Genomic DNA, 42900 nt, shown 5'->3' with positions numbered 1-42900 from the left:
TTAGGGGACGGCGAGCGCACCGAGGTCGAGCGGTGCGATGTCGGCCCGGCGGCGTAGGGCGGCGAGCGAGATTCCGGGGTCCCAGGTCAGCGATGACCGCAGGTCATCGTGTTCCACTGGAGCCAGCAGGCCCGTCAGATACGCCCGCGTCTGACGGCGCGGCTTCGCCCGCCCGAAGCGGCCGGCCATCCGCGCGAACAGCCCCCGCACCCACACCCGCAGATCATCTGCAGTCACCACAAGACGGCACGCCACACCCGAACAATCACGAAATCAGGCCGTAGTACTAGCGCTGCCGGTGCCGGTCTGCTATCAGAAAGTATGTGTAGGTGATCTTATAGGTACAGCATTATCATCGGACGGTAGACATTGCTCCGCCTATCGGTGAGGCGCTCGTGGGTGCAGGGAAAGGCAAGTTGACGTCCCCTTTCGTTGAGGAGCTGGGGCGCTTGGTCGCCCAACGCCGCTTGTCATGGCGGCAACTCGCGGATCTGACCGGCTACCATCCCAGCTGGCTGAGCAAGGTGCGGCACGGTGCTCCGCCTTCCGCCGACCTCGTCAGGCGTTGTGACGAGGTCCTGAAGGCGCAAGGCAAGCTCATCTCCCTCGCGGAGGTGAAATCGTTGTCGCGGCCCGCACAGCTGCCCGCATCATCTGCGGGTTTCGTCGGGCGGGAAGACTTTTTATCATGGATTAAGAAAATTCTCATGCGCGGGAGGGGCGCGAGCAGCTCACCCATTGTGGCCGTGGAAGGTCCGCCTGGTATCGGCAAGACCACCGCGGTCCTCCGCTGTGCGGACGAGATCGTCCGAGCCGAACCGGACGTGTTTCCCGACGGGCAGCTCTTCGCCGATCTCAGAGGTTATTCGCCTGACGGCGAACCGTCTCGTCCGGCAGATGTGCTGGAGGAATTCCTGGTATCACTCGGCGTTCCCGTCCAGGAGGTTCCGCCCCGTACGGAACAGCGCGCGAATTTGTACCGGTCGCTGCTGTCTTCGCGGCGTCTGCTAATCATTCTGGACAACGCCGCCTCGTCCTGCCAGGTCGAGCCTCTGCTGCCCGGAGCGGCGGGTAGCGCGGTCATCATCACCAGCCGCCGCAGGCTCGGCGCGCTGGCGATGCGCGTCAATGTCGAGCGAGGCGAACTGCGTCCTTTGTCGAAGGCCGAGAGCGTGGCGGTACTGAGCTCGGCCCTCGGAGCGGAACGCGCCAAAGCCGAGATGGACTCCGTCACGACCCTCGCCAATCTGTGCGGGCGGCTGCCGCTGGCACTCCGGATCGCCGCCGAGAGGGTGGCGGCCCATCCTCACCATCCGGTCAGCGACCTCGCCGACGAACTGGCCGCCGAGCGCCAGCGGCTCGACGGGCTGGCCATCCACGATTCAGCGAACGTCCGGTCGGCGTTCGATTGGTCGTATCACGATCTGGGCGACGCGGAGGCCCGTGCCTTCCGCTACCTCGCGATGCATCGTGGCCCGCACATCAGCGTCGAGGCGGCGGCCGCGCTCACCGGCACGCCGGTGGTGCAGACACGACGGATACTGCAGAAGCTCCATGAGGTCCATCTGCTTGAAGGGGTAGAGGTCAGCCGTTACCGCTTTCACGACCTGCTGCGGCTCTTCGCGGCCGAACGGGTCGAGACCGATGATTCTCCCGAAGACCGGGCGGCGGCGGCGCGTCGCCTCATCGACTGGTACCTCTTCACCGCCGCCGCGGGCGGACGGTCGCTGGCGCCCTTCCGGCTCAATCCGCTGGTGATGCCAGAGGCCGAGCCCGGCGTCACACCGCTGCGGTTCGGCGACGGCAAGAGCGCGCTCCGCTGGTACGACATGGAGGCGGCGAACTTCGTCGCGGTGACCCGACTCGCCATCGAGCACGGCTTGCACGAGGCGGCCTGGAAACTGGCGGTCGCCCTGTTCGACTACTTTCGCCTTCTCCGCAAGCCCGGCGGCATTTGGCTCGCCACCACGACACTCGCTCTCAAAGCGACAAAGGAGATCGGCAACCGCTACGCCGAAGGCTGGGTGGAGACGAGCCTTGCGGAGGGATATCGCTGGCTGCGTCGCTATGACCGGGCCCAGCGGCTTTTCGAGCATGCTCTGGCGGTGCGCCGCAGCGTCGGGGACCGTCACGGGGAGGCATGGACGTTGGCGGGGCTCGGCTTCCTCGCCGTCGATCAGGCGCATTGGGCCGAGGCGCGTGCTCGTGCACAGCAGGCCATGACGATCTTCACCGTGGTCTGCGACGCCCACGGACTGGCGTCATGCCTGCTCACCCTCGCCGATTCTTGCCGCGGACGGAAACGCTACGAGGAGGCGCAGGGCACGCTGGCCGAGGCGTTGGCGACCTTCGAGCGGATCGAGAACCACGATGGTCGCGGGCTGGCCTTGGCGAAACTGGCGGGACTCCACGGCGAGCACGGCAGGCATGAGATCGCGCTGTCCTGCCTGGAACAGTCCCTTGAGGCCCGGCGGGCCGCCGGCTCCCGGTGGGGCGAGGCGGACTGCCTGTCCAGGCGGGCCCGGACCTTGGAGGCGCTGGATTGCGCCGAGCGGGCCCGAGCATCCTGGGAGGCGGCGCTTGAGCTGTACGAGGAACTCGATGACGCGCGGGCCGACGACATCCGTGCGTACCTGGACGGGAAAGGTGCGCACGTCGTCGCCGGGACGCTATCGGTGCCCGCCTGGTGAGAAGGTGACCGGGAGCGCGTGGACGCCCCGGACGATGAAGCTCGGCTGCCTGCGGATCTCCTCGACGGGAGCCGTCAGCGCGAGGTCGGGAAGCCGGTCGAACAGCGTTCCGACCGCGATCCTTCCTTCGAGGCGGGCCAGCCGCGCGCCGAGGCAGTAATGGACGCCCCGTCCGAACGCCAGGTGCGGGTTGTCGGCGCGGTCGATCCGAAACTCGTCCGGAGCTCTGAACCGGGCGGGATCGCGGTGCGCGGCCGCCAGCGAGATCACCACCGGCTCGCCCGCGGGGATCACCGTTCCGCCGATGTCCACCGGCTCGGTGGGGAAGCGCCAGGCTGCCAGCTCCATGGGCCCGTCCCACCGGAGCACCTCCTCGACAGCCGAGTCGAGCAGTTCCGGACGGGACCGCAGGAGCGCCAGCTGGCCGGGATGGCGGAGCAGCGCGAGGACCGCGTTGCCGATGAGGGCGACGCTACCCTCGTGGCCGGCCACCAGCAGGAGAAAGATCATCGAGAGGAGTTCGCCCTCGCTCAGGTCCCCCTGGATCAACTCACTGACGAGGTCGGTTCCCGGGGTCCGGCGTTTCCCCGCGATGAGCTCCCTCAGGTAGGCGTCGGGCCGCGGCGCGGGCACGTTCGCCAGCGCGTTGGACGTCCACTGCCGGAAATAGTGATGGTCTTCGGCCGGAACGCCGAGGATCTCGCAGTTCACGGAGATCGCCAATGGATAGGCGTATTCTCCGATGATCTCGGCCGAGCCCCGGCTCCGGAAGCCGTCGATCAGCGAGTCGGCGATTTCCTGGACGCGGGCGCGCCGCCGTTCCACGGTGCGGGCCGAGAAAGCCCTGGAGAGGGGCCGGCGAAGCCGCGTGTGGTCGGGCGGCTCCAAGGTGAGCAGATGGGTGCCGAGTGCCGATTCGTCCTCCAGCCTCCTGCCGCGGTCGGCCGCTCTCCACTCGGCCACCGCGGCTCGCGGGTCCCGGCTGAGCCTCGGATCCGCTAGCGCCCACCGGGCCTCCTCGTAACGGCAGATCCACCAGCAGTAGAGACCGTCGCGAAGGTGCATCCGATGGATCGGGGCCTCCTCTCGAAGACGCCGGTAGGCAGGATAGGGGTCGATATCGGATCCCGGTCCGAGTAGCTGACGCTTCTTTTCTCTCAAGAGATCTCCTTAGATTTCTGTGCATCCACCCGGTCAGTTGTGGGCGGCGTTCTCGGTTAGTTTCGCCAGATTGGCGGCGCGGTCATTGCGGTGCCGTGCCAGGATTATGGCACCGGACGCCCGGCCGAGAGGGCCTTCTGCGGGCCGGCGGCCGATGAAACGGGTGGTCCGGCGCTCCTCCCGACCTTCATTTGTCGCGATTCGGGCAGGATGTCACTGGATTTCGGACTGCTCGCTTTTACTCACGGTAAGCGCGTCGTCACTTAGCGCACAAAGAGTTTCCTCGGGTAGTCAACACATCAACTCTTGCACTCGGACGGTGTTCGGATAATTTGTTGATTGCGACCAAAAAATGATCATGATGACTTCTTGTTGAATGGGCCTTGACGATCCGGCCCGGGAGCAGATGGTGGCTTGTGATGACGGCAACCCGTGGTCATGCTTCGGAGATACTGAAGCTGGTCAGTGCCCGGCGACTGCGCGAGGACGTCGCAAGGCTGTCCCTGCCGCGTTCAGCGGTGCATGAGGCCGACGGACTTCGGACGGTCCGCAATTCTGTGGAGGCATCATTGGCCGAATGCGGCTGGACCGTTTCGGCGCAGCCGTTCACCGCGTCAGGCCGTGGCCTGCGTGATCCGCGTGAGATAGGGGCCGACGGCGAATACTGGACGGAGTACCGGGATCTGCCGGGGGCGAATCTGGTGGCCCGGTACGGTGACGGGTCCGGTCCGGTGACCGCCGTGGCCGCCCATCTGGACGGCGTCGCGGGCTCTCCCGGAGCCAACGACAACGCGTCCGGCCTCGCGGCGCTCCTGGAGTTGGCGCGAGTCATTCCCAAGTTCGACCTGGCCGCGCCGCCGTTGCTGGTGGCGCTGGACATGGAGGAACTCGGCGGGTTCGGTGCGCGGGCCTTCTTCACGGAGCACCACGAGGAGATCCGCGAAGTCATCGTCCTGGAGTGCGTGGCGATGACGCATGACGAGCCGGGCACGCAGCAGGTTCCCTTCCCCTTCGGCCTGGTCTACCCGAGAGTCGTGTCGAGCGTCCGGCGGCGGGGCCGGCGAGCCGACTGGATCTCGGTCCTGTTCCGCCCGTCGAGCCGCCGGCTCGCCAAAAGCCTGCGTGCGGCGCTGCGCGAGGCGGGCGGACCGCACTTCGCGCACCTGCTGTGCGACCCGCTCGGCCGCGCGGTGATCGGACCCGTCCTGCGCGTCCTGGTCCCGGCGCTGCGCAACCTGGCGCGCAGCGATCACAGCGACGCCTGGGAGCTCGGCATCCCGGCGGTGTGCCTCACCGACACCGCGAACTTCCGGGACGCGGCCTATCACACATCTGACGATCTGCCGGATCGCCTCGACTACGGCTTCCTCTCCCGGGTCGTCGCGGGAGTCGCGGCCGTCGTGGCGGCACGGGCCGAGCGCCCCTCCCCAGCGGGGCGCGTGCGAGGAGGCGACGCACGAACCGTTCCGTGATCCTGCGCGATGAGGACCGGCCGACCTGATGGCCCGCCGCCACCGACGAAATACTTGCGGCGCCTCATGTTCTGCGTCTCTTCCGAAGATTACCGATGTGGACTTTCTGAATGAGGCGGGTTGACGCCCCGTCCTGGACGGCCCTGCCACAAGCTTCCGATAACCACCGAGAACCGATCCAGGAAGTCAATGGCCGCCACGCGGCGAGTGAGAACTGAAGCAGGCATTGCAGAAACCGAAGAGGGTGTCCTTGCTATGGCGCTGGACGTGATGCTACCGCTGGATCTCGAAGCGGCGACCGACGTCTCGACCTATCGTCATGACGATGCGCTTGCCGAGTTGGAAAGTATTCTGACCGAACGGTCCGGCGGGCTGTCGGCCATAGAGCTGCGCGGCGACCGGTGGAGCGGGAAGACCACGCTCCTGAAGGACTTCGCGTTGACCGCAGCCAAGGCCGGATGGCCGGTGGCGGCAGGGTCGGCGTCCACGTCGCGCATACCGTTCGCCGCCTTGATCGACGCGTTCGACGGGCCGCTCGGCGGGCTGGCGGACACGTCGCCGGCCCTGCGCGGCCCCGGCGGCGACTACGGCCTGGCGGAGATCTTCCCGTCCCTGGGGCCGGCGTCCGCGTCCGGGCCGAGGAGCCTCGGCGGAACGTACGGCGTCTTCCGCGGGGTCCGGCAGCTGATCGAGACCCTCGGGGCACCGTGCGGGTTCGTACTGCTCATGGACGACATGCATTGGGCTGACCCCGGCTCTTTGGACCTGCTGAGACATCTGCTCCGCCATCCTCCTGAGAACCGCCTGGTGCTCGTGGTCGCGCACCGTCCCCGGCAGGGCGACAAGGTCCTCAGCGGCCTGATCAACACGGCGGCCGGGAGCGGCGTGGTCCGCCGTATCGCGCTCGGCCCGTTGCGCGAGCGCGAGGCGCTGGACCTGCTGCCCGACGACCTGAGCGGTTCCGGCTGCGCGCGCCTGCTCCGCGAGTCCGAAGGAAATCCCGGGTTGCTCGTGGCGCTGAACACGGCGCGCGCCGCAGGCCGGTCCAGTGAGGGCTCGGCCTGCCTGCCGCCCAATCTCCTGACGGCTTGCCTGCGGGATTTCCGTGTGCTGTCGACGGCCGCCCGGCTCGTCGCGCAGTCCGCCGCCGTGCTCGGCGAGCCCTTCGAGCCGGACGAACTGCGGTATGTCGCACGGGTGGACGAGGCCGAGCTATGGTCCGCCATTGACGAACTCGTCGGCGAGGACCTCTTCCGTTCCGAGCGCGCATCATCCCGGCTGAGATTCGCCAATCGCCTGCTCCGCCAGACGGCGTATCAGGCGGCGGGACCCGGGTGGCTGATGGGTGCACACGCCCGCGCCCTTGAATTCCTCATGGAGCGTGGTAAGAGCTCGGGCTTGCTCGCTCCGCACGTGGCCTATACCGCGTCCATTGGCGACGAGACGGGCGCGCTGTTGCTGCTCGGCGCCGCGGCCGAGAGCATCTGGACCAATCCGCTGCGGGCCGCCTCCTGGGTCCGGACGGCGGTGGAGCTGCGATCCGGCTCCCACCGATCGGAGCAGGCGTCGGAACTCCTGCTCCGGGGCAAGGCCGAGGTGCTGGCGGGTCTGTGCCGGACGGCCCTCGCCACCTTCGACGGCCTGACGATGGCGGACGGCGTGAACCCGCGCGCAAGGGCCGATGGAATCGCCTGGCAGGCGCTGGCCCGGCACCACCTGGGCGAGCCCGAGCAGGCCCGCGCGGACCTGGACGCCGCGATCACGGCGCTCCCGGCCAAGGCGATGTGCACCGACGCCGAGTGGAACCTGCGCCGGGCCCGGCTGCTGATCCACCTGGAGACCAGGACCCCCGCTCTCGCGGAGGACGTGGCGGCGCTCGGCCGGTGCCTGCCCGACCTGCCCGGCGGCCGCGCCGCCGACATGTCGGCGCTGCTGGCCGCGGCGCTGCGCACGGACCGCCCGGCCGACGCCCGCCTCCACCAGGCCGCGGCGGCACGGGGGTTCGACCGGCTCACCGACGACGAGCTGCCTCCGTTCTTGGACGGCTACTACTGGCTCGCGCGAGTGGAGCAGGCGGCGGGAGGCATTGAGACACCGGCGGCACGGTGCGAACGCGGGCTGCGCGTGTCCGAGTCGTGCGGCCTGTACCTGGCGATGCCGCGTTTCGCGATGGCGCTCAGCGAACTCCAGCTCTGCCTGGGCGACACCGCCGGCGCCGCCCGCCATGCCACCTTCGCGGCCGCGGCCGCGGCCGGGATCGAAGGCGACCGCGCGTCGCTGCCCGGCCTCAGGCAGGCGGATCGTCCGGGCACCAGCGGGCGGGCCGCCGTGCCGATGGAGCACGCCCAAGCCGATGAGGCCCGGCTGAAGCTGGACCTGCTCAGCGGACGCGAGCTGCAGATCGCCTTCCTGGTCAGCGACGGCCACACCAACGAGCAGATCGCCCGAAAGCTCGACCTCAGTCCGAAGACGGTCGAGACCTACCTCGTCCGCATCCGGAAGAAGCTGGTCGTCGCCTGCCGGGCGGAGATCGCCACCATCGTCGGCCGGTCCGGCCGGTAGCCGCCCGCCATGCCCAGTACCCCGTATCCGAAGGGCTCCTCCATGGCCTACGACTCCGCCAAGCAGACCAGTGTCCTCGACGGTGACGAGCTGATCGGGCGGCTGACCGCGGCGGGCCTCGACATCCGCCCGATCCCCGCCGGGCCGTCGCACACTGACGTCCGCCACCTCGGCGGGACCTCCGCCGTCCCGAGGGTGTTCCGCGGCGCCGTGAACGGCTGGCCCGCGTGTCGGCGGTGGCGTCCCGGCCTGCTGCGGGAGGCGCACGGCGACCAAGAGGTCACGGCTCTGATGGACCTGCCGTCGACGGGCGTCCTGCTGCCCCAGGACCAGGCCGCCTACGAGCGTTGCCTGTCCTTCGGCGAATTCCTCGACGCCATGCAGGCGAGCCCCGCGGACAGCCCGTGCTATCTCGCCTACAAGCGTCCGGAGGGCCTGTTCCCGGAGGACGACTACGACTTCTCGATATTCGGCACCGGGGCGGACGCGGACACCGACACCAGGGTCTGGGTCGGATCGGCCGGAACGCGCTCGGCGCTCCATTCGGACCTGAAGGACAACCTGTTCTGCCAGATATGGGGCGAGAAGCTCGTCATCCTTCTCGGCTGGCAGGACAGTGCGGCCGCCTACCCGTTCCCCGACAACCTGGTGAACAGCCGGATCGATTTCATGGACCTAGATCTCGACGGCTATCCGCTGCTCCGCTCCGCGGTACTGTACGCGCAGATCGTCCGGCCCGGCGACGTGATCCTGATACCGCGCGGCTGCTGGCACGACTTCACGGCGCTGACGCCTTCGATCTCCATCAACCACTGGTACGGGCCGTCCGTCCGGGCCCGGGACTACATTCGCCTGCTGCTGAGCCTCGGCCCGCGTTACTGGACGCCCGTCGCGCGGGACTTCGTGGTCCACGGGGTTCTGCGGCGGCCCGAGAAGACCGCCTTCTTCTTCAGCCCGCCCTCCACGGGGAAGCGCCTCTACGACCTGGTGCGCTGGGGGAACTTCTCACGAGGCAACGACCCGACCGGGTGACGACCGGCCGGAACCGCCCTGTTCCGAGCACAGGCCGCGCAATCGATATTCGAGAAAGCAGGTAACCATGTCCACGACCGGTAAGTCCACGACCACGGTTCCACCCGCCGAGCGGACCGGGGCGGTGAATTCGCACACCGAGTGGGAGGCGCTTGAAGAGGTCGTGGTCGGACGCATGGAAGGAGCGGTCTTCCCGACCTGGCAGTCCTCGATGTACCCGACGGTTCCGGAAAGCTCCTGGGCGCTGTTCCGGGAGAAGGGCGGCTCTCCGTTTCCCGCGGACCTGGTGGCGGCCGCCGAGGAGGAACTGGACGGGTTCGCCGCGGTGTTGCGGGACGAGGGCGTCACCGTCGTCCGTCCGGACCCGTGCGACCATTCGGCGCCCTTCTCGACCCCGGACTGGACGAGCCGCGGCGGCCTCTATTCGGCGATGCCGCGGGACTGCCTGACGGTCATCGGGGACACGATCGTCGAAGCGCCGATGTCGTGGCGCTGCCGCGCGCACGAGACCGCCCCCTTCCGGTCGCTCATCAAGTCCTATTTCCGCGGCGGCGCGCGCTGGCTGCCCGCTCCGCACCCGCAGCTCACCGACGAGCTCTTCCAGGCGACCGACCGGCAGGAGGGCTGGAGCATCACGGATTTCGAGCCCGTCTTCGACGCGGCCGACTTCATGCGCTTCGGCGAGGACATCATCGTCCAGCGCAGCCATACGACCAATGATTTCGGGATCGACTGGCTTCGCCGCGCTCTCGGAAGCGACTACCGGATCCATTGCCTGGACGTCAACGATCCGCACGCGATGCACATCGACGCCACGATCTGCCCGCTCGCTCCGGGCGTCCTGCTGGTGAACCCGGACCGCTACCGGCCGAGCCCGCTCTTCCGCGACTGGGAGATCATCGAGGCGCCCAAGCCGACGCTTCCCGAGGGCTGGCCGATGTACCTCTGCAGTTCCTGGGTCAGCATGAACCTGCTGTCGCTGGACGAGCGGACCGTCGTCGTCGAGCGGCAGGAGGAGCCGCTGATCGAGGTGCTCACCCAGCGGGGCTTCAGGTGCGTCCTCGTCGACTTCCGGCACGTCTACAGCTTCGGCGGGTCGTTCCACTGCGTGACGCTCGACGTGCGGCGGCGCGGTGACCGGCGGCGGTACCTGAACTGACATTCGCCGGCAAGCGGGCAGGAAACGCTGGGAAGGGAGCGGATCATTGTTCGAGTCGACAACGCGGCGCAGAACGGTGGAGGTCCAGGACGCGACGGAGTTCCTGCACGGCTTCTTCGAGGAGAACCCCCGCCTGCGCGAGGACCGCGAGAAGCGGATACGGTTCGTGGCCGAGGAGATCGAGCGGACCGGCACCTACCGCCACACCAAGCGCGAACTCGTCTGGGGCGCGCGGGCGGCGTGGCGCAACGCATCCAAGTGCATCGGACGCTTCTACTGGCAGAGCCTCCACGTCCGGGATCGGCGGGACCTGCGGACCGGCGAGGAGATCGCCGAGCAGTGCTTTGAGCATCTGCGGAGCTCCTGGCGCGGCGGGCGCCTCCGCCCGATGATCACCATCTTCGCACCGGACACCCCGGACGGACCGACGGCGCGAATCCTGAACGACCAGCTCGTCCGGTACGCCGGATACGAGGCGGCCGACGGGACGCTCATCGGAGACGGCCAGTACCTGGAGATCACCCGGCTGGCCGAGTCCCTGGGCTGGCGCGGGAGCGGTGGACGGTTCGACGTCCTCCCGCTGCTGGTCGAGACCGGGGAGGGCCTCAGCGCGCATCAGCTGCCCACCGACGCGCTGAAGGAGGTCGAGATCGTCCACCCGGAGTTCTCCTGGTTCTCCGAACTCGGGCTGCGCTGGCACGCCATTCCCACCCAGGCCGACATGACCCTGGAGGTCGGCGGCGTCCACTACGGCGCGGCTCCGTTCAACGGCTGGTACCTGAGCACCGAGATCGGCGCCCGGAACCTGGTCGACCGGCACCGGTACGACGTCCTTCCCGAGATCGGCCGGCGGATGCGCCTGGACATGTCCTCGGAACGGACGCTGTGGCGGGACCGGGCGATGATCGAACTCAATCGGGCCGTCCTGCACTCCTATGACAGCCAGGGCGTGACCATCACCGACCACCACACCGAGTCGCGGCGGTTCATCGAGTTCGTTGAGCGTGAGGAGCGGTCGGGCCGGACCTGCCCGGCCGACTGGAGCTGGATCGTCCCGCCGGTCTCGGGCGGCCTCACCCCCGTCTACCACCGGTACTACGACGAGGCCGAGCTGTGCCCGCGCTTCGTCAGAGACCCCGGACGCTCCTCCACCTGATGATCGCGGTGGTCCCGCCGGCGGGCCTCCCGTCCGGCGCGGACCCATCTGAGGACGACCTCCGCGGACGACCTATCTGAGGACGGCGCGGCCGATGAGATCCCGCATCACTTCGCTGGGGCCCGCGGCGATGGTGGCGGCGCGCGCGTCCCGGTAGAAGCGGGACGCCGCGGATGACGCGAGATAGCCGTGGGCTCCCTGGAGCTGGAGGCTCGCCTCCGCCAGCCGACAGGCGAGTTCGGTCGTGTAGAGCTTGGCCATCGAGCATTCGGTGGTGGGAATCTCGCCTTCCTGGAACAGCCAGGCCGTGTGGTGGACGAGTTGCCGGGCCGCGGCCAGCTCGGTCGCCAGATCGGCGATGCGATGGGCGAGCACCTGCATCCTCGCAAGGGGGCCGGAGGAGACCTCGCGCTGCGTCAGGAAGCCGCGGAGGTCGTCCATGCAGGCGTCCATCCCGCCGAGCGCGAGCGTCGCCGCTACCAGCCGTTCCAGTTGCAGGCCCCGCATGAGCTGGTAGAAGCCGCTGTTGATCTTCCCGATCAGCCGGTTCCCCGGAACCCGCACCCGGTCGTACGTCACCGTGGTCGTGCCGGCCGCGCGCCAGCCCAGGGTCTGGACCGGGGCGGTGCTCACGCCGGGCAGGCGGGCGTCGACGAGGAGCAGCGACAGGCCCGTCGTCCCGCACGGCCGAGGACCGGACGGCGCGGTACGGACCGCGACCACGTGGAAATCGGCGACCATTCCATTACTGACCATGGTCTTCTCGCCGTTGACGACGAAGTGGTCGCCGTCCTGGTCCGCCGCCGTCGCCAGCCGGGACAGATCGGAGCCGGCGTTCGGCTCCGTGATCGCCAGGGCGGCGACGCGCTCGCCGCGGACGGCCGGCGCGAGATATTCCGACTGCAACTCGGCGCCGCCCGATCTGGCGAGGTAATGGGTGGCCATGTAGGCGTGCACGGAGACGGCCGCCCGGACCCCGCCGAACCCGAGCCGTCCCAGCTCCTCCAGGAAGACCAGGGAGGTGAAGATGTCCTCCTCGGCGCCGCCTGCCCGCCGGGGATGGAAGAGACCGAGACAGCCTTCCCGGCCGAGGAGCCGCCACGCCGAGCGCGGCAGGCCGTTCTCCTCCTCCCATTCCGCCGCATGCGGCGCTATCTCTGCCTCCAGGAAATCGCGGACGCGTTTCCTGAAATCCTCGTGGTGCTGGGTGAAGTACGGAGACTGCATTGGTCGGCCGTCCTGTCCGCTCGGGACGCAGGTCGCGCCTGCGCTGCGATCAGCTGGGGTCGTCGGGGTGCGGGCCGGTGGGCACCGATGCCTCGACGGCGTCGGCCAGCGCGCCGAAGGTGGCGAGCGTGAAGATCATGTCGGGGGCGAGCGTGTCCTCGCCGAGCGCGTCCTCCAGGCGGCCGAGCATGCGGACGGCGGTGAGCGAGTCGCCGCCGAGGTCGAAGAAGTTCGCGTCCGGCCTGACGGAGTCCGGGCCGAACAGGTCGGACCAGATCGCGGCCAGGGCCTGCGTGCGGTGGGTGCGGACGACCGTCCCGCCGGGCGCGGTGGCCGGGTCCACGACGTGGCCGACCGCGGAGACGACCTCGAACCGAGCGGGCGGCTCGACTCCCGGGAACCGGTCGCGGAGCATCTCCTTGAGCTGGACTTCCAGTATCCGCTGGGTCGGCCCGTCCTGCGCCGGAGGCCCGGTGTCCTCCGTGGCGGCGTCCCAGACCGGTGCCGCCGGGCGGCGGGCGAAGACGTTGAAGCACGGCGTCCGGACGAGCCGCCGGTCCTGGTCGCTCGTGACCTCGAACCCCCGCGCGCGCAATGTCCCGACCACCGACCGGAGCCGCCCGCCGAGGTCGTGGACCTCCATGACGATCTGGTCGATGCGCGGCCACAGCGCCTCGTCGATGCCCTCCAGGACTTCGACCTCCGCCTTCTCCACGTCGATCTTCAGCAGGTCGATGCGGTCCAGGCCGTGCTCGCGCGCGAGGCGGGACAGCGTGGTCGTGCGGATCGACCGGCGCACCGAGGAAAGGCGGTCCGTGGCGAGCCGCTCCAGCTGGCGGCCCGACTCGGCCCGGTCATCGGTCAGCAAGTAGGCGCGCAGCACGGCGAGGTCCTCGGCGGAGTCGGCGAATCCGCCCGACATCACCGTGTTCTTCGGATAGAAGGTGAAGTCCGCGTCGGCCTCGGCGCGGCCGAGCCCGAGCGCGGCGACGGTGACCTCCAGGCCGTGGAGGCGGGCGTTGACCTCGACCGCGGCGGCGAGCTCGGCGACCGGCTCGACCGCGATGATCCGCGCGCCGCGGACGCGGCGGGCCACGCGCAGCGTGAACATGCCGATGTTCGCTCCGGCGTCCACGACGACCGCGCCGGGCGGAAGCGTGACACCGGAGCGGAAGTAGGTGTCGTCGGCGAAGATCTCCCGGTACAGGAAGTCGCTCTCCGCGCGGTTGACGCCGGCCACCCTCAGATCGTCGGACGGTTCGTGCCAGGCGAGCGTGCCGAGCCCTCCGTCCGCCTCGATCCCGGCCGCGCGGTGCAGCATCGGCGCATGGTCCGGATCGGGGACCAGGTAGGCGACGCCGTCCCTGACGGCGGCGTCCGCGACCGCGGGATGCGCGCACAGCGCGCTGACGGCGGCGGCCGCCCGGTTGCTCTCCACCTGTGCGGTCATGCTTGCTTCCCTTCGCCCGTGCCGACCGTCTGGAGGAACCGCTCTTCGATCGCCACCAGGCCGGGTGCCGCGTCGAACGCGCTGAGGTGGTCGCCGTCCGGCCGGAACGCCAGCGTGGCCCGCGGGAGACGCGCGGCGACATGCTCGGAGCCGGCGGGGTGCGCGACGGAGTCCTCGCGGCTGGTGACCACGAGCGCCGGCTGCCGGGCCGAGAGGAAGGCGCCGGAGTCGGCGGCCATGATGGATCCGTTGAGCAGGCCGTAACGGTGCAGGATCTCGGGCGTCGCGTACGGATAGATGAGGTGGTGGGCGATGTCGGGACGCAGGTTGTCGAGCGCCTCGGGACGCCGCATCATCCGCTGGAGTCCCGAGGCCGCGCTCACGCTGCGGGACGCCATCTTCAGCAACGCCGTCATGTCCTGCTGGTGGACGGTCTTCGGCGCCGCGGACCCCAGCTCGTAGTCGCCGTGCCACAGGCTCAGCGACGTGATCCGCTCGGCGCCGGAGGTGGCGGCGGCCGCCAGCGCGACGGTCGCGCCTCCGCACAACCCGATGGCGTGGGCGCGCCCGATGCCGAAGCCGTCCAGTACGGCCGCCAGGTCGCCCGCCTGGGCCGCCAGGCTGCACGCTTCGGGCCGTACCGCCGCGTCACGGTCGGTGCCAGTGAACAGCCCCCGGCTCTCCCACGTCACGACGCGGAAGGATCGGGACAGCGCGCGCATCCACGGGACCATGAGCCCGACCGGCATCCCGCAGGGCCCTACCAGGACGATGGCCGGAGCGTCTTCGGGACCGGCCGTCCAGCATCGCAATGGACTGCCGTCGTGGGACCGTACGAGCGTCGGCGCTCCGGGAAGGGCCGTCAGCGCGGTGTGCAGGACGTCGCCGAGCCCGTCGTCGGTTAGGGCGTCGTCCGCCTCCAGTGCCAGCCATCTGCTGACGGCCAGTTCCACCGCCCACAGCCCGCCCGGCTCGGCCACCACGTCGAGTCTCGGCAGCCCGAGACCGCGCGTCAGCAGGTCCAGCCGCCGCTGGACCGCCGTGAGCGGCAGGCCCGCCCGCGCGGTGGCCGCCACCTTGAGGGGATGCGGGACGGCCCGGATGAGGGACCCGGCGTCATTGAGCCGCATCCCGAGCCTGACCAGCGAGCCTTCGCCCTGTTCGGGCGCGTCGGCCACGCGAGGTGTCACCGCCGGGCCTCGGTGGCCTCGGCGGCCGAGCGGTTCTTGAACGGCACGCCGCGGGTCGTGTGGGTCGCCAGGCGATTGTGGCCGTAGGTGTCCTCGCCGCTCACCAGGACGGCGCCATAGCGTTCCAGGCTCACGGTGCCGCCGTACTCCTCGATGACCGAGGTGCCGGGATAGATCTCCACCGGCGTGGGCACGTACCGGGCGGCGTAGCCCATGCGCATCTCCCGGCTCTTGCCCGTGTGCGGATGGGAAGCGTGCATGAGCGTGGACCAGAAGACGATGAACTGCCCCGCCCGCATTTCCATGGAGATCGCCTGCGACTCGTCGGGCTTCCAGTCCGGATCGACCTGGAGTTCCCGGTAGTCGTAACCGAAAAAGCCGCGTTTTACACCGTCCTTCAGAACGCTGCTGTTCCTCTCCGGCAGGTAGTGCATCCTTTTCGTCTCGTCGTAGAACATCGTACGGTGCGTGCCGGGGATGAACTGGAGGCATCCCATGTCGACGGTCGCCTCGCTGAGCGCGCACCACACGGTGATGGTGCCGCCGAAGTCCGATCCGTTCGGCCACTGGATCTGCGGCGTTCCGGAGGCGTTGGCGAAGGTGTCGGCCTGGTGCCAGTCGGTTCCCTCGTCCCCCGGATGCTTCGGGAAGAACTCGGTGCGCCAGCAGAGCACGTCGGGTCCGAGAATGCTCGCCACCCGGTCCACGATTTGCGGCCGGGTGATGTGCTCGGCGAGGAACGGGTGGTCCAGATGGCGGTCGTAATTGGAGATATTGGTCGTGTTCGAGATCGCGGTGTCGTCGCGGTACACCGCGTCCCGGCGGTCGAGCAGTTCCAGCCGCGTGCGTCCCCACTTCTCCGCGATCTCGTCCGGCTCGTAGAGGGTGAAGGGCCCGATATAGCCGCGGCGGTGGAAGGTGGCCAGCTCCTCGGCACTGAGGGAGAAAGCGGACGGCTCTGAGATCATGGCTATCGCCTTTCTGCGCGATCGGATGTCGTCTCGGCGGCCCGGTGAGCGGCTCAGCCGGCGGCTTGCGCGCCGGCCGTCTCGGCCGTCACCAGGTTGATCTGGGCCGAGAGGTTGCGGACCGTGGCCCCGCCGACGAGCACGGTGATGTCCATGTCGATGCCGAACGCCGTATTCACCCTGGTGAACATGCGCAGCAGGGACAGCGAGTTGCCTCCCAGATGGAAGAAATCGGCGTCCAGTGGGATCTCCGGCACGTTCAGGATCGTTCGCCAGATCTCCGAGACCCGCTCCTCGGTGCCGCGGTGGCCGGCGGCGCGGTCGTCGCCGTCCAAGTGCTCCGGATCCGGAAGCCGGTCCCTGTCGACCTTGCCGTTCACGGTGAGCGGCAGTTCGTCGAGGACGACGTAGTGCGACGGGCACATGTGCTGCGGCAGCGTGGCGGCGACCCGCTCCCGCAGCGCGGTGCCGAGGGCCGGTCCGGCGCCGGGGCCGGTCACGTAGGCCGTGAGCCGCACGTCGCCCTCGCCGTAGTCGCGGGGTACGACCGCGGCCTGCGCGACCTCGGGAAAGCCGCTCAGCACGGACTCGATCTCGCCGGGCTCGATCCGGTAGCCGCGAAGCTGGATCTGGTCGTCCACGCGGCCCAGGTAGCGGTAATCGCCGGACGGTGCCATGACCACCCGGTCGCCGGTGCGGAGCCTCCGGCGCGGCACACCGTCCGGGCCGTCCGGGCCGCGCAGCCGCTCCGCGTCGAGGTGCGGCCGGTTGAGATAGCCGCGGGTGATCTGCGGTCCTTCGATGTACAGCTCGCCGGGCACTCCGGGAGGAACCGGCGCCTGGTCGTCGTCCAGGACGTGGAACGTGATGCCGGGCAGCGGGGACCCGATGGGGCTGGGCCCGTCGCCCGCCAGGTCGGCGTGCCCGAGCGGCCGGTAGGACGCGTGCACCGTCGCCTCGGTGATGCCGTACATGTTGACCAGCCGCGGGTTCTCGTCGCCGTAGCGCTCCAGCCATGGCCGGAGCGCGGGGGGATCGAGTCTCTCGCCGCCGAGGATCACCAGGCGCAGCGCGTCCAGCTTGTGCTCGGCGTGCTCGTCCGCCGCCGAGAGCAGGCGGAAGGCGGACGGCGTCTGGTTCAGGACCGTCACACCGTGCTCGCGGAGCAGCCCGTGGAACGCCCGGTCCGAGCGCGTCGTCTCTCGCGGCACCAGGACCATCTGTCCGCCGTAGAGGAGCGCTCCCCAGATCTCCCAGACGGAGAAGTCGAACGCGGCCGAGTGGAACACGCTCCACACGTCGGTCTCGCGGAACTTGAACATGTCCTTCGTGGCCTCGAAGAGGTGCAGCACGCTGCGGTGCTCCACCTGCACGCCCTTGGGCTCGCCGGTGGAGCCGGAGGTGTAGATGACGTAGGCCACGCTGTCGGCGTCACCGGGCACCCCGGCCGGGGGTTCCGTCCCGGCCTCGGCGGACGGGGGGTCGAGCAGGACGACCTTCGCGTCGACCGGCCGGCTCAGCCCGGCGATGACGTCCGAGACGGACACCAGTGCGCGCGAGCCGCTGTCCCGGACCATCCAGGAAACGCGGGTCTCCGGATATTCCGGATCGATGGGCAGGTAGGCCGCGCCGGCCTTGAGGATTCCCACCATTCCCACTATGAGCCCCGTCCCGCGCGGGGCCAGCAGGCTCACCACATCGCCGGGCTGCACTCCGCGGCCGGCGAGACGGCCGGCGAGCGCGTCGGATCGTTCGTCGAGCCGGCGGTACGTGAGTTCCCCGTCGGGTGCGGTGACCGCCGTCCTTTCCGGGAAACGCGCGGCCACCTCCCGGAATGCGTGCGCGAGCGTGCTCGCTGTGGTCCTCATCTGAATCCAGCCTCCCGCTTCAGCTCACTGACATGACCACGGGTACCGGCGATCGGTACGGTCCAGCGACGACGAAACGGCATGTCAGGCTTCTCCGGCTGGTGACGCCGGGTCCGGTGTCGGGGGGCTTCGGCAACGGACGGAATGGCGGATGACCGAACTGAAAGTACAAGGAAAGACTTTCCTCGTCCGACCGCGGAGACTTCCAGGACCGGCCGTTGCCGCCGTTTCATGATCATACGCATTGGTTCCCTTCCGCCGGCCCGCCGAACTAACGCAGCACACCGCTAATGTGACATAGTCGATAGCCGCTTAGTGCGGCACAAGTCCGGAAAATTCCTTACGCGCATCGGGCGCGCCGCGCGACGGGCCGAAGGCAGGGTGCCGCAGGTGGCGTCGCGTGTGATCGAACCGGGTTCGCGGGTTCGCGGGCGGGCGGCGGCTACGCGACGGTGCGTGGCCGCCCGGCGGGAGGCACGAAGGGCGCGCCGGTGCGCGTGGTCAATGATTTTCCTGACTTGTGGCCCGCCGCCGCGATCCTGACCATATCTCTGTTGTCGGCTTCCGTTAGATATGCGGAGACCTTTACAGGGACCAGCGAGGCGTGCTGTGACAGACGATGCTTTCGTGGTTGAGGCCTCTTTCGCCCAAGAAGGCATGTGGCTGCAACACCAACTGGACCCCGATCAGCCCACCTGCAACATCTCGGCCGCCGCGCGGGTCCGCGGCCCGCTGCGGACCGACGCGCTGCATCGGGCGCTGAACTCCATCATCGACCGGCAAGAATCGCTGCGGACGACCTTCCGCATGGAGGACGGCGTGCTGATGCAGGTCGTCAAGGACCGGCTGGAACTGCCCATGCCGGTCAGCGAGATTCCTCCGTCGCACGTGCGGGCGGCGGCGCGCCGCCTGGTCGAGACGCCCTTCGACGTCGAGCGCGGACCGCTGCTGAGAATGCACGTCTTCGAGCTCGGCCGGGACGACAACGTCCTGGTCCTGGTCATGCACCATCTCGTAATGGACGGCTGGTCGGCCGCGCTCATGTTCCGCGAGCTGTCCGCCTTCTACGAGTCCTTCGTCGGAGGGCCGGAGCCCGATCTTCCGGAGCTGGAGATCCAGTACGCCGACTACGCCGTCTGGCAGCGCGAGGAACTGAGCGGCGCGAAACTGGCCGAATTGGAAGGCTACTGGACCGGCCGGCTCGCCGGCGCCCAGCCGTTGCTCCTGCCGGCGGACCGCCCCGTGCCCGCCGTTCGGTCCAGCGCCGGTGAAACCGCCGAGTTCGGCATACCGGCCGAGCTGGTCGCGGCCCTTGAGCGGCTCGCCCGGGAGCAGCGCGGCACGCTGTTCATGGTCCTGCTGGCGGCGCTGCAAACGCTTCTCTCGCGATACTCGGGACAGCGTGACATCGTGATAACGACGCCGGTCGCGGGCCGGAACAGGGCCGAGGTCGTGAATGTCATCGGCGACTTCCTCAACATGCTGGTCCTGCGCACCGAGGTTCTGGGCGAGCTGACGGTCGCCGAACTGATCGCCCGCTGCCGGGACACGTGCCTGGGCGCCTACGCCCATCAGGACATGCCGCTCGTCAAGGTGCTGGACGGCGTCGAGCCCGCGCACGCGGACGGCGCGGCGGGAAACTCGCTGGTGCGGGCGATGCTCGTCCTGCAGAACATGCCGACGGAGCCGTGGGTGTCCGGCGATCTGGTGTTCGAGCCGATCAGGCTGGACAGCCGGACGTCGATGCTCGACATGAGCATCACGGTCGAAGGCGCGGAAGGCGGCGGCCAGACGGTCCTCATCGAATACAGCACCGACCTTTTCGACCGGGAGACGATCGATCTCTTCGGGCGGTCCTATGTGGAGGTGCTGGAGGCGTTCGTCATGGATCCGCGGCGCCGGACGGACCGGATCGAGCTCCGCGGAGACCGTGACCGGCTCCAGGCCCTGCACGCTCGGAACGCGACCGGACGGGAGCGGCCGGACGGCCTCGTCCACGAACTCATCGACCGGCAGGCCGAGCGCCGGCCCGCGGCGGTCGCCGTCGAGGACCCGCGGGACGCGCTGAGCTACGCGGAGCTGAGGCGGCGGACCGACGAACTCGCCGCATTCCTGCGGTCGTGCCCGACGGGCGACGCTCCGCACGAACCCGCCGTGGCGATCGCGATGAATCCGTCGGTCCACCTGGCGGTGGCGGTGCTCGGCACCCTCAAGTCGGGCCGTGCCTTCGTCCCGCTCGATCCGCGCCTGCCACCGCGGCGGCTGGCCGAGATGGCACGGGACGCGTGCGCCCGGGTCGTGCTGACCGAGGAGGCGCTGAGCGGCGAGCTGGACGAGGTGTTCGGCGGCTGCGAAGTGATCCGCCTCGACCGTGACGAGGTCGTCCCCGGCCCGGATGGAGCCGTCGACCGAAGCCTGCCGCACGCCGCCGGGCTGGCGTGCGTCCTCTACACGTCCGGCTCGACGAGCAGGCCCAAAGGGGTGATGTTCGAGCACGGCGCGCTGGCCGACTTCGCCGTTCACATCGGCCGCGAGTTCGGCCTGACCGAGCGGGACCGGTACTTCCAGCTCTCATCGATCGGCTTCGACACGTTTCTGGAGGAGCTGTTCGCGCCGCTGGTCGCCGGTGCGACGGTCGTCCTGCCCGGGGAGCGGATCCTGGCGTCGGGCGCCGACCTGACCGCCCACGTCGAGCGGCAGCGGATCACCGTGGTGGACCTGACGCCCGCCTACTGGCACGAATGGACCCGGGAACTGGCCGGACGAGGTGGTCCGCCGGACCCGCTGCGCCTCGCGGTCGTCGGCGGTGACCGGATGCTGCCCGAGTCGGTCGAGAAATGGCTGCGCTTCGGTACCGGCCTCATCGAGGTCTATGGGCTGACCGAGACCACCGTGACCGCGACGGTGTCCGACAAGGGCGGGGACAGGGCGGGCGGCGAGCCGCCGCCCGCCGTGATCGGAACACCTCTCGCCAACGCGCGGGTCTACGTGCTCGACCATTGCCTCCGCCCGGTGGCCCCCGGCGCCGTCGGCGAGATCCACATCGGTGGCGCGTGCCTGGCGCGCGGCTACCTGAACGACCCGGCGCTGACCGCGGAGCGTTTCGTCGCGGACCCGTTCGGGGCGCCCGGGTCACGGATGCTGCGCACCGGCGACCTGGCCAGGCTGCGGCGCGACGGCGGAATCGAGTTCCTCGGCCGGGTGGACCACCAGGTGAAGATCCGCGGGCACCGGGTCGAGCCCGGCGAGGTCGAGGAGGCCGTCGCAAGCCATCCGGACGTGGCGCAGGCGGCCGTGCTCTCCCGGGACGGCAACGGCGGGAAGCGGCTGGTGGCCTATGCCGCCCCGGTGCCCGGAGCCGACCTCGATCCGGAGGCCCTGCGCGCCTTCATCGGCACGAACCTGCCCGAGTTCCTGATCCCGGCCGTGGTCGTCGTCGCCGCCATGCCGATGACGTCCAGCGGCAAGATCGACCGCCGTGCGCTGGCGGAGATCGAGGCTCCGGCGTGGAAGCCGTCGCGCGCACCCGCCACCGCCCGGGAAGAGTTGTTGTGCCGCCTGTTCGCGGAAGTGGCGGGCATCGAGCGGGCCGGCGCCGAGGACGACTTCTTCTCCATGGGCGGGGACAGCATCACCGCCATCCAGCTGGCGTCCTCGGCCCGGTCGGCCGGGCTGCCGATCTCCGCGCGGGACGTGTTCACCCACCGCACCGCCGCCAGGCTCGCGGCGGCCGCCGAGGACGGGGCGGCGGCCCGCGCGGACGTCGTCGCGCCGGTGGGCCCGATGCCTCTCACCCCGGCCGCGGCGTGGCTGGCCGAACTGGGCGCGGCGTCGGGGACGGCTGGAGTCGTGGTCAGCCAGGCGATGGTGCTGAAGGTTCCGCCCCACCTGGACAAGGAACGGCTGATCCGTGCGCTCCAGCGCGTCATCGACCACCATGACGCGCTGCGGACCAACATGATCGTGGACGGGGGCACCTGGCAGACTGAGATCGCCGAACCCGGGACGGTCCACGCCGCGGACTGGTTCTCCCGGACGGACGTGGCCGGCCTTCCCCCGCGGCGACTGCGCGAGTCGGTCATCGAGCAGGCGCGGCGGGCCCGGCGGCGGCTCGAATCGCCCGAAGCCGGGATGGGCCGGCTCGTGTGGTTCGACGCGGGTGAGGACGCCGGCCGTCTCATGATCATGCTGAACCACCTGGCCGTCGACGGGGTGTCATGGCGGATCCTGCTACCGGATCTCGCCCTGGCCTACGGCGCGACCGGCGGTGGCGAACCGGGGGAGTTGCAGGACGTCGGCACGTCCTTCCGGCAATGGGCGCACGACATGGCGGACGTCGCCACATCGCCGTCGGCCCTTCGCGAACTGGGGATCTGGCAGGACATCGTCCGGACGCCGGACCCACTGCTCGGCACGCGCCAACTGGACCCTGCGCTGGACACCGAGGACACGTCCCGATACTTCACCGTGACCGTGCCTCCGGAGGTGGCCGCGCCGCTGCTGTCCGGCACGCCGGCGTCCGCCGGCCGGCCCGGTCCGGACGCGATGCTTCTCACCGGCCTGGCCCGCGCCGTCGGCGCATGGCGGGCCCGGCGGGGCGGGCACGGGTCCGCCGTCCTTCTGCAGATCGAGCGCCACGGCCGTGAGGAGCAGATCGTCGCGGGCGCCGACCTGTCGCGGACGGTCGGCTGGTTCACCAGCTCGTTTCCCGTCGCGCTGGATCCCGGGAGCGCCGACCCCGCGGGCGGGACGGACGCGGGCTCCGAGGCCGCCGCCGCGGTGCGCCGGGTCGCCGGGCAACTGCGCGCGATCCCGGACAACGGGATCCGGTACGGCCTTCTGCGGTATCTCAATCCGGAGACCGCGGGCGTCCTGACCAGGACGCCCGGCCCGCAGATCGGGTTCAACCATCTCGGCCGGATCGGCTCCGGCGACGCCGGAGCCGATGGCTGGGGTTTGGACGTCGAGCTGACCACGGCCATGGGAAGCGGGCTCAGCGCGCACACGCCTCTGCCGCACGCGTTGCAGGTCACCGCCGTGGTCGAGAACCTCGCGGCCGGCCCGGCCCTGTCGGCGACCTGGCAGTGGGCGTCGCGCGTGCTCGCCGAGGAGGACGTCCGCGAGCTGGCGCGGGAGTGGTCCTGGGAGTTGAGCGTGCTGGCGGGCCAGAGCGGGAAGGCCGCGGCGTCCCCGGGGATGCCGCGCCAGGACGGTGCCGCCCCGGGCGGGGCGGCCCACCTCAGCCGGGTCCGAACTGAGCGGCGTCCACGATGACCCACTGAGCCCGGGCGCGGGCGCACAGGACGCCATCGGCGTAGGCCGCGGTGCTCACCGTAACCGTCCGTTCCGCCCGTCCGTCCAGGCGGCCGACGATCTGGATCCGCGTGCCGGCCGGCGGGCGGACGTACACCGCCGTCCTGAACCTGTTCAGGACGAGCGGCTTCCGGTGCTCGGCGGGAATCGCCCAGCCACCCGGGCAGTCGAGCGCTGCCCACAGGAATTCGGAACGCGCGAACCCTTCGCCGTCGCAGTGCTCCGCCGCGGGCGTCCAGGTGACGGCGACCGTGTCCGGCCGGCCGCGCACCGCCCGTGCGGACAGGCGCAGCCCGTCGTCCCCGGTGCGCTCGGTGCCGCAGACGAAGCAGGTCGCGAAGATCGGGCTCCCGCCGCCGGGGGCCGGTCCCTCCACCGTGTCGTGACCGCCCAGCGCCGGTACGGGCGGCCCGTCCGACGGCGCGGCCTCGGCGCTGGCGACGAGGTCGGCTCCATGCCAGACGTGCCAGCGCCTGCCCGCTCTGCGCACGGCCAGGCCGGCGTCCAGCGGCAGCGGACGCAGCAACGTCACCGCCACGCCCGCCCGCTGGTCCAGTCCCGTCGCCGCGGCGATGCGACCGCACGCGTAACCGCCCTGCGCGCTGTCCCGCGGGCCGTTGAACCGGCGGGGCAGGTACAGCGGCCCGTCGGCGGCACGCCCATCCGCGTCCCGTGGTCCGGCCGTATTGTGCATGGTTGCCTGATCCTCGTCGCTGGGGCTAAAGGGCAGACGTCTTGAGGACATCTACGCGGACCACTTCATTGGAGTCGGGACACCGGCCGCGTGCAATCCGCTCCGGGTCCGGAAAAAGCCTGACTTGAGCGCATCGGGGCCGCGCTGGACCCTGACAGAGCAGTGGCGGACCCGGCGATCGATTCTTGGGACAGCGATGACGACAGTGCCCGATGGTGGAGAAGTCAACGCCGATCTACTTGCCGATCTGGAAAGCCTCTCCGACGAGCAGCGCGCCCTGCTGACGCTGGAGCTTTCGGATAACGGCCGTAGCGACGAAATTCCGTGCCTGCCGAGTGACGGTTCCGCCCCACGGGCGTCCTTCGCCCAGGAGGGCATGTGGTATCTGGAGCAGCAGAATCCAGGCAGTACCGCATACGTGATGCCCGTCGGCATCAGGATTCGCGGCGACCTGTCACCCGGCGCGCTGGAGCGGGCCCTCACCGCCGTGGTCGACCGGCACGAGAGCCTGCGCACCACTTTCGCCGACATCGACGGGAGGCCGAGGCTCCGCGTCGCGGAGCGGGCGGCGGTCCCGCTGCCGGTCACCGATCTTTCCGCGCTCGGCGCGGACGCCGCGGACGCGGCGGTGGCGGCCGCTCACCGCGAGGAGGCCGAGCGGCCGTTCGACATCGCCGAAGGCCCGCTCCTGCGGGCCCGGCTGATGGTCCTGCCCGGCGGTGACCACGTCCTTCTGGTGACCTTCCACCATCTGGTCGCGGACGGCTGGTCCATGGGCGTCTTCCTGGGCGATCTGGCCGCGTTCTATGCCCGTGAGACGATTCCCGGCGCGCCCGAGCCGGCGCCGCTCGCCGTCCAGTACGCCGACCATGCGGCCTGGCAGCGCGCCGCGCTCGACGATCGGCGGACCGGCGGCCTGCTCGCGTACTGGCGTGAGCAGTTCGACCGCATCCCGGTGCTCGACCTGCCGGCGCGGCGGCCGGGCGCGACGGCCGGATCGTGGCGCGGGTCGTCCGTCCCGCTGGACTTCGGCCCGGACCTCACCGGGCTGGTGGAGAGCCGCGCCACCGCCGCGCGGGCGACGCCGTACATGGTGCTGGTCGCTGCGGTCGCGGTCGTCCTGGCCCGCTGGACCGAGCAGCGCGACCTGCTCATCGGGATGCCGGTGGCGGGCCGCGACCACCCCGCGACCGAGAAACTCGTCGGACTGTTCGTCAACACGCTGCCGCTGCGGCTGCGCCTGGACGGCGACCCGACCTTCGCAGAGGTGATCGACCGGGTCAGGGACGCCTGCGTCGGGGCGCTGGACCATCAGGCCCTCCCGTTCGGCCAGATGGTCCGCCATCTGCGCGCCGAGCACGCGCTGGGCTCGGGTCCGCTGCTGCAGGCGATGGTGGCCCTGCGCAACGTGCCGATGCCGGTGCTCGAACTGCCCGGCGGCCTGTCGCTGGAACTGCTGGACCATCCGAGCGTCTCCACCAAGTTCGACATCTGCCTCGACCTCGCCGTCGACTCCAAGGGCGGTGTCGGCGGCCGCATCGAGTTCAACGCGGAGCTGCTCGACCCGGCCGTGGTGGCCGCGATGCGCGACGGGATCCAGGTGCTCCTGGAGGCCGGTGCGGAGCGGCCGGAGTCGCCCGCGTTCGACCTGCCCATCGGTTCGGCCGGACGGCTCGCCGAGCTGGCGACCCGCTGGAGCGGCGGATCGGACCCGGAGGCCGCGCGCACGTCTGGGACGCTCCACGGGCTGTTCGAACGGGCCGTCGACGCGAGCCCGGACGCCGAGGCGCTGGTCTGCGCGGAGGAGCGGCTGACCTACGCCGACCTCGACCGGCGCGCCAACCGGCTGGCCTGGCATCTGCGCGCGTCCGGTGTCGGCACGGAGGACCTCGTCGGGGTCTGCCTGCCCCGCGGCGCGGAGGCCGTCGTCGCGCTGATGGCCATCCTCAAGGCCGGTGCGGTCTACGTTCCGTTCGATCCGTCCTACCCGTTGGCGCGGCTGTCCTACATGGCCGCCGACAGCGGGACGCCCCTGATCATCACCCGCTCCTCGATCCTGCGGCCGGAGACATCCGAGGACGGCGGCGCGTCCGGCCCGCGGCCGGTGCTGCGCGCCGAGGACGGCCGCCCGGTGCCGCTGCTCTGCCTGGACACCGAGCAGGAGCTGATCGCCGAGCGTCCGCCGGACCGGCCGCCGGCCGCGGCCGGCGAGCCGAACGCCTGCTACATGCTCTACACGTCGGGATCGACCGGGATGCCGAAAGGCGCGGTCAACGAGCACGGCCGCGTGGCCAACACCCTGAAGGGCCTCGACCACGTGTACGGGACGCGGCCGGCGGACCGGATGCTCGCCATCTCCTCGCTGAACTACGACATGTCGGTCTACGAGATCTTCGGCACGCTCGCGGCCGGCGCCACGGTCGTCGTCTGCGGCCAGGAAACCTCGACCGATCCCGAGCGGCTGTACCGGCTGGTCCACGACGAGCGGATCACCTGCTGGAGCTCGGCACCCGCGTTCCTGGACCTGCTGGTCGGCTACGGGACGAGCCGGCCCGACCCGCCGCCGCTGGTGCTTCGGTCGGTCGGGCTGGGCGGCGACCGGATACCGCCCGCGCTGCCCGCGCGGCTGCGCGACCTCGTGCCCGGGGCGCGGCTCATCAACCTGGCCGGGATGACGGAAAGCTCGTACTGCACGCTGTCCTACGACGTCACCATGGACGCGGCCGGGCGGGCGGACACGGCCTGGGGACGTCCTCTGCCCAATCACGAGGTGTACATCCTCGACCGGCTGGGCCGTCCGGTGCCCGAAGGCGTCCCGGGGCAGTTGCACGTCGGCGGCGCCGCGCCCGGCCGCGGATACTGGCGCAGGCCCGCGCTGACCGCGGAGCGTTTCGTGCCCAACCCGTTCGCGAACGAACCCGGCGGCCGGCTGTACGCCACGGGCGACCTGGTCCGGTTCCGCTCGGACGGCACCGTCGAGTTCCTCGGCAGGATCGACCACCAGATGAAGATCCGCGGACTGCGGATCGAGCCGCAGGAGATCGAGTTCGCGCTGGCTGCGCACCCCGCCGTGGACGAACCGTTCGTCTCCGTCCAGACCGGCCCCCTGGGACGGCCGCTGCTCTGCGCGCATCTGACGGTCGCGGGCGACACCGCGCCAGGCGTCGGCGAACTGCGCGCGTTCCTCGGCCGCCGCCTGCCCGGGCACCTGGTGCCGAGCGCGTTCGTGATCGTCGACCGGCTGCCGCTGCTCCCGAACGGGAAACTGGACAGGTCGGCCCTGTCCCTGCCCCTGCCCGAGTCCGACCGCTCCGCACTGGACCATGAGCTGGTCCCGCCGAAGGACGACCTGGAGCGGGTCCTCTGCGGCGTGTGGAGTTCGGTCCTCGGCATCGAGCGGCTCGGAGTCCAGGACGACTTCTTCCTGCTCGGCGGGCACTCACTGCTCGCCACGCAGACCGTTTCGCGGCTCCGGGACATGTTCGCCGTCCCACTGTCGATCCCCGACATGATCGGCTGCGGCACGGTCCGCGAGCTCGCCGGGTACATGCGGACCGCGGGAGAGCGCGCGGACATGGACGTCGACGTCGTGGCCGGAGTGATCCTCGAGGTCCTGGAGACCACGGACGCGGAGGCGCCCGCCGCCGGGAACGCCGCGGCCGATCCCGATCTTACGGATGACCAGGAACGGACCCACGATAAAGCAAGGTAAGGAGCCCCATGGCGCACGAATCACACGAATCGTCAGCGGCCTATCACGTCGTCATCAACGACGAAGAGCAGTACTCGATCTGGCGGGCCGGCATGGAACTGCCCGCCGGGTGGCACGCCGTCGGCCGGCCCCGCCCGAAGGACGAATGCCTGGCCTATATCGAGGAGCAGTGGACGGACATGCGGCCGGCCAGTCTGCGCCGCGCGATACGAGATTCCTGAACCGGCGCCGAGGCGGCCTTTCCGGTCCCGTCTCGGCCTGTCTGCAGCAAGTCTCAAGGGTCAAAAGGAGCGGATCGGGAAATGGACATCGGCATCCTTACCGCGGGGCAACGGCAGCGGCTCGACGCCCTGCTGGCGGAACGCCTTCCCGGCAGCGCCCCGGCGCACGGGCCGCGTCCGGTCAGGGACCTGGACCGGAACGCGGTGCCGCTGTCCTACGCCCAGCAGCGGATCTGGTTCTTCAACCAGCTCGATCCGACCTCGGCCCTCTACAACGTGGTCGGCACGGCGAGGCTGCGCGGGCGGCTCGACGTCGACGCGCTGCGCCGCGCCATGGACGAGATCGTCCGGCGGCACGAGGTCATGCGGACCACCTACGCGCTGCGCGACGGCGAGCCCGTGCAGGTGGTGCGCGCGGCGGCGAGCCTGCCGCTGGAGATCCACGACCTGCGCGGCGGCGACCCCGGCTCCCGCGACGCCGCCGTGCGGGCGGCGAAGACGCGGGAGGCCAGGCGTCCGTTCGACCTGGAACGCGACCTGATGCTGCGGCCGGTGCTGCTCCACCTGGCCGACGACGACCACCTGCTCCTGCTCAGCCAGCACCACATCGCGGCGGACGGCTGGTCGCTCGGCGTCCTGCTGCATGAGTTCAGCGTGCTGTACACCGCCTACACCGGCGGCGCCCCGTCACCGCTGCCCGAACCGGACCTCCAGTACGCGGACTTCGCGCTGTGGCAACGCGAGCAGGCCGGAGGCATCTCCGACCGTCAACTGGAGTTCTGGAAGGGTGCGCTGGACGGCGCCAGGCCGCTGAACTTCCCCGGAGACCTCTCCGCTCAGGCGGCCCGTACCTGGAACGGGAAGACGCTGGGCTTCGAACTCGACCCCGGCCTCGTCGCGAACCTGCGGCAGGTGGCGGACTCGGTGCGCGGCACCCTGTTCATGGGACTGCTGGCGGCCTTCAGCGTGATCGCCTCCCGCTGGGCCGAACAGGACGACTTCGTCGTCGGCACGCCCGTCGCCAACCGGAACCATCCCGAGACCGAAGCGATGCTCGGCTGCTTCATCAACGCGCTGCCGCTGCGCCTGAAGGTGCGGGAAGGACAGACCTTCCGGCAGCTCGTGGAGCACGCGCGCGAGACATGCCTCGCCGCGTACGCCAACCAGGACGTGCCGTTCGAACGGATCGTCCAGGCGGTCAACCCCGAACGGGACGCGCGCTCCCGGACCCCGCTCATCCGCCACATGATCGGCCTGCACAACACGCCGCGCCCGGAACTGCGGCTGCCCGGCCTGACCGCGGAGCTGGCGACGGCGCCGACCGGCATGGCCAGGTTCGACCTGGAATTCGAGTTCACGCCCGTCCCCGACGGGCGGCTCGACGGCGCCATGCACTTCGCCACCGACCTCTTCAGCACGGAACTGGCCGAGGCCATCGTCGACGCGCTGCGGCGGGTGCTCGAACAGGGCGTCCAGCGGCCCGACGCCGCCATCTCCGGCCACCGTCTCGTCGCCGAGGACGAGTCCGCTCCGGCGCCGTCGCGGGAGCAGGCCGTCGCGCCGCGCTCCGAACCCCTGCTCCACGAGCTGATCGAGCAGCAGGCTCGCCGGACGCCGGACGCGGTCGCCGCCACCGGTACCGGGTACGAGATCGCCTACCGGGACTTGGACTCCCGGGCGCGCGCGCTCGCCGCACGTCTGCACGCCGCCGGAGCACGGCCCGGCGGTTTCGTCCGCGTTGACGTGACGCAACCGCGCCATCTGGCCACGGCGCTGCTCGGCGTATGGAAAACGGGCTGCGCCGTGGCCCCGCCGGACTTCACCGGGGACGCCGCCGGCCACCGGGTGACGGACTCCGCCGGCGTGCTCGCCGTCAACGGGGGCGCTGCCGGAGAGAGCGGCGACGGCGAGGCGTGGCCGCCGGAGGACGGCGCCGCCGTGGTCTCGCCGGACGCCTGTGCCATCGTCCTGCGCAGCACCGGACGCCCCGGGCCGCCGCGTCACACCATGCTCAGCCACCGCGAGGTCGCCGCGGCCCTCGACCGCATCGATGCCGTCCTGGACGCGGGCGGGCCCGTGCTGTCCCGTGCCCCGTTCTGGAGGGTCGCGTCGCTGCTGGAGCTCATCCGGCCGCTGGTGTCCGGCGCGCCGGTGGTGATCACGGATCCGGCCCGGCGGCACGACCCGGCGTACCTGGCGTCTCTGGTGGAGCGCCACCGGGTGTCCGTCTGCCGTTTCGGACCGGCCGCGCTGGCCGCCTTCCTCGACCATGTGGACGGGACGGGCGCAGGGTGCGGCTCACTGCGCCGCGCGGTGGTCACCGGCGACAGGCTCACGCCCGCGCTGGCAGGGCGCTTCCACCGGCGGTTCCCGGAGGCGTCGCTCATCCACGCGTACATGCTCGACGATGCCGCGGGCCCGGTCGCCGCGCGTCCGGTGTGCGACGACGGCTCCGGCGCCGCGGCACGGACGGGCACGGCCTCCGGCGGTGTGCCGGTCGGCCCGGTCCTGCCGGGCGTCGGACTGCGCGTCCTCGACCGGTACGGGCACGCCGTTCCGGTCGGTGTCGCGGGCCGCATCCACCTGACACCGCCGCTCTGCGGCCCCACCGGGCCGGGCGGAGACCGGGCAGCGGTGCCGACGGGCGACCGCGGCCGCCTCCTGCCCGGCGGAGAACTGGACCTGCTCGCTCCCGAGTCGCACGCGTCCGCCCACACCGACGACGTGCTCGGCGTGATCGCGACGGACGTGTCGGTGGAGCAGGCGCTCGTCGTGCCAGGGCCGGACGGAGGCCAGGAGAGGTCGAAACTGTACGTCTCGTTGCGGGAGGACACGGACGACCTCGCCGCGCGGCGCCGGGCCTCGTTCGTCGAGACCTACTCCTCGCGTACCGCCGCCAAGGTCCCGGAGTTCAACTTGACGGGCTGGAACAGCGCCTACACCGGACGCTACGTGTCCGCCGAGGACATGCGGGCGTGGCTCTCGGGCACCGTCAACCGCATCCTGGCCTTCGAGCCGGAGGACGTACTGGAGATCGGCTGCGGGAACGGCCCGCTGCTCTTCAGGATCGCGCCGCGCTGCGCCTCCTACAGCGCCACGGACGCGTCCGACCGCGCACTCGACTACGTGCGGCAGAACCAGAGCCGCCTCGCGCTCAAGGCGTCCGGCCTGCGGCTCTTCAAACGGGCCGCCGACGAGCTGGACGACTTCCCGGACGCGGCCTTCGACGTCGTCGTCGTCAACTCGCTGGCGCAGTACTTCCCGGACGTCGAATACCTTTTCACCGTCCTCTCCGAGGCGGTACGGCGCACACGGCCGGGCGGCCGGGTCTTCGTCGGCGACGTCCGCAGCCTGCCGATGCTCCACGTGCTGCACTGCTCCACGCTGCTGGAGACGCTGCCGCCCGAGACTCCGGCGTCCAGGCTGGTCAGCCTGGTGGAGCGCCAGGCGACGCAGGAGGACGAGCTGGCCATCGCCCCCGAGTACTTCCTCCAACTCGCCGACGTGCTGCCGGACGTCGCCCACGTCGAGCCGCTCCCGAAACGCGAGACGGGCCGCAACGAACTCGCCCAGTTCCGCTACGACGTCGTCATCCAGAGACGACGGCACGATGACGAAGGTACGCCCGACGGCCGTGCCGGCGGGATCGCGCACCGGGCCGATGAGTCCCTCATCTGGAAGGACACCGGCTGCTCCGGCGACGAGGCGCTGCGCGGCCTGCTCTCGGCGGCGGGCGGGGACACGCTCCTGCTGCGTCACTATCCCGACGCCAGGATCCATGCCGAGACGGCCGCCTGGAACGGCGCGAAGGCGGGCGCCGCGGACGTCGCGGAGCTGCGCGCCATGGCCAAGACGCCGGCGCCCGTCCCGGACGTGCACGCCGTGCGCGAGATCGCGCGCTCCTGCGGATGGACGGCGCATGAGACGCTCCGCGCGGACTGCCCGCCCGGTCACCTGGACATCCGCTTCACCCGCACCGGCGACCACATCGCGGCGCCGACCGCGCCGAGGGCGCGGGCCGAGGCCCGGAGGCCCAGTACCGTGACGGCGCCTCTGGCCAACGACCCGCTCCGCGCACGCGCCGCCCGGGCGGCGGTGCCGCGCGTCCGGGCGCACCTGCTCGACGAGCTTCCCGAGTCGCTCGTCCCGGAGGTCACCGTGGTCACGCACTGGCCCCTGCTGGATGACGACCGGATCGCGGTCGGCGAACTGCCGAGGACGCAGGCCCACTCACCGGCCCCCGCCGAGGACGCGCCACGGCAGGAGCCGCGCAACGAGACCGAGCGCGAGGTGGCCGCCATCTGGTCCGAGGTGCTGGGCCTGGAGAACATCGGGGTGAACGAGGACTTCTTCGCGCTCGGCGGCCACTCCCTGCTGGGCACGCTGGTCGTGGACCGCATCGAGGAGCGGTTCTCGGTGAACCTGCCGCTGGCCCGCCTCTTCGAGTCCTCGACCATCGCCGCGGTCGCCGGCTTCATCGAGGAGCGGCGGCCGGAACCGGCGGCGCCGCCGGCACGCTCACGGATCCGCCGGCTCGACCGTCCCTCCCGCACTCCGAGAAACCCGAAAGTGAGCGGCGATGGCTGAGCACGATTTCGACACCGACGCGTCCACCCGCCCACCCGCGGACGGGCCGGCCGGGTTCCCGTCGCTGCTGCGCGCCCGTGCGGCGGAGCGTCCGGACGGCATCGCCTACGTCTTCCTCGGTGCCGGTGACGCCGAGGATTCCGTGACCTACCGGGAGCTCGACCGCAGGGCCCGTGCGCTGGCCGTCCGGTTCCGCGACTGCGCCGACCCCGGGGAGCGGGCCCTGCTGCTGTGCCCGCCCGGACGCGAGTACGTCGAGTCCTTCTTCGGCTGCCTGTACGCCGGCCTGATCGCGGTGCCGGCGTACCCGCCCCGCGGCGCGCGGGACGCCGAGCGTGTCGCGGGCATCGCCGGCGACTGCACCCCGGCCCTGGTGGTCCATGGTTCCGGCGGCGCACCGGAATTTCCGGACGGTCCGGCCGGCGCCGCGTTCGCGCATCTGCCCCGGGCAGCCGCGGACGAGGGAAGCGACGCCGACGCCGACCTGTGGACCGGGCCCGCGGAGGACGCGGATGCGGTGGCCTTCCTGCAGTACACCTCCGGTTCCACGGCGACCCCGCGCGGTGTCGTCCTCCACCACCGCCACCTCCTGCACAACACGGCGGTCGTGGCCCGCGTGTTCGGCCTCGGGCCGCAGGACCGCAGCGTGAGCTGGCTGCCGCCGTACCACGACATGGGCCTCATCGGCGGCATCCTGCAACCGCTCTACAGCGGCTTTCCCGGCGCGCTGATGCCGCCGATGGCCTTCCTCCGCGACCCCGCCGCCTGGCTGAGGGCCATCAGCCGGACGGGGACCACCATCTCGACGGCGCCGACGTTCGCCTACGAGGAATGCGTGCGGCGCGTCCCCGACGAGGCGCTGGACGACCTGGACCTCAGCCGCTGGCACCACGCGCTGGTCGGCGCCGAGCCGGTGCACGCGGAGACGCTCGGCCGTTTCGCCCGGCGCTTCGCCGCCTGCGGGTTCGACGGCTCGGCGTTCTTTCCTTGCTACGGCCTGGCCGAGGCGACGCTGTTCGTCACCGGCCCGGAGCGCGGGACGGGAGCGCGGGCGACCGCCTTCGCCAAGGACGCGCTCGCGGCCGGACGAGCGGTCGAGGCGCACGCCACCACCGGAGCCCCCGAAGATCGCCAGGACGACTCGTCCGCCGTCCAGACCCTGGTGGCCTGCGGTCACGTCCGGGACCCCGACTCCGTCCTCATCGTGGACCCGCGTACGCGCCGCGCGGTCGAGCCCGGCACGGTCGGTGAGATATGGGTCAACGGCCCGACGGTCGCCCGCGGCTACTGGGGACGCCCAGCCGACACCGACCGGCTCTTCCGCGCCCGCCTCGCCGGCGACGAACGGACGTTCCTGCGCACGGGCGACCTCGGGTTCGAGCACGACGGCGACGTGTACATCGCCGGACGGAGCAAAGATCTGATCGTCGTGCGCGGCCGCAACCTGTACCCGCAGGACCTGGAGGCGATCGCCCAGAAGGCCCACCCCGCGCTGCGGCCCAACCGCCTGATCGCATTCGGTGTCGAGGAGCCGGGGGCGGGCGAGCAGGTGGTGCTCGTCTGCGAGGCGGCCGGACCCGAAGCGCGCGACCGGGACGGCATTCTCGACGCGGTGAGCCGGGCGGTGGCCACCGAGTCCGGGGTGCGGCTGGCCGACGTGGTCATCGTGGGCGGCGGCAAGGTGCCGCGCACGTCGAGCGGCAAGGTGCGGCGGGCGGCGTGCAAGGCGCGCTACCTGTCCGGAGAGCTGCCCGTGCTCGCCTCGCTGAAGACCGCCGGGACGTCCGCGGCCGGAGCGTCCACGGCGCGGGCCGAGGAGCTGCGGGCGCGGGTGGCCGCCGTCCTGCGGCTGCGGGACGCCTCCGAGCTGAGGCTTTCCGTCCCGCTCGTGGCGCAGGGGCTCGACTCGCTGCGCGCGGCCGAACTGCTCGCCGTCCTCGACGCGGAGTTCGGGTTCAGGCTGGAGTTCGAGGCTCTGTTCAGCATGGATCCGCTCGGCGACGTCCTCCGCGGGGTCGCCGGGGAACCGGCGGGCCGCGGAGGACGGACGGGCATCGGGGAAGCCGCCGGCGCGGGCGCCGCCACGGACCGGTCACCGGAGGACGGCGGCGGCGCCGAAACCGGCCGGCACGCCGCCGCCTCGCCGGGCCAGCAGCGCTTGTTCACGCTCAACCGGCTCGGCGCATCGGCCGCCTACCATCTGGCCGGAGGAATCCGGTTCCGCGGCCGGCTCGATCTCGATGCGCTGGACCGCGCTCTCGGCGCGATCCGCCGACGCAACCCCTCCTTGCGCACCACCTTCGAGTTCAGCGGAGCCGACACCGGGAAAGCCGTCCTCCAGCGCGTCGTGCGCCCGTGGACCGAGCGGCCCTTGGAGCCCGTCGACCTGTCCGGCGACGACGGCACCGCGGACGAGAAGTCGGTGACGGCCTGGTGCGAGCGGCTGGCGCTGCGGCCCTTCGACCTGGGGCGGGAGGAGCCTTTCAGGTACGCCCTCGCGCGGCTCGCCGAGGACGAGCACGTGCTCTGCGTCGTCTTCCACCACATCGCCGTGGACGGCTGGTCGGTCAGCCGGATCGTCCGCCAGATGGAACACGAATACGAACTGGCCGCCCAAGGCGCGGACGCCGGTTCCGCATCGCCGGGCCGTCCCGTCGCAGCGGACGGCCCGGCGTCCGCCAGAACCCGGACAGGCGACGACGACGCCACCCCGCGGACGGGCCTCGACTACTGGGCGCAGACCCTGGACGGCGTCCCGGACCTGAACCTGCCGACCGACACGCCTCGGACCGCCGAGCGGTCCCACGCGGGCGACCGGCTGCCGCTCCCGATCGGCACGGACCTGATGGACGGCGTGCGCCGCCTCGCGCGGACCGCCGGGGTCACGCCGTTCATGGTCTTCCTCGCCGGTTTCGCCGCCATGCTGTCCCGCCGCAGCGGCCAGGACCGGTTCGTCGTCGGCATCCCGTACTCGCTGCGGGCACCGGGCGACGACGAGGTCGGCTACAACGTCAACACCTTGCCCCTCGTCGTGGACACCTCCGGCGACCCGACGTACCTGGACCTGCTCGCCCGGGTCCGGACGGCCGCGCTGAGCGCGTACAGGCACGCCGCTACACCGTTCGAGCAGATCGTCCACGAACGCGCCGCGCGGACCGGAACGCGCCAGGACACGCTGATCCGCGCCATGCTCATCTACAACGGCCACGACCTGGAGCCATGGAACCAACGCGGCCTGCTCGCGGAGCCCTTCGTCTCGGATCTGCCGGCGACCATCTGCGACTTGGCGGTTCACCTGACCGAGACCGGGACGGGCGGCCTGTCGGGCAACATGTCGTACTCGACCGCGCTGTTCGGCGAGATCTCCGCGCAGTCCCTGCGGACGAGTCTGCTCGGCGTCCTGACGGCGGCGGTGGCCGCGCCCGCCGAACGGCTCTCGGCGCTGACCGCGGTCGAGGCTTCGGAGCGGGACCGGATCGTCTACGAGCTGAGCGGCGCCCGCGGTGCGGCCGTCTTCGACGGCTGCGTCGACGTCCAGTTCGGACGCCGCGTGGCGGCCGCACCCGACGCAACGGCCGCCGTCTTCGGCGACGCGGCGATCAGCTACCGGCGGCTCGACGAGGACGCCAATCGGCTGGCGCGGCATCTGCTCGGCCTCGGCGTACGGCCGGGCGACATCGTGGGCGTCCACCTGAACCGCTCCCTCCTGCTGCCGACGGCCGCGCTGGCCGTCCTCAAGGCCGGGGCCGCCTACCTTCCGCTCGACCCGCAGTATCCGGCCGAGCGGCTCGAAACCGTCGTCCGCGACGCGCGTCCCGCCGTGGTCCTGACGTCGGCGGGCACTCTCGCCGAGCCCGGCGCCCCGCAGAGCTGGCGTGAAGGGGCCGCACAAGCCGGGGTTCCGGTCGTCGACCTGGAGGCCGCGGCCGACGCCATCGCACGGAACGCGGCGGATCCGCTGCCGAGCACCGCGCACCCCGACAGCCCCGCGTACGTCATCTTCACCTCCGGATCGACCGGTACTCCGAAGGGCGTGGTGAACACGCACCGGGGCCTCGCCAATTATCTGGCCGGGCTGACCGGCCTCTTCGGCGACGACCCTGACGGCGCCGTGCTGCACAACACGCCGATCGCGTTCGACGTGTCGGTCGGCGAGCTGCTGTGGCCGCTGGTGAGCGGCAGGAAGCTCGTGCTGCCGCGGGCGTCCCGGATCCAGGAACCGGAGTACCTGGCTCAGCTGATCTCCGCTGAGCGGGTGACCACGTGCACGTTCGTGCCGTCCACGCTGCGGTTGTTCCTCTCCCACCAGGACGCCGGGACGTGCGCCGGGACCCTGCGCGACGTGATCTGCATCGGCGAGCAGCTCCCCGCCGACGTGGCCGCGAAGTTCGAGCGGGTGCTGATCGGAAGCAGGCTGCACAACCACTACGGTCCCGCCGAGGCGGCGATCGCGGTCACCGCGCACCAGGTCGAGCCCGGAGCCGGCGGCGGGCGCGTCCCCATCGGGCGTGCGCTGCCCGGTGCGCGCGTCTACGTCCTCGACGGCTCGCTCAACCCGGTTCCGGCCGGCACGGCCGGCGACCTCTACATCTCGGGCGTCTGCCTCGCGCTCGGCTATCTGGGCCGTCCGGGCGCGACCGCGGAGGTGTTCCTGCCGCATCCGTTCGAGGCGGGCGCGCGGATCTACCGCACGGGCGACGTGGCCCGATGGCGGCCGGACGGGAACCTGGAGTACCTGGGCCGTGCCGACCGCCAGCTCAAGATCCGCGGACAGCGGGTCGAGCCGGACGAGATCGAAAGCGTCCTCAACGGACATCCCGCCGTCGCGTCCTGCGCCGTTCGCGGTGTCAGCGACGACCGCGGCGGCGTCCGGATCGGGGCCTACATCGTCTGCGACCAGGCCGAGCCTTCGGTCGCCGACGTGCGCGCCTACCTGTTCGCCAAGCTTCCCCGCCACATGGTCCCGGTGGAGTACATGTTCCTGCCGGAACTGCCCTTGGGCTCCACCGGGAAGGTCTCCTACTCCGACCTGCCGGACTTCGCGTCCGCGCGCCCGGGCGGGAAGCGCGCGCCCGCGCCTCCGTCGAACCCGGTCGAGCAGCGGGTCGTGCGGCTCTTCTCCGTCCACCTGAGCGTGGACGCCGTCGGCGCTGACGACGACTTCTACGAGCTCGGCGGCCATTCGCTGCTCGCCATCCAGATCATCGCCGGCATCCGCGAGAGCTTCGGCGTCGAGCTGGATCCCGCGGACCTGCTCGTCAGGCACACCACCGCCAGAGGAATCGCCCGGCTCGTCGTGGAGCGGCAGATGAAGCGCGCCCGGCCGGAGGAACTGCGCCGCGCGCTGGCGCGCCTTCGCGCCATGTCGGCGGAGGAGACCGCCGCACTCCTGGGCAGGAGCGCCGAAGGGCGATGAAGAGGATCTGAGAAGCGCAAGAGATGGGAGTGGAAGGGTGCATGGAGAAACTCGGCATCTCGCTGCGCGGCCACCTGAGCCCGGCCCGGGCCGGACGGCCACGGGCGTTCATGAACTCGTGGCCGAGCAGGCCGCCCGCACACCTGACGCCATAGCCGTGTCCTGCGGCTCCGAGGCGATCACCTACGCGGAGCTGGTCGAGAGCGCGGGACAGGTCGCCGCGCGGCTCGGTGAACTCGGCGTGCAGCCGGACGACGTGGTGCCCGTCGTGGCCGAACGCTGCGTCGGCCTGGTGGTCACACTGCTCGGCGTCCTCACCGCGTCCGCCGCCTATCTCGCTCTCGAACCCGAGCTGCCGGCGAGCCGGGCCACGCTGATGCTGAAGGACGTCCAGCGCCGGGCCGCGTTCAGCCCGGGCGGCGCGTCCGCCCTGCTGGACGGCTACGACACCGTGATCCCGCTCGACGCCCCCGCCGACGCTGGACGGCCGCCCGCCGAGAACGGCGCCCGCGTTCGCGCCGCGCCGGCGGCCTTCGGGGGCCGGCTCGCCTACGTCAGCTTCACCTCCGGCTCCACCGGCGAGCCCAAGGGCGTCTGCGTACCGCACGACGCGGTGGTCCGCCTGGTGCGCGATCCGGACTGGTGCCGGTTTCGCCCCGAGGACACCTTCCTGCAGTTGGCGCCGGTGGCGTTCGACGCCTCGACCCTGGAGATCTGGGCGCCGCTGACCACCGGCTCCCGGCTCGTCGTGATGCCGCCCGGCCCGCTGGACCTCGCCGAACTCGCGGCGACGCTGGCCGAGCGGCGCGTCACCGTCCTCTGGCTGTCGGCGGGCCTGTTCAGCAGGTTCGCCGACCGGCACCTGGACGCGCTCGGCTCGGTGCGCCACCTCCTCGTCGGCGGCGACGTGGTCTCGCCGCGGCACGTGCGCATGGTGCTCGACCGGCATCCCGGAATGACCTTCACCAACGGCTACGGGCCGACCGAGAACACCACGTTCACCACCTGCTGGACGACGCTGGACCCGCCGGCCGAGGACCTGGAGGCGCTGCCGATCGGACGAGCCATCAGCGGTACCCGCGTCCAGCTCCTGCGCGACGACCTCACCGTGTGCGGACCCGGGGAGACCGGCCAGATCTACGCGTCCGGCGACGGCCTGGCCCGGGGGTACTTCAACGCTCCGGCGGCCACCGCCGAACGGTTCGTCCCCGACCCGCACTCCCCGGGTCCCGGCGGGCGCATGTACGCCACCGGCGACCTGGGACGGTGGACGGCCGGCGGGGACCTGGAGTTCCTCGGCCGCGTCGACCGGCAGATCAAGATTCGCGGCTATCGCGTTGAACCGGCGGAGATCGAAGCCGCGCTGCTCAGGACCGGTGAGGTGCGCGAGGCGCTCGTCATGGCGCGGCGCGGCGCGGACGGCGACGTCCGGCTCGCCGCGTTCGCGGTCCCGGCCGGCGCCGCGCCGTGCTCGGCCCGGGCGGCCGCCGGGCTCCGCGGCCGTGTCGCGCGGACGCTCATGCCCTACATGGTCCCGGCCACGATCACGCTGGTCGACGCCTTCCCGCTCGGCCCCACCGGCAAGATCGACCATGACCGCCTCGCGGCCCTGGAGAGAACGGACGAAGCCGATCCCCTCCAATCGGAGACGGCGACGGGCGTCCTGGAGAACGCCTCTTCCCGGCGGCCCGAACCGCGGCTGACCCGCCTGTGGGCCCAATACCTCAGGACTGAGCACGTCGGCATCGACGACGACTTCTTCGACCTCGGCGGACACTCGCTGGTCGCCGCGGAGCTCCTCGACGCGGTACAGCACGATTTCGGCATCCTGATCCCGGCGCGGACGCTGTATCTCAACCCGACGGTGCGCGAACTCGCGGCACAGATCGTCGCGCAGACCCAGGGCACGACCGAGCACAACGAAGGTGGCTCACAAGGATGAGAATGTCGGCACCGAACACTGACGCGGCCGTCGACCTCGACGCGGTCGACATGATCGACCCGTTCTGGCAGCAGACCGGGAACCCGCACACCGTATGGCGGTACATGAGGGCCAACGACCCCGTCCACTGGCATCAGGTGGCCAGCGACATCGGATTCTGGTCCGTCACGAAACTCGACGACGCGGACTTCGTGCTGCGAGACCACACCGCCTTCACCTCGCAGCGCGGCACTTTGCTCAACCTGCTCGGCAAGGATGATCCAGCGGGCGGCAAGCAGATGGCCGCGACCGACCCGCCGCGCCACACCCGCATGCGCGAGCCGCTGCAGCGGGTCCTGGCGAAGAAGAACGTCGAGCGCTATGCCGGGCGGATTCAGGAACAGGTGAAGAAGATATTGGCGCCCGGCGCCACCGGCGAGCCGTTCGACTTCGCACAGGCGATGATCAAGCTGCCCATGGCGGTGACCGGGACGATGATGGCGCTCCCCGAGGAGGACTGGGACCGGCTGGCCTCCCTGACCATGGCCGCGGTATGTCCCGACGACAACGACTACGTCGGTCCCGGTGGTCCGGAGGCCACACTCCAGACCGCGCACCGAGAACTGTTCAGCTATTTCCAGGACATGGTCAGCGCGCGCCGGAAAAATACAGGAGAAGACCTCATCAGCACCCTGCTCACGATGGAAGTCGAAGGAGAGAACCTGACCCTGGGAGAGGTGCTCTCCAACTGCTACAGCCTGCTGCTCGGCGCCAATGTCACCACACCTTTCCCGCCGATCGCCGCCATGGAGCAGATGCTGGCCTCACCCGAGCTGGCCCAGAAATGGAGTGCGAACCCGCGGTTCATCAGTACCGGGACCGAGGAGGCGCTGCGCTGGGCGTCGCCGGCCAACCACTTCATGCGGTATGCCGTCCGCGACGTGGAGATGCGCGGCAAGTCGATCCGCTCCGGCGACGCGGTCGTGGTCTGGCTCGGTTCCGTGAACCGCGACGAGGACGTCTTCCAGCGCTCGTTCGAATTCGACATCACGCGCCGTCCCAACCGCCATGTGGCCTTCGGTATCGGCCCGCACTACTGCATCGGCCACACCGTCGCGCGGCTCTCCCTGCGCATCCTGTTCACCGAGCTGCTCGGTACCTTCTGCGACTTCGAGCAACTCGAACCCGGACAGCATCTGGCCTCGAACTTCGTCGCGGGGATCAAACGCCTTCCCATGAAGATGAGCGTCCGGCCGGACGCCGCCGGCCGGTCCGAATAGAGAGGCGGAGAGCGCCGTGGCCGCTGTCAGAAACCGCTGGTTCGCCCGCGAACCCAAACCAAACTCTCACGCCTACGTGTTCTGCCTGCCTTACTCCGGGTGCGGCGCGAGCATGTACCGGCAGTGGCCCGAAGTCATGCACGGCGTCGAAATGTGCGCGGTACAACCGCCCGGCAGGGAGAACCGGCTGCGCGAGCCCGCCTTCGACACCTACGAGGAACTCGCCGAGGCGCTCATCCCGCAACTGCTGCCCTACCTCGACCGGCCCTTCGCCTTCTTCGGGCACTGCGCGTCCTCGCTGGTCGGGTACGAGGTCACGGTCCAATTGCTGGGAAGAGGGCTGCCGCTGCCCACCCGGCTGTTCGTCTCCTCGCAGGTCGCTCCGCACCAGGGCCCGCATGGGAGATTCCTCGACATGACCGATGAGCAGCTCGCGGACGAGCTTTCCCTGCTGATCACCGAGATGGGCGGGAATCCGCGTCCCGATATCATCGATGTGGCCATGGGCACTCTCCTCGCGGACATCGCGGCGAACCGTCGCTACAAGCCCGCCGAGCCGACTGTCCTGCCCGTTCCCATCACCGCGCTGAGCTGGCGGGAAGACAAGGAGGTGCCCGGCGTGCTGATGGGCGGCTGGAGCGAATGCGGCGAGGTCGCCTTCCGGGAACTTGAGGGCGGCCATTACCGGTTCATTTCCGCGCCCGAAACACTCAAGGACGAGCTGCGCCGCGGGATGGGCGCGGTGGTGTGATAGCGTAGAACGCCCCTGACAGCAGAAAGTCGGAGTGGAGTCATAGAGTCTTTTCCGGGCTGTCGTGATCCATATTTTTCAGTTCCAGCACGGCTGGAATTGCGCTCCGGTAATCAGGATCATCCACTACAGGCGAATCGCCTCTGACAATGAAGGTCAGATTCCATGCGGGAAGTCTTTCGCAACCGCAATGCCCTGCTCTATATTATGGCCCAGTGCCTCTCCATCACGGGCAGCAGTTCGCTCTGGCTTGCGATCGGCGTCTGGGTGAAGGTCATCACCGGCAGCAACGCCCAGGCTGGCCTGGTCTTCTTCGCGTTCATGGCCGGCACCCTGATGGGTCCGCTGTGGGGCCATCTGATCGACCGGGTCCGGCGCCGTCCGCTGCTGATCGCCGCCAATCTCTTCAGCGCCGTGTACATTCTGGCGCTGCTCGCGGTCGGCGACGAATCCGATCTGTGGCTCGTCTATGTCGTGCTGTTCGTCTACGGCTCGTTCAACAGCCTCTTCGACGCCGGCCAGACGGCGCTCATGCCGGCCTTCCTGTCGGACGACCAGTTGCCCGACGCCAACGCCCTGCTGCAGACCTGCCGCCAGGCCCTGCGCCTGATCACCCCGCTGATCGGAGCGGGCATGTTCTCCGCCTGGGGTGCCGAGTCGGTGATCACGCTGGACTGCGCGACCTTCCTGATCGCCGCCGCCGCCCTGCTGCTGATGCGGCTGAAGGAGCGGCCTCCCCGGCGCACCGAGCAGTCCTCCTGGAGAGCGGAGGTCGCGACGGGATTCCGGTACCTGGTGGGACGGGCCGAACTCCGGCGGATGCTCATCGCCATCTCCGTCGCGATGGCCGTCTGGGGGATCTTCGAGTCGTTGCTCTTCGCGGTGATCGGCGACGGCCTGGACCGTTCGCCCACCTTCTTCGGCGTGCTCATGACCGTCCAGGGCCTGGGCTCGGTGCTGTCCGGCCCGGTCGCCGGCCGCGCGGTGAACCGGTTCGGCGAGACGGTCACCACGGCCCTCGCCCTCGGCGCCTTCGCTGTCGGAAGCGCCTTGCTCATCCCGTCGGCCAC

Annotated in this window: 23 protein-coding genes; 15 read left to right on the top strand and 8 right to left on the bottom strand. The window is 70.7% G+C overall.

Features of this window, described 5'->3' with window-relative positions; all coding sequences use genetic code 11:
• Nucleotides 1-237: a hypothetical protein gene (locus tag AF1_RS15170; protein WP_131732467.1), complete on the bottom strand. Its 237-nt coding sequence runs from the start codon at nt 235-237 to the stop codon at nt 1-3.
• Nucleotides 238-395: 158 nt separating this feature from the next.
• On the opposite strand from AF1_RS15170, the gene AF1_RS15165 reads away from it, so the two are divergent.
• Nucleotides 396-2690, top strand: coding sequence for a tetratricopeptide repeat protein (locus tag AF1_RS15165; protein ID WP_407642202.1), 2295 nt, complete (start codon nt 396-398; stop codon nt 2688-2690).
• On the opposite strand, the gene AF1_RS15160 is transcribed toward AF1_RS15165, so the two are convergent.
• Nucleotides 2670-3755: a cytochrome P450 family protein gene (locus AF1_RS15160; RefSeq protein ID WP_084262935.1), complete on the bottom strand. Its 1086-nt coding sequence runs from the start codon at nt 3753-3755 to the stop codon at nt 2670-2672. The two genes, AF1_RS15165 and AF1_RS15160, sit on opposite strands and share 21 nt — an antisense overlap.
• 653 nt (nt 3756-4408) lie before the next feature.
• Between AF1_RS15160 and AF1_RS15155 the strand changes: the two genes are divergently transcribed.
• From AF1_RS15155 to AF1_RS15135, 5 genes are all read left to right on the top strand, one after another.
• The gene (locus tag AF1_RS15155) at nt 4409-5323 is read left to right on the top strand and encodes a M28 family peptidase (protein ID WP_165488337.1); all 915 of its coding nucleotides are present in this window, start codon (nt 4409-4411) and stop codon (nt 5321-5323) included.
• Nucleotides 5324-5578: 255 nt separating this feature from the next.
• A complete protein-coding gene (locus tag AF1_RS15150; RefSeq protein WP_067798530.1) occupies nt 5579-7885 on the top strand; it encodes a helix-turn-helix transcriptional regulator in 2307 nt (768 codons plus the stop codon).
• Between the two features lie 9 nt (nt 7886-7894).
• The gene (locus AF1_RS15145; RefSeq protein ID WP_207393980.1) at nt 7895-8917 is read left to right on the top strand and encodes a cupin-like domain-containing protein; all 1023 of its coding nucleotides are present in this window, start codon (nt 7895-7897) and stop codon (nt 8915-8917) included.
• Between the two features lie 67 nt (nt 8918-8984).
• Nucleotides 8985-10076 (top strand): amidinotransferase, encoded by a 1092-nt coding sequence (locus tag AF1_RS15140; RefSeq protein WP_067798527.1) that lies wholly within the window; start codon nt 8985-8987, stop codon nt 10074-10076.
• A gap of 46 nt (nt 10077-10122) precedes the next feature.
• On the top strand, nt 10123-11232 hold the full coding sequence (locus AF1_RS15135; RefSeq protein ID WP_084262927.1) for a nitric oxide synthase oxygenase: 1110 nt from the start codon (nt 10123-10125) through the stop codon (nt 11230-11232).
• A gap of 72 nt (nt 11233-11304) precedes the next feature.
• Here AF1_RS15135 and AF1_RS15130 read toward each other — a convergent pair whose 3' ends face one another.
• The 5 genes from AF1_RS15130 to AF1_RS15110 are packed head-to-tail and all read right to left on the bottom strand — an operon-like array spanning nt 11305 to nt 17935.
• On the bottom strand, nt 11305-12459 hold the full coding sequence (locus tag AF1_RS15130) for an acyl-CoA dehydrogenase family protein (protein ID WP_067798524.1): 1155 nt from the start codon (nt 12457-12459) through the stop codon (nt 11305-11307).
• 49 nt (nt 12460-12508) lie between these two features.
• On the bottom strand, nt 12509-13909 hold the full coding sequence (locus AF1_RS36370) for an FkbM family methyltransferase (protein WP_067798522.1): 1401 nt from the start codon (nt 13907-13909) through the stop codon (nt 12509-12511).
• Entirely contained in the window at nt 13906-15099 is a 1194-nt protein-coding gene (locus AF1_RS15120; RefSeq protein WP_207393979.1) for an alpha/beta fold hydrolase, read from the bottom strand. The genes AF1_RS36370 and AF1_RS15120 overlap by 4 nt, the downstream gene beginning before the upstream one ends.
• Nucleotides 15096-16067, bottom strand: coding sequence for a chlorinating enzyme (locus tag AF1_RS15115; RefSeq protein WP_067798519.1), 972 nt, complete (start codon nt 16065-16067; stop codon nt 15096-15098). The genes AF1_RS15120 and AF1_RS15115 overlap by 4 nt, the downstream gene beginning before the upstream one ends.
• 53 nt (nt 16068-16120) lie before the next feature.
• Nucleotides 16121-17935 (bottom strand): amino acid adenylation domain-containing protein, encoded by a 1815-nt coding sequence (locus AF1_RS15110; protein ID WP_067798516.1) that lies wholly within the window; start codon nt 17933-17935, stop codon nt 16121-16123.
• A gap of 573 nt (nt 17936-18508) precedes the next feature.
• Here AF1_RS15110 and AF1_RS15105 point away from each other — a divergent pair.
• Nucleotides 18509-23209: a non-ribosomal peptide synthetase gene (locus tag AF1_RS15105; RefSeq protein ID WP_084262925.1), complete on the top strand. Its 4701-nt coding sequence runs from the start codon at nt 18509-18511 to the stop codon at nt 23207-23209.
• On the opposite strand, the gene AF1_RS15100 is transcribed toward AF1_RS15105, so the two are convergent.
• Complete coding sequence (locus AF1_RS15100) at nt 23175-23942, bottom strand: hotdog family protein (protein WP_067798509.1); 768 nt, start codon at nt 23940-23942, stop codon at nt 23175-23177. The genes AF1_RS15105 and AF1_RS15100 overlap by 35 nt on opposite strands.
• Before the next feature lie 196 nt (nt 23943-24138).
• Between AF1_RS15100 and AF1_RS15095 the strand changes: the two genes are divergently transcribed.
• From AF1_RS15095 to AF1_RS15060, 8 genes are all read left to right on the top strand, one after another.
• Nucleotides 24139-27654: a non-ribosomal peptide synthetase gene (locus tag AF1_RS15095; RefSeq protein ID WP_084262923.1), complete on the top strand. Its 3516-nt coding sequence runs from the start codon at nt 24139-24141 to the stop codon at nt 27652-27654.
• A gap of 8 nt (nt 27655-27662) precedes the next feature.
• Complete coding sequence (locus AF1_RS15090) at nt 27663-27875, top strand: MbtH family protein (protein ID WP_067798503.1); 213 nt, start codon at nt 27663-27665, stop codon at nt 27873-27875.
• An 81-nt stretch (nt 27876-27956) separates the two neighbouring features.
• Nucleotides 27957-32462: a condensation domain-containing protein gene (locus AF1_RS15085; protein WP_067798500.1), complete on the top strand. Its 4506-nt coding sequence runs from the start codon at nt 27957-27959 to the stop codon at nt 32460-32462.
• Nucleotides 32455-37878 carry a non-ribosomal peptide synthetase gene (locus AF1_RS15080; RefSeq protein WP_067798497.1) on the top strand — a complete coding sequence of 1808 codons (5424 nt, stop codon included), beginning with the start codon at nt 32455-32457 and terminating at the stop codon, nt 37876-37878. The genes AF1_RS15085 and AF1_RS15080 overlap by 8 nt, the downstream gene beginning before the upstream one ends.
• A 118-nt stretch (nt 37879-37996) precedes the next feature.
• Nucleotides 37997-39820 (top strand): non-ribosomal peptide synthetase, encoded by a 1824-nt coding sequence (locus tag AF1_RS15075; RefSeq protein ID WP_067798494.1) that lies wholly within the window; start codon nt 37997-37999, stop codon nt 39818-39820.
• Between the two features lie 137 nt (nt 39821-39957).
• On the top strand, nt 39958-41079 hold the full coding sequence (locus tag AF1_RS15070; protein WP_217999823.1) for a cytochrome P450: 1122 nt from the start codon (nt 39958-39960) through the stop codon (nt 41077-41079).
• A gap of 16 nt (nt 41080-41095) precedes the next feature.
• Nucleotides 41096-41830 (top strand): thioesterase II family protein, encoded by a 735-nt coding sequence (locus AF1_RS15065; protein ID WP_067798489.1) that lies wholly within the window; start codon nt 41096-41098, stop codon nt 41828-41830.
• Between the two features lie 165 nt (nt 41831-41995).
• The coding region (locus AF1_RS15060) for an MFS transporter (protein WP_157419204.1) at nt 41996-42900 on the top strand (905 nt) is incomplete at its 3' end.

It is taken from the genome of Actinomadura formosensis NBRC 14204 (assembly GCF_001552155.1).
Classification (GTDB): Bacteria; Actinomycetota; Actinomycetes; order Streptosporangiales; family Streptosporangiaceae; genus Spirillospora; species Spirillospora formosensis.
Note: the sequence above shows the minus strand (reverse complement) of the source record. Positions and strands in the feature narration are given on the sequence as shown.

What these genes read in the sequence shown, in the direction of transcription:
- AF1_RS15160 (WP_084262935.1), bottom strand. Translation starts at nt 3,755, where the DNA reads ATGCACCTTCGCGACGGTCTCTACTGCTGGTGGATCTGCCGTTACGAG.
- AF1_RS15150 (WP_067798530.1), top strand. Translation starts at nt 5,579, where the DNA reads ATGGCGCTGGACGTGATGCTACCGCTGGATCTCGAAGCGGCGACCGAC.
- AF1_RS15145 (WP_207393980.1), top strand. Translation starts at nt 7,895, where the DNA reads ATGCCCAGTACCCCGTATCCGAAGGGCTCCTCCATGGCCTACGACTCC.
- AF1_RS15140 (WP_067798527.1), top strand. Translation starts at nt 8,985, where the DNA reads ATGTCCACGACCGGTAAGTCCACGACCACGGTTCCACCCGCCGAGCGG.
- AF1_RS15130 (WP_067798524.1), bottom strand. Translation starts at nt 12,459, where the DNA reads ATGCAGTCTCCGTACTTCACCCAGCACCACGAGGATTTCAGGAAACGC.
- AF1_RS36370 (WP_067798522.1), bottom strand. Translation starts at nt 13,909, where the DNA reads ATGACCGCACAGGTGGAGAGCAACCGGGCGGCCGCCGCCGTCAGCGCG.
- AF1_RS15115 (WP_067798519.1), bottom strand. Translation starts at nt 16,067, where the DNA reads ATGATCTCAGAGCCGTCCGCTTTCTCCCTCAGTGCCGAGGAGCTGGCC.
- AF1_RS15110 (WP_067798516.1), bottom strand. Translation starts at nt 17,935, where the DNA reads ATGAGGACCACAGCGAGCACGCTCGCGCACGCATTCCGGGAGGTGGCC.
- AF1_RS15105 (WP_084262925.1), top strand. Translation starts at nt 18,509, where the DNA reads ATGCGGAGACCTTTACAGGGACCAGCGAGGCGTGCTGTGACAGACGAT.
- AF1_RS15100 (WP_067798509.1), bottom strand. Translation starts at nt 23,942, where the DNA reads ATGCACAATACGGCCGGACCACGGGACGCGGATGGGCGTGCCGCCGAC.
- AF1_RS15095 (WP_084262923.1), top strand. Translation starts at nt 24,139, where the DNA reads ATGACGACAGTGCCCGATGGTGGAGAAGTCAACGCCGATCTACTTGCC.
- AF1_RS15090 (WP_067798503.1), top strand. Translation starts at nt 27,663, where the DNA reads ATGGCGCACGAATCACACGAATCGTCAGCGGCCTATCACGTCGTCATC.
- AF1_RS15085 (WP_067798500.1), top strand. Translation starts at nt 27,957, where the DNA reads ATGGACATCGGCATCCTTACCGCGGGGCAACGGCAGCGGCTCGACGCC.
- AF1_RS15080 (WP_067798497.1), top strand. Translation starts at nt 32,455, where the DNA reads ATGGCTGAGCACGATTTCGACACCGACGCGTCCACCCGCCCACCCGCG.